The sequence below is a fragment of the Microbacterium sp. sgz311019 genome, assembly GCF_056135325.1.
In genome coordinates this window covers 114,059-170,209 of the sequence record NZ_JBWAXO010000005.1, presented here as the reverse complement: position 1 = coordinate 170,209, position 56,151 = coordinate 114,059, and the positions used below count along the sequence as shown (strand labels likewise).

Here is a 56,151-nt window from a genome sequence, read left to right as displayed (position 1 = left end):
TGCGGGGATGCGAGGCGTACTGGTCGGCGTGCACCTCGAGCGCGAGGGTGACGCCGTAGTGCTCGGCCACCGGCGCGAGGGCCTCCATCGAGTCCGGCTCGATGGAGATCTGCACGCGCGCGATCGGGAAGCCGAGCTTCGCAGCGGCCTCGATCTGGCGGCGCATGTACTCGATCAGCTCGTCCTGGTTCAGGAGGCGATCGCGGTGGATGCCGATGTCGGCGTTGATCGCGAGCGACGTCTGCACGAGACCGGTCTCGGCGATGAGGGCGCGGAACCAGTCCGCGTACGCGTCGTCGATGTGGGGGAAGCCGCGGAAGCTCGAGAAGCCGATGATCTCGAGGCCGGGGCCGAAGCCCTCGGCCGCGGCCTTGCGGATCAGGCCCTCGAGGTCGTACTCGCGGCCGTGGAACGCACGCGTGAAGCTGTACAGCGTCACGCCCTGGATCGGGGTTCCGAGCGTCATGCCGCCACCGCCTTCATCCTCTTGCTGTCGTGCTCCTCGATGTGGAGCACCTCGTTCTCGCCGATGACGATGTAGGGGATGTACAGGGTGAGATCGACGCTCACCTCGTGCTCGGCGCTCGGGTCGACGGGCAGGTCTCCGGAGAGCACGGCGGAGTCCATGGGGAACCACCACTCGTCGACGTCGTCGATCATCTCGGCGAAGGTGCGGGTGCGGCCGTTCATCTCCCAGCGCAGGGAGTCGGCCGGGGCGGCCACGCCGTCGATCGTCAGCCCGGCTCCCGCGATGCAGGATGCCGGAAGTGCCCGATACCAGGGGATGCGCACCTCGACGGCGGCGCGAGACCCATCCGTCCGGAGCGTTCCCTGCTCGATGATGCGATCGGGGATCACAAGTCCTCCTCGACTTAAATCTTGTTTCTGCAGTCTATTGTTGTAAATCGACATAAGCAATATCGCGGGCCGGATGCCGGTCATCGATGCCTCTTATGCGGCGGTGGGAACGCTCGCTCACCGACCGGGTCAGGCGAGCTCGTGCGCGATACGGCGGGCGCCGCGGACCGCGAGCGCGACCGACGTGAGCGTCGGGTTGCAGGCCGTGGCGGTCGGGATGACGCCGTTGCCGGCGACGAACACGCCGGGGGCCGACCACACCTCGCTGTCGGGACCGCACACGCTGGTGCCGTCATCCGTCGACCCCATCCGCACGGTCCCCTGATAGTGCAGCGAGGCACCGAGGGGCATCGTGAACGGGCGCTCGTCGATGGGCTCCCCCACCGCCTTGCCGAGACGCACGATCTCCGCGCGGGCGCGGTCGAGCACCTCCCGGTCGCGCGCGGTCAGCCGGTAATGCAGGCTCATCGCCGGCATGCCGTATGCATCCGTCTCCTCGTCCGAGAACTCGACGCGGTCGTCCCACTGCAGGTCCTTCGCGGTGAACAGGCCGAGGCCCACGATCGACCCCGGAACGGCGGGATCGTCCTCGGCGAGCGGGACGGGCGAGGCATCCAGCTGCATGATCTGGCCGTGCCACGGCTCGGCATCGGTGAACGGCACCCAGCTCACGCCGCTCTGCTCGCTGAGCGCGCCGGCGACGATGTCGTTCTCGTCCGACTGACCAGCAGGAGCGGCGGGAGCGGACCCGCCGGGGGCGGCATCCCGGATCCGCGAGGCGAACACGACCTGCGACTGGTCGTTCAGCATGCGACCGAGTGCCGCGGGGCGGATGACGGAGGCGAAGAGCACCTGCGGCGTGCGCAGCGCGTCGGCGGCGACGACAACGAAGCGGGCTCGCACCTCGTGCACCTCTCCGGTGCGCTGGTCGCGCACCTCGACGCCGGCCGCCCGGCCGCCGTCGAGGAGCACGCGGGTCACGAGCGAGTCGTCGAGCAGGGCGAAGTTCGGGTTCCGGCGGGTGACGTCGCCGAAGACGACGTCCGAGCCGGACCACACAAGACGGCCGTCCTCCCGGCGGTGCACGGCGAGCGGCATGCGCTGGACGCGCCGGTCGGCCGGGCGCCCGGAGTCGACGGCTGCCGCGAGGCGATCGCGCACGAGCTCGGTGAAGGGCGCGCCGTCGAAGGCGTGCGTCGTGACGCCGAGCAGACGGTCGCCCTCGTCCAGCAGCTCGTCCAGGTCGTCCAGGAACGCGATGCGCTCGCTCTCGCCCGGGCGCGGGCACGCGCCCGTCCAGTGCGCGCCCATGCCGCCGACGTTGCTCGAGAATGCGGCGACCGGCAGGCCGTCCTCGCCGGGGAACGCGAAGCCCTCGTCGAGCAGATACGTGCCGGGCCGTGCCATGCGGTCGCCCGACTTCACGGCGCCCGGACCGTTCACGGTCGCGGCCTCCGCACCGGGCCCCTGCGACCGGTGCTGCGCCGCGGCGCGGGTCACGGCATCCTCGATGTTCTTCACGTGCGCACCGGGCGGGTCCGACACCGTCGGGCCCACCTCGAACATGGCGACCATCGCCTCCGGCGCCTGCTCGCTGAGGATGCGGGCATACACGGCGCCCGTCGGACCACTGCCGACGATGGCGACGTCGACGGACTCCGGGTAGCGGCTCACGCGGACACCGCCAGCTCTCGGATCAGGGCGACGGATGCGGCGGACTCCTGGGTCGGGTAGTACTCCAGGCCGATCGGCCCGTCGTAGCCGGAGCCGCGCAGGATGCCGAGGCGCTCCGCCCAGTCGAGACTCCCCGTGCCGGGCTCGCCGCGGCCGGGGGCGTCCGCGAGCTGCACGTAGACGACGAGACCGCCGGCGTTCGCGAGCTCGGCGGCCATATCCTCGCCCTCGACGGCCGAGTGGTAGATGTCGTACAGCACGCCGAAGAAGGGCGAGTCGACACCGCGTGCGACGTATACGGCCTCGGAAGTCCGGTCGAGCAGCGAGCCCGGGTGGTCCACCCGCACGTTGACCGGCTCGAGGGCCAGCGTGATCCCGGATCCGTCGATCTGCGCGATCGCCTTCCGGTAGATCTCGATGAGCTTGTCGAGCTGCACCTGGCGCTTCCAGCCCCCGAAGCCCGTCCCGCTTCCGACGACGATGCGGGGGCAGCCGAGGTCCTGCGCGATCGCGACACCCTCGTCGAGCTTGCGGTAGAACTCCGAGTGGTCCCATGGCGGGATCATGAACTGGGTGCGGGGCTCGGACAGCTGGGCCGTGAGCTTCGTTCCGGTCTCCTCGAGCGCCGCCTTCAGCGCCGGGAGGTCCTTGGGCGTCGCGGGCGCGTCGGCACCCGTCGGCCCCCACATCTCGACGGCGGTGAAGCCCGCGGCGGCCGCCGCGCGCACGCGGTCGTGGTAGTCGCCGGCCTCGGTGAACAGCAGCTCGATGTTGGGTGCGAGCTCGTACATGGGGGTCCTCCTTCAGAACATGGGGTGGTCGTGGGCGGCATGCACGGGAACCTGCTGAAGCACGTCCCAGTGCTCGACGATCCGGCCGTCCTCGAATCGGTAGATGTCCGCGACCGCGGCGTCGGGCGCGCCGGGTCGGGAAGCTCTCACGTGCACCATCGCCAGATCGCCGTCGACGAGGATGCGCTGGATCTCGAACCGCGCATCGGGTGAGCCGTCGAACTTCGGCGTCAGCATCTCGACCGCCGCCGCGGGGCCGTCGGCGATCGTCGGGTTGTGCTGGATGTAGTCGTCCGAGACCAGGAGGGCGAACGCATCCCCCACTCGCTTCTGCGTGTAGAAGAGGTCGCAGAACTGCTCGAACGCGGCGCGACGGTCGGTCATTCGTCGTCCTCTCGGAGCGCGGCGAGGCTGACGGGCCCGAGAAGGCCGGTCGGCTCCTGCTGGGCGAACGCGGAGAAGAAGTCGGGCTCCGCCTTCACGAGGGTGTTGACGACCTCGATCTCGAGGTTGTTGTCGGCTTGCAGAATGCCGGACGGCACGTCGAAGACGTACGGCGGAGCGATGCGCGTGCCGAGGTCGACACCGTTCAGGCGCACGCTGGCCAGCTCGAAGACCGCGCCGAGGTCGAGGCGCGCCGGTCCCCTCGCGTCGGACGCGAAGGATGCGGTGTACCGCAGCGTGCCGCTGAACCGGGGCAGCAGCCCCGGCCGGTCGAGCGGTACGAGCTCGTCGAGGGCGCCCCACGGCGTGAAGTCGGGGTACTCCCTCGCGGTCGCCGTCGACACGCTCCACGAGAGGGCCAGGGGATGCGCCTCGCCCGCTGTGACGGCAGGGGTGACGGGCAGTCCCTCCCAGGCGACCGGGTCGCCCACGAGCAGCACGAGCGCCTCCCCGGGGGCGAGGTCGATCTCCACGGTGTTCTCCGCCGGCCCCGGGGCCTCGAGCACGGCCGCTCCCGCGGTCGTCGGCAATCCGGCGGAATTCGGGCTCTCGGAGCCGAAACGCCCGATTCCGGCCGGATCACCGACGGTCGACGAACCGCGCAGAATCGGCGATCCGGCGGATATCGGGCTTTCCAGGCCCAAACGCCCGATATTCGCCGGATTTCCGGCGCGGAGCGCGGACATCCGGGATGCCACGGCCGAGAGCCGGCCGGAGAACGCATCGAACCGCACCACCTCGCCCGCGCGCGGCACGGTGACGGCTGCCCGCACACGGTCGCGCACCGACTCATTGACGAGCATGACGACGTCGGCGTCGCCGTGGTCGATCCGCAGCACGCGCAGCGCGGGCGCAGCGGGCGAGACGCGCACGGCGCGGTCGGTCATGCCGGACACGGCATCCACCAGCTCCGTGAGCGGAACCGCACGGAACCGCGCCCGCAACGACTCGGCCGTCCCGTCGATGACCTCGGGGACGCTGTCGACGAAGACGACCGGCACTCCGGCATCGTCGAGCCGCAGCAGCTCGTCCGCGAGGTGGGACGGCAGGAACGCCGATCCCGGCACGATGAGCGCGTCGTACTCCTCGGTTCCCGCGACCAGCGCCGCCCCGTCGACGGATGCGGCGGCCAGCGCGTCGCCGGGGAGAACGTCGGCGTCCAGCTGCGCCTCCATCAGCGCCCGCAGTGGACGCTCGAAGGGCTCCGCCTCGCCGAGCCACTCCGCATCCGCGTGGTACAGCACCGCGAACGGCGCGATGTGCGCGCCGCCCTGCAGCAGGTGGCTGAGGCGGTTCGTGTACGCGCTCAGCACGTGCTGGTGGCGGTACTGCGGGTTCTCGCCGCGCGCGTAGAAGTGCGGCGGGCAGTCGAGGTCGGGGAACGGTGCGGGCGAGAAGGCGTGCGGCACGATGTGGGTGACGCCGCGGACCAGCAGGTGGTTCGTGAGCCACGTGAACAGGCGCAGTCCCGCGTACCAGCCGTACGCGCCGATCGTCTCGCACATCGCCCGTCCGCGCTTCCGCGGGTCGAGGTGCGCGGCGGAGGAGGCGAGCTTCGCGAGTCCGAAGTGGAAGAAGTCGCCGTCGGCCGCGCCCGACATGTTGCCGAACGGTCCGCGCGCGAAGCCCGGGACGACCTGTCCTCCGATGATGTCGATGCCGGCCATGTCCTGCCCGGCCATCGCACGGAAGTAGTGCGCGGCGCCGGGGCCGAGGCGCGCATGCGCGCCGTTGTCCTCGATGACGTGCCCGATGTACTCGACGTCGTGCGCGCGGCACCACTCCCCCAGCCGGCAACTGAAGCTGTCGGAGTAGAGCCGGCTGACGGCATCCATGAACGCGTACCGCACCCGGCGCTCCGCGCCACGCCCCGGCGCCCACAGCAGCGGCAGCCTCACCAGCGGGTCGCCGAGCGCGTGGTCCAGAAGCGGAAGGATGCGGTCGTTCCACGGCAGCGGCACGGGCTTGCCGAGCTGCGAGCCGAAGTCGAACGTGTCGGGGTCGTTGTAGAGCCCGGGCTCGTCGCTGAAGAAGCCGGCGATCGTGCGGCCGAACTCGTCGGCGTACCGGCCATGGATGCGCTCGTACACGTTCTCGATCAGCAGCTCGGTGGAGTCGGGGTTGAGGTAGTCGATGTGGTCCGCATGCGGTGCGCTGCCCCCGTCGGCGGTGACGGAGAGGAAGAAGACGCGCCACCAGCCGTCCGGGATGTCCCAGTGGATGACCCCGTCCACGACCCGGTCGGTGAGGTCGATCGGGTCGCCGATGAGCTCGTCCGAGTCCTGGGCGCGCGGGTAGGCGATGACCCGCAGCAGCTCGCCGGGATCGAGGGATGCGGCGGGCCCCCAGAACTGCCTCCGGTCGACGATGAAGGACGCGCCGACGGCGGGCCCGACAGCATCCGTGTGCCGCTCCACGAGGAACCGGCGCCGCAGCTCCGCCGGAGCCGTCGCGACCGTACCTGCGGCGTGCCCGGTGGGGAAGGTGTCGTCGTCGAAGAACCAGACCTTCATGCCGCGCCGGCGCGCGATCTCGAGGACGGCGTCGACATCGCGCCACCAGCCCTCGTCGAGGAATTCGGGATGCGGACGAGCCTCGAGGATGACGGCGCCGATGCCCGCATCCGCGATGCGCTCCATCTCCTCGCGCACCACCTCGACCGGTCCGCCCTTCTGCCAGAACAGCGGCATGATCGCGTTCGGCACGTCTCCGGTGACCGCGTCGCGCAGTCGCTTCAGGGTCATCGCTCGGCACTCCGCTCGCTCAGCGGCCGGTAGCGGAATCGCCGGAACACGACCTCGCCATCGCCCGCGGCGAACAGCGCCGGGCGCAGGCTCTTCAGATCGTTCATGGTCGCGGAGTGCGCCCCCGAGGTGTCGTAGCGGACGCCGTGGCGCTGCCACTCTCCGCCCGGGCGCCGGTGCCAGCCGGTCACGATGTGGTGGTCGTTCTGCAGGCGCAGCTGAATGACGAGACCGGGCTCCACGGGCTCCTGCCAATGCGTCCGCATGCCGCCCGCATAGCTCTGCATGCCCTCGCCATCCCAGCCCATGCCGTAGAAGAGGCGGTCGTTGAAGGAGAGGAGCAGGCCGCCGAGCGCCTCGCCCGAGGTCTCGAGCTCGACCTCCACCTCGTACGCGCGGTCCATCGACCAGGTCGTGAGGGGCGACGAGTCGGCGGGGCCGGTGCCCTTGCCGGCCAGCACGAGTCCGTCAGCGAACACGGCGCGCGACCGCTCGTGCGAACCCGGGTTGTCGAAGACCCAGCGCTCGCCCCACGCGGGGGCGGCGAAGTCGTCAGAGGGCGCGGGCACGGCCGTCGGCTCTGCGCCGGGACACGGGAGCGGCAGCGGTGCGCCGAGATCGCGTGCCGGCGCTACCGGCCAGCCGTCCTCTGTCCACTCGATCGGCTCGAGCAGAGCCTGGCGCCCGAGTGTGCGGTAGCCGTTCTCATAGCCGTGCGAGACCATGAACCATTGATCGTCCGGTCCCTCGAGGATCGTGGCGTGTCCGCGCGACCACCACGCCTCATCGGCGCTCCACGTGCGGGCGACGGGGTTGTGCGGCGAGTTCTCCCATGCGCCGAGCACCGAGCGCGAGCGCGCGACGATCACCATGTGCCCGGTCGCCGGTCCCCCGGTGCCGCCGACGGCGCTGACGAGATAGAACCATTCCCCGCGTCGGAAGAACTTCGGGCCCTCGAGCGCATACGCCTCGGTGACCCACTCGTCCGGGTAGCGCCAGCCGTCATACGCGGCCTCGAGTTCAGTGACGGCCGCCAGGCCGTCGGCCGAGAGCCGGCACCGGCGGATGCCGTTCACGAAGAGGTAGCGCTCGCCGTCCTCACCGACCACGTGGCCGGGGTCGATCGCCCCTGTGATTCCCGTGAAGATGGGCTCGCTCCACGGCCCCTCGGGGCTGTCGGCGTGGATGACCCACACCTGCGCCGAGTCGATGGCGTCCGACCAGGGGCTCGGGATGAACGGGATGTAGATGTAGTACCGGCCGCCATGCTCGACGAGGTCGGGAGCGAAGACCGTGCTCACGGGCTTGTCCAGCGCACTGGTGACGAACGTCCAGTTGACCAGATCCGGCGAGCGCCAGATCATGAGCCCGGGCGAGGCGTCGAAGGACGAGTGCGTCAGGTAGTAGTCGTCGCCGACGCGCAGGACACTCGGATCCGGCCGATCGCCGGGCAGAACGGGGTTGCGGAAGCGTCCGTCCCCGAGGTCGGGGGCGGATCGGGCGGTCTCGATCATCCCGGATCAGCCCTTGAGTCCGCCGGCGTAGCCCTGGATGAACTTCTTCTGCGCGAAGGCGTAGAACGCGAGGATCGGGATCATCGAGACGATGACGATCGCGAAGATCAGGTTCCACTGCGAGACGAGCGAGCCGACGTAGCTGTACATGACGACGGGCAGCGTCTGCCAGGGGGTGCCGTTGAGGAAGATCAGGGAGGTGAAGAAGTCGTTCCACACGATCAGGCCGGCGAGGATCGACACGGTGCCGGTCGCGGGCGACATGAGCGGGAACACGATGCGCCAGAACACCTGGTAGCGGTTGGCGCCGTCGATGACCGCGGCCTCCTCGTACTCGAGGCCGAGGTTGCGGAAGAAGTTCGCGTAGAGGAACACCGACAGGGGAAGCAGCATCCCGGTGTAGATGAGGATCATGCCCCACGGGTTGCCGACGAGTCCCACATTGCGCGCGCCGATGTACAGCGGCAGGGTGCCGAGCTGGGTCGGCAGGATGATCGCGACGAGGAACAGGTAGAACGAGCGGCGCGACCAGCGGCTCGTGGAGCGGGCGATGCCGTAGGCGGCGAGCGAGCCGAGGATCACGAGGAGCAGGATGCTGCCGACCGTGATGATGCCGCTGGATGCCAGGCCCGCCCAGATGTTGCCCGAGGAGCCGGAGGACGGGGAGAGCAGCTGCACGAAGTTGTCGAGCGTGGGCTGCGTGGGCGGGGCGACGGCCGGCGTCTCGAGGATCTGCGGCAGGGTCTTGAACGACCCCATCAGCAGGATCCAGAACGGCAGCAGCAGGACCGCGGTCGCGAGGATCGTGATGACCTCGATGGTCAGGGTCTTCCGGGTGTAGCGGAACACGGGTCACGCCTCCTTCTGCGAGCGGTCGCGCGTCGCGTACTGCTGGCCGATCGAGATGATCAGGATCAGCAGGCTCAGGACGAGGGCCAGAGCGGCGCCGAACCCGAACTGCTGGTAGGTGAACGCCCAGTTGTAGACCTCGAGCGCCAGGGTCTGGGTCGCGCCGGCCGGGCCGCCGTTGGTGAGGGCGACGACCTGGTCGAAGACGCGCAGGCCCTGGATCAGGGTGAGCGTCGTCGCGATCGCGACCGACGGCTGGATCATCGGCAGCACCACGTACCGGAAGCGGCGGAACGCGCCGGCGCCGTCGATGGCGGCGGCCTCCTCCATCTCCATCGGCACGGTCGCAAGCCCCGCGAGGTAGGTGACCATGATGAAGCCGATGTTCTGCCACACCAGGACGACCAGCACGCACCAGATCGCGAGGGTGGGGCTGGCCAGCCAGTTCTGCTTCGGCATCCCCAACGCGGACACGAACTGATTGAGCGGGCCGTTGTAGTCGAAGATGAACTTCCAGATGTACGAGACCGCGATCGGGCTCACGACGACCGGCATGAACACCAGGGTGCGCAGCACGTAGCGGGACTTCAGCCCGCGGTTCAGGGCCAGCGCGAACAGCAGACCGAAGATGTTCGTGAACACCAGGAACCCGAACGCGAGGAACAGCGTGTTCCACAGCGATCCGACCAGCTCCGGGGTCTGGAAGATCTTCACGAAGTTCTTCAGGCCGACGAAGTCCCAATCGCCCACACCCGTCCAGTTCGTGAACGCGTAGAACCCGCCCGCGACCGTCGACGCGTAGATCACGACGACCACCAGCACGAGGGCGGGCAGCGCCCACCACCACGACCCGAGCCGCACGTGATACGACTTCGTCCGCGGACCGCCGGGATGTCCCCGCCCGACCGACCGCGCGGTCGTGATCGCCTCAGTCTCCGTCACCATCTGCGTCACCATCGCGTCACTCCCATCCTCCGTGCCGGCGGCCGGCCATCATGGCCGGCCGCCGGGCGCATCCGGATCAACCCCAGTCGGAATCCATCTGCTTGAGCACCTGGTCCACCGTCATCTGGCCGGTCAGGATGCCCTGCACCCCGCTCCCGAGGTCGGCGTACACTTTCGCGTTCGACCAGCCCGTGGGCGGGTAGCCGCGCACGTCGTCCTGCGTGATCAGCTCCTTGACGGGCTGGTACTGCGGCAGCAGGGTCGTCGAGGCACTCGCACCGATCGGGATGGTGCCGACCAGCGTGGAGTAAGCCTGCTGGCCCTCGCCCGACAGGATGTACTTCAGGAAGTCCGTGGAGAGCTTGGGGCTCTTCGTCTTCGCGCTGGCGGCGACGCTCTGGTCGGCGCTGACCGACAGATAGGTCTTGGTTCCACCAGGTGCGGCGATGGGCTGGATGACGAGCTTCACGTGGCCGCCCGCGGCATCCATGATCTGCTTCGCCGCGCCGCTCGGTGCGAAGAAGCCGAGGATCTTGCCCTGCGACGCGCCGTTGGTGAGGGCGTCGAAGCCGGCGCTCTGCGCACCGTCCTGGAAGCACTTGGCGTCGAACATCGCCTTGATGGACTCCAGGGCGGTGTGCCAGCCCTTGGTGCCTGCGAAGGTCACCTTGCCCTTGGTGCGCTTCTCGTTCCAGTTCTTGTCCGGACCGTACACCGTGGAGGTCGCGATGCCGACGGCGAGGAACGCCGTGTTCGGCGGGGCGGCGCCCGCGAGGCCGTAGATCGACTTGCCCTGAGAGCGCGCGGCACCGCACTGCGCGATGATGTCATCCAGGCTGGTGGATGCGTCGACGTTGACGCCGACCGACTTCGCCAACTCGTCGTTCCAGATGACGCCGTTGGCCTGGGTGCCGAGCGGCACACCATAGGCCTTGCCGTTGTAGACCCAGAGGTCCTTCTGCGAGTCGGGGAGGTTCCGCTCGACGTCGTTGCCGAGGGGAAGCAGCAGGCCCGCCTTCGCCCACGGGATGATCGAGTTGGCCTGGCCGATGCCGCCCTCTGCGTTGAACGTGTCGGGGGCGTTGCCGCCCTGCACGCGCGTGGCGAGGGCGCTGGCGTAGCTTTCCGACGGCAGGTTCACGGTGTTGATCGTGACGCCCTTGTGCGCCTTCTCATAGTTGTTGGCGAGGCTGGTGTAAGCGGCCTTGTCCTGGTCGTTGGTCGCGCCGAAGGCGTAGGAGATGGTCTGCGGTTCGGGTCCGCTGGCCGTGCTGCTGCCGGAACAGCCGGCGAGGATGAGTGCTCCCGCGGCCAGCGGGGCGGCGAGCAGGCCGATCCGCTTCCACGAACGGTGCTGTGTCATGTCCAGCCTTTCTGACTTCGTCGTCGACACTCGTTCGTCCGAGTGTCCGGTGCTGTTTCTCCAGTATCGTCGCGATGCGCCGAAAACACACATAAGTTGTTTGGATATCAGACATAACCCTGCGCGGGAGTCGGTCCCTGAGGATGCGCGGCGTTCCGCGGGCGCGGCGATCCGGGCCGACGATAGGCCCGACATGGCGCATCAGCCCGGCTGATACAGTTGGCTCACCAGCGCCCCACGGTAAGGATCACGCAGAAGTGGCCGATCATCTGCTGCTGTCCCGGCTCGACCTGAACCTGCTCGTCTCGCTCGACGCCCTGCTCACCGAGCGCAGCGTGACGCGCGCCGCCGAGCGGCTGCACCTCAGTCAGCCCGCCCTGAGCGCCTCCCTCGCGCGGTTGCGGACGCATTTCGGCGACCCGATCCTCGCGCGTCGCGGCAACACGTACGAGCTCACTCCTCTCGCCCTGCGGCTCGCCGACCACACGACGACCGCGCTCGAGGCGGCGAGGCGCGTGTTCGAGAGCCAGGCCACGTGGGATCCGGCGGAATCGATCCGCGAGTTCTCGATCTACGGCTCGGATTACGGCTTCACGACCGTGGGCCGAGTCGTCTCCGAACTCGCCGCACAGCGGGCGCCGGGCGTGCACTTCCGGTTCATGCTCCACAATCCGGCGGTGGTCGAGGATGCCGCGAACCGCCTCCGCTCGGTGGACGGCATGGTGATCCCCCACGGCTTCCTCACCGACCTGCCGTATGTCGACGTCTGGCGCGACGAATGGGTCGCCATCGTCGCGCGGTCCAACGACAGCGTCGGCGAGCTGCTCACGCAGGACGACATGCTCCGGCTGCCGTGGGTCATGAACTACCAGAGCCGGTCGGCCTTCACCTCCGCGGAGCGACAGGTGCAGCAGCTGGGCATCGAGCCGAAGGTCGAGGTGGTCGTCGAGAGCTTTCTCGCCATCCCGCACTTCATCGCCGACACGTCGCGGATCGCCATCATCCACTCGGCCCTCGTTCCGCTCGCGCAGCGCGCAGCGAGCGTCCGGGTCGTCGGCCTGCCGTTCGCGCCGACGCCCATCGTGAACGCCCTGTGGTGGCATCCCGTGCACAGCCACGACCCCGAGCACACGTGGATGCGCTCGCTGTTCGAAGAGGCGGGGCGCATCGTCGAGGCCGGCGAGCACGCCTGACACATCGGCGGGGAGCCGGACGCTCTTCGCGTCCGGCTCCCCGATTCACCGATGGATGCGGGTCACCCCCAGTCGGTGTCCATCTGCTGGAGCACCTGCTTGACGGACATCTGACCGGTGAGGATGCCCTGCACGCCGCTGCCGAGGTCGGCGTAGACCTTGGCATTGGTCCAGTCGGTCGAGGGCAGCCCGCGGACCGTGTTCGAGGCGATGAGATCCTTCACCGTGTCGAACTGCGGGAGCAGCGTCGTCGACGAGGTGGCGGAGACCGGGATCGTGCCGACCGCCTTCGAGTACTGCTCTTGACCGGCCGGCGAGACGATGTACTTCAGGAAGTCCGCCGCGAGCTTCGGGCTCTTGGTCTTCGAGCTGGCCGAGACCGACTGGTCTGCGCTGACCGAGAGGTAGGTCTTCGTCCCACTCGGGGCCGCGATCGGCAGGATGACGAGCTTCACGTGGCCGCCCGCGGCATCCATGATCTCCTTCGCCGCGTTGCTGGGCGCGAAGAAGCCGAGGATCTTGCCCTGGGAGGCGCCATTGGTGAGGGCGTCGAAGCCCGCACTGGCCGCACCGTCCTGGAAGCAGCCCGCGTCGTACATCTTCTTCAGGTTCGTCAGCGCCTCGCTCCAGCCCTTCGTGCCCGCGAAGGTCACCTTGCCCGCCGCGCGCTTCTCGTTCCAGTGCTGGTCGGGTCCGTAGACGGTCGAGGTCGCGAGGCCCAGTGCGAGGAACGCGTTGTTCGGGATGGTGGACCCCGCGAGGCCGTAGACCGTCTTGCCCTTCGCGCGGGCGACCGCGCACTGCGCGATGACCTCGTCGAGGCTCGTGGATGCGTCGATGTTCACGCCGATGGACTTCGCCAGCTCGTCGTTGTAGATGACGCCGTTCGCGTTGGAGCCGAGCGGCACGCCATAGGCCTTGCCGTTGTAGGTCCACAGCTCCTTCTGCGACGACGGCAGCGCCGAGGTGATCGCGGAGTCAGTGAGCGGGAGCAGGAGTCCGGCCTTCGCGAACGGGATGATCGAGTACGACTGGCCGGTGCCACCCTCGGACTGGAACGTGTCGGGAGCGTTGCCGCCCTGCACGCGGGTCGCGACCGCGGTCTGATAGCTCTCGGCGGGCAGGTTCTGCGGGGTGATGGTCACGCCCTTGTGCGCCTTCTCGTATGCCTGCGCGAGGCCCGCGTACGCCGCCTTGTCGGCGTCGTTGGTCGCGCCGAACGCGAAGGTGATGCTCTGCGGCTCCTTCGCACTCGCTCCGGCACTGCCGGAGCAGCCCGCGAGCACGAGGGCTCCGACGGCCAGCGGAGCGGCGAGCAGGCCGACCCGCTTCCACGAACGGTGCTGTGTCATGTCCAGCCTTTCTGACGTCTTCGTCGGCACGGTCATTCGGGTCGATCCGTGCATTGGAACAAGAGAAACACAGATCTGTCTGAACCGCACATAAGTCTTCGCGATGCCGACCATCACCGAAGCAAAGGTCGCAGCGCCGAGTGGGCGGTCGACGCAGGGCGGGGATCAGTCCCGCATCAACGGCACCATGGTCAGCTCACGCCCGCATCCAGGCGGCGATCGCCTCGATCGTGGGAAGGGCCGTCGGGTCGGACGGCTCGTTGATGTGCCCGTGGTCGGCGCCCGGCTCGCGGTGGAGCGTGACGTCGACCCAGGCCTCCTCGAGCAGCGCCGCGAAGGCCTCGCCGGACGGACGGAGGCCGTCGTGCTCGCAGACCACCACGATCGTGCGCGGGAAGCCCTCGCCCGACCCGAGGCCGGCGAAGACGTGCGGATCGAGCAGCGCCTCCGGCGAGCCGGCGTAGTTCAGCGACATCTGGGCGTGCGACGCATCCGGATCCGGGATCGACCCGGGGTGCGTGCCGTCCGGGTGCGCCACGGGGTAGACCAGCACGAGCCCGGCCGGCAGCGTGCCGCCCCCGTCGCGCAGGCGCGCGGTGGCACCCGAGGTGAGGGCTCCCCCTGCGCTCGCCCCGCCGAGGTACAGCTGGTCGGGCTCGGCGCCCAGGAGCTCGGCCGAGTGCGCGAGGCCGTACTCCCACGCCGCGATGACGTCGTCCGAGGGCACCGGGTAGTGGACATCACCGAGGCACTTCGAGTAGTCGACGGCGAGCACCGGGATGCCGCGAGCCGCCAGCTCGAGCGCGACCCAATTCGACTCGGGCATGTCGAGGTACCCGCCGATGAACGCTCCCCCGTGCACCCACACGAGCGCCCGACCCGTGGGCGCCGCTGACTCGTCGCGATAGGCGCGTGCGGGCTGAAGGCCGTGCGGAGTCTCGATCGTCAGGTCGTGCGTCTCGACGTTCGCCAGCCGTGGGAAGCGGCGTCGCAGCGACCCGGTGTCGATGTCGGTGCGCGGGTCGGCGGGCTCGCCGTTCTCACGCAGCCATCGCAGGGCGTCGGGCAGGGGCATCGTGCGGAGGTCGACGTCGGTGTCGGTCATGCGGTCCATCTCTCTCTCGTCGTCGGTGATCCGGCGGGAATCGGGCGTCTCGACCGGCATCGCCCGATTTCCGCCGGATCACCGTCAAACCGGAGGATGCCGACATCCCGCGAGCGCGCTGGGGCTCAGGCGGGCTGCAGCGCGTGCATCGAGCGGCGGATGAGGTCGTGCTGCCGACGCACCAGCACGAGCGGGTCGACCTCGCCGAGCTCGGCGAACGCGTGACCCTCCCACTCGCTCGACCAGTAGCCGCGGTAGCCGCCCTCGACGAAGACCTTCACGAGCTCGGGGTAGTCGATCGCCGGCTCCTGGCCGTTCTCGTCGATGTCGTAGAACTTCGCGTGCACGTGCAGGATCTGCGGCATGATGTCCGCCCACTCGTGCGGGTCCACGTGCCCGTGCATGTTGAAGGCCAGGTGTGCGAACGAGCCCAGGCGTCCCGGGTCGACGTCGCGGCTGCGCAGGTACCCGATGAACTCCTCCTGGCGCTCGCGCATCGAGGCGTCGGTCGCCCAGATGTCCTGCAGGCGCTGCACGGCCTCGTCATCCAGGCCGCTGAGGCGGACGGCCCGCAGCAGCGTCGGCGACATCGCGTGCATCGTCGAGGAGAAGTCGGCGACGAAGCCGAGGAGCGGCGAGTCGAGCTCGGCGTAGGTATCGCGCACCTTCAGGATCGGCTCGGAGTTCGGCCCCATCGGGGCGTGGATCTCGTAGGCCAGCTTGAGGTCGAGCTTCTCGGCGATCGGCAGCAGGCGGCGCAGCAGCTCGGGCTTGGCCGACTGGATGCGCACGAGCGGGAACCCGAGCTTCTTCGCGCCCTGGAACATGAGCTCGCTGAACTCGAACTCCTCGTCCCGCGTCATGTCGCGGTCGCGGCGCCTGCCCATGTCGAGGTTGGCTCCGAACGAGCTCTCGTCGAACCCGTGGCGGTCGAATGCCTCGCGCCACGTGCGCACGAAGTCGTCCGAGACGATCGGGTAGGTCGGCACCATCTGGGATGCCACGATCTCGATACCGGGGCCGATGCCGAGCTCCGCGACCCGGTCGAGCAGGCCGTCGAAGTCGAACCAGCCGGCGCGGAACTCCGCCGAGGCGGAGTACAACGTCAGGCCGAGCGTGAAAGGGTCCGCGTCGCTCGCAGGCGGCGGTGCACTGACCGAGGTCTCGAGGACCGGAGGCTCGGCATCCCGATCCGTCGCTGTCAGCGTCATGACCTGGTGCACGACGTTCGGGACGTAGAGGCCCGGGCCGCCGTCCTCGCCCGCGGCGATCTGCATATAGGGCAGGCGCAGCTCGCCGTGCAGCACGATGTCGTGCGTCTCACCGAGCGCGACCGCCGGGTCGCGACGGACGATCAGCAAGGGGTGCGACTGGAGGTACCAGAGCGTGTCGCTCTGCTCGGGCAGATCCGCGATCGCGTAGCGGATGCCGTCGAGTTCGAAGGCGAGGTCCTCCTTCGGTACGTCCACGCCGTCGAACGACAGGTTCAGGGTCGTCACCGACGACAGCCACAGGCTGCGGTACCAGGGGATCGTCAGGGCGAGGGCGAACCCGTCGGGGTGGATGCGCAGGCTCGCGTCGTCGATCAGTCCGTTGGGCATGTCAGTCTCCGTTCTTCCGGTCGGCCGCCAGGGAGCGGATGAGGGCGTGCTGCCGTCGCAGCTGGTCGGATGCGCGGTACGGCACGTGGTGCCCCTCGTACTCGCTCGACAGCCACCCGGTGTAGCCCGAGTCGATGACGACGTCGATGATGTCGCGCCACGGGATGTAGTGGTCGACGAGGTCGTCGTCGACCTCGTAGAACTTCGCCTGGAAGTAGACGGTGTGCTCCATGACGTCGCGCAGGTCGGAGACGGGCACGAACGGCACATCCGGCGGCATCGCTCCCCCGTCGCCCATGCGGAACGACGCACTGCCGCCCCTCGCATGGAAGCGCTGCACGTCGAAGACGCCGGTGTCGATCAGCAGGCCGAACTGCGAGGTGCCGGTGCGCTCCTTGAACTCGAGGTACTCCTCGACGACCGGGGACTTGATGACGGTCGGCCAGTGGATCTCGGGGCAGATGACGATGCCGAGCTCCTCGGCGAGCTCGAGGTTGCGCTCGACGGCCTCCTGCCAGATGGGGTCGACCTGCAGGTCGCCCGAGATCACGCCGATCTTCGGGCGGACGAACGAGAAGCCGAGCCGCCCGGCCAGGCGCAGGTCGAGTGCGAGCTGCGCGGCACCCTCGGCGGCCGTCATGCCCCGACCAGGGAACCGGCGGGTGTCGATCCACGAGCCGTACAGGGTGGGGGTGAGCCCGAGGCGCTCGTTGCGGGCGAACCAGGAGTCGATCCACGCCGTCGATGGGTGCGGGTAGTCGGCGATGTGACCCTCGCCGAGGATCTCGAGGCCCGTGGCTCCCAGGTCGGCGACATCCTCGATGCAGTCCTCCACGGTCATCGTGACGCCGATGTCCTCCGTGTAGCTGTACAGGGAGACGCCGAGGCCGAACGGAAGTGTGCTCATCGGACGATCACCGCCTTTCGGGTCGCGGTCCAGATGGAGGGCTGGAGCTCCTCCGGGATGTACGACATGCGCAGGCGCAGCTCGAGCGTCACCTCGTGGATGCCGCGGGCCAGCCCGCCGGGCTTCGGAACGGTGAGCACCGCCGGCGCGTCCATCGGCCAGCGCGCGTCGGGAGATCTCTGCAGCTCGGCGAAGGTGTACTCGCCGGTCGGCAGCGTCCAGACGATGTCGCCGCCGGCGAACTCCTCGCCATCGACGGTCACGGTCGGCTGCTCGATGAGGTTGCCCCACAGACCTCGGTAGTACGGGCTGCGCACACGCAGCTGAAAGCCCGTGGGGGCGTCATCCGGTCCGACGTTGTGGAACCCGGCGGCCTGGATCAGCTGTTCTTCGAGCATGTCTTCCTCTCTTTCATCCCGCTGCCTCGGCGACCCGGACCGCGCTGAGCTGCTCGGCCGCCTTGCGGGCGCCGCGGACGGCGATGGCCACGCTCATGAGCGTCGGGTTCATGGTGTTCGCGGTCGGGATGAGCGCGTTGCCGCCCACCACGAGGTTCTCGGTGCCCCACACGCGCGAGTACGGGTCGGCGACGGAGGTGCCGTCATCCGTCTCCCCCATGCGCATGGTGCCCATGTAATGAAGGCTCGAGCCGTTCGGCAGCAGGCGCGGCTCTGCGACGAACGTGCCGAGGGCGGCGCCGGCGCGGCGCAGTTGATCGGTCGCGCGGGCGATCTCGTCGTTCTCGACGTCGGTGAGCGCGTACTCGATGGTCATGTTCGGGAACCCGCGGTAGTCGAGTTCGCCCTCGTCGAAGCGCACGCCGTCCTCGGCACGCGGATGCTTCCGCACGCCGTAGCCCATGTTCACGTAGCCCCAGCGGTTCCCGGCGTGCGGATGCGCCGGGTCGAGCGTGAAGGGCGGGTTCTCGGCGTACATCACCTGCAGGGAGAACGGGTGATCGGGCTCGGAGAACGGGATGCGGTTGACCGCCGCAACCGGGTCGGCGGCGTTCTGCGCACGACGGGCGAGCTCGTCGGCGAGCTCCTCGTCGGAGACGAGGGCGCGCATCCGCTCGCCGTCGAGGGCGACGGTGCTGATGACGACGTGGTGCTCGGTGAGGTAGCGGCCGAGGGCGGCGGGACGGATGCCGGACGCCCACAGGAGCTGCGGCGAGCGGAAGGCGTCGGCGGCCACGACCACGAGGTCCGCCGGAACGAAGCGCTGCTCCTTTGTGCGCAGGTCCTCGACCGTGACGCCGGTGACGACGCCGTCCTCATGCTCGATGCGACGGACGAGGGTCAGGTCGCGCAGCTCGAAGCGCTCGGCCTCCGGCGTGCCCGGCTCGATGAGCGGGCCGAGCACGACGTCTGCGCCGGCCCACACCATCGTGCCGTCGGGCTGCGGGTCGCCGGCGACCGGCAGCGTGCCCACGCCGTAGCCCTCCGGCAGCTCGGCGCCGAACTCGCGATCGAGCAGGGTGCGGATGCCGGCACCGATGGCGGAGTCGGCGAAGGCCGCGCTCTGGACGTGCAGCAGCCGCTGCGCCTCGGCGAGCAGGAGGTCCCACTCGTCCGCGGGGATGAACGCCACCTTCTCGCTGAACGCCGGCGCCGGCGTCGCGCAGGTCCAGTGGGCACCCTGGCCGCCGACGTTCGTCGCGGCCGCGACCGCGGGGAAGGTCGGGGCGTGCGCCGACGCCTCGCCGCCGAAGTCGAGCAGATGCGTGCCGCCGCGGGCGGTGAACATTCCCTCGACGACGACGCCGGCGGGGATGCCGAGCGACTCCCGGTAGGCGCCCGCCTGCGGGCCCTGCGACATCTCGCGGGCGCGCTGCTTCTCCGCCGGATCGGCGATGTTGCGCACGCTGGCGCCGGGGCGGTCGGTGAGCTGCGGCCCCGCCTCGAACATGATCACGCGGATGTCGGGCGAGGACTCGAGCAGCACCCGCGCGTAGGCGGAGCCGATCGGGCCGCTGCCGACCACGACGACGGTGGATGGTGTGGACATGAGAGCTCCTTCTCGGGACATCGCGCTCACGCGGCTTCGGGTTCGGGCACGGCGACCTCGGCGGCGCCGCCCATGATCGGGTCGAGGTGGTCGGACAGCCGGCGGTCGGGCAGCAGGGTGGCCGCGACGATCCCGATCGCGTAGGTGACCGCGAGTCCGGCGAAGATCGGCGCGAACACGCCGCGGTAGATCTCGGCGATCGTCGCCTGCAGCTCAGGCGACGCCGCGTGCGCGACCGCCGGCGTGAGGGTCGCGGCATCCACTCCCGCGGGCAGCAGCGCGGCCACGCCGAAGCCGATGAGCGCGCCGATGACCGCGGTGGCGATCGTCGAGCCGACCTGCCGAACGAGGTTGACGGTCGCCGTGATCGTGCCGGTGTCGCGGGCGGGTGCCGCGCTCTGGACGACCGCCACGATGAGGCTCATGAAGGCGCCGGTGCCGAGGCCGACGACGGCCATGACCGACATCGGCACCCACAGCGGCATGCCGCCGGGGAGCAGCGCCATCACGGCGAGCCCTGCCGCGCCGATGGCGGTGCCGGCGATCGTGTACGGGCGGTAGCGACCGGTGCGGCTGGCCAGCCATCCCGTCGCGAGGTTGCTGACGAGCATCCCGAACACGGTCGCGATCGGGACCAGCCCGGAGACGGTCGCGCTCGTGCGGTAGGCCATCTGGACGTAGGTGGGCAGGTAGGCGGTGATCGAGAACAGGCCGACGCCCACGATCGCCGAGACGACCGTTCCGGCCGCGATCGTCCGGTTCGCGAAGAGGCGCAGCGGCACGATCGGCGCCGGTGTGCGCAGCTCGACGATGAGGAAGACGGCGAAGGACAAGATGCCGGCGGTGAGTGCCAGGACGCTGCCCGGGCCGCGGCTCCCCATCCACGTGACCGCGAGCACGAGTGCGACGAGCGCGATCGTGAGGCTGACGGAGCCCGCGATGTCGAAGCGCTCGGCTTCACCCCGCTCGACGTGCGGCACGGCGATGATGGCGAACGCGAGTGCCACGAGGCCGACGGGCACGTTCACCCAGAACACCCACGGCCAGCCCCAGTAGTCGGTGATGAGGCCGCCGAGGACCGGGCCGATGAGGATGGCGACCGGGAATGCGGCGCCGATGATCGCGAGGTACTTGGGGCGCTGGATCGGGGTGGTGGTCTTCGCGATGATCGTCTGCGACATGAGCTGGAGGCCGGCGGAGCTCATGCCCTGCACGACCCGGGCTGCGATGAGCCAGCCGAAGTCGCGTGCGAAGCCGCAGCCGACCGACGCGAGGATGAACACGGCCAGCGACGCGAGGAACACCGCGCGCGGGCCGATCCGGTCGCCGAGTCGCCCGAGGACGGGCAGCAGCACCGTGCTCGCCAGCGTGTAGCCGACGACGATCCAGCCCATCTGCTCGAGTGCTCCGAGCTGGCCGGCGACGGTCGCCAGCGCCGTGGTGACGACGGTGTTGTCGAGCGCTCCGAGGAAGGAGACGGTCAGGAGCGACGCGACGAGGAGACGGAATCTCAGCGGTGAAAGCGGCATGGTGTCGCCCGAACGATCGGGCCCTCGACGTGACCTGCTGTGCCCTTACGCGACCTCGCGCAAGGAACGGGCCGGTGGCCCCAACGTCATGTCGATTCTATGCCTACTTCTGTCATAAATCAACTAAAGGGGGGACGACCAGACCTGTTCGATCGGGATGCGGCGCCCCCGCACGTTCTCCGCAGCCCGGTGGCCCGAGAGCATCGCCGCCGGCACCGTCGCAGGATCGTCTGTCCAGGTGGCCTCGCCCGCGAGGTGCAGCACGCCTCCGACGGGCGTCGCGAGATCGTCGTGGTCGGCGGTCGTCGACCCGACGGTCATGTACGCGTAGGCGCCGCGCGCGAACGGGTCGTCCTGCCATCCCGTGCGGTGGATGCGCGTCGGCTCCGGCACGGCATCCCCGTACAGTCGCCGCAGCTGCGCGAGCACCGATGCCACCACCTGATCCTCGGTCCACGATCGCGTCTCGATCGCGGCGGGACCGGCGGCGAACGTGAGCAGAGTCGGCTCGCCGTGCAGCCCGGTGAGGTCGTACCACGAGTGCCACCAGCGCCCCTCGGGTCCCTGCTGGCGGATCGCGTAGACGTCGTCGTCCCAGAATCTCGCCGGGAACCGCAGGAACACCTTCTCGAAGGCGTTCATCCTCAGCCTGGCGAGCGCACCGGCGACGGGCTCGGGCAGCGGGGGCTCGATCACGACATCGCCCGACTGCAGCACGCCCACGGGCACCGTGACCACCGCCTCGTCGGCCACGAAGGTGCCACGATCGCTCACCACCGTCACCCCGGCGCCCCACTCGACGCGCGACACGACGTGTTCGAGACGGATGTCGAGCCCCTCCGCGAGCGCGGTCGGAAGGGCGTCGTACCCGTCGGGAAAGACCACCTCGTCGCCGTCGATCGTGTCGTCGTCGAGACCGTGGGCCGCGAGATCCTCGATCCACGCGCCGTACTGCTCCTCGGAGCGGTGCTCGAGGTACTCGCGCACGCGCTGCGCTCGCTCGGCGCGCCAGCCGTGACGGGCGATCGCCTGCTCCGTGACATCGCGGTAGGAGGCATCGGGTGCCGACGACGCGATCACCGCGCGGAGCGTCTCGTCGACCGCATGGATGTCGGCCGCGAACGCGGCGGCCTCGGCATCCGTCAGCCGGATGCCGTCGGGACCGTAATAGGCGATGGGCCGACTGTCCGGCTGGTAGCCCCCGACCGTGAACTCGGTCATCCGCATGCCGAAGGCCTCGGCCGCCGCAGCAACGGGGCTGCCTGCGATGCCGTGGATCCAGGAGGCGCCGAGGTCGGTCGCGAGGCCATCGCCACGGTCGGTCCAGACCCGTCCGCCGACGCGGTTGCGCGCCTCGAGCACCACGACCCGCCGCCCGGCCTTCGCGAGCAGCCGGGCGGCCGTGAGGCCGGCGACGCCCGCGCCCACCACGATCGTGTCGACGTGTTCCATACGTCGATCATGCCGCGAGAGGGCGAGGCCCTCGCATCCATCGCGATGCGGGGGCCTCGGGATCACGGCGTCAGGAGACGACGGCGAATCCGCCGGTCCAGGCGATCTGCTCGCGCACGGCGAGCACCATCTGCAGGAAGCCGAAGGCCTCGAGCTCGCGGGCCCGACTGAGGGAGCCGGCATCCGCCACGGTCACCCCGCCTGCCTCGACGAAGCCGCGCACGAGCGCCTTGGCCCCGTCGTCGTCGCCCGCCAGGATGACCCGCGTCTCCGCATCGCCCACGACGCCGCTCGCGAGGGATGCCGCGAAGTTGGTGTTGAACGCCTTCACGACGTGGGCGCCCGGGAGAAGCGTCGCGAGCTCCTGCGCGGCAGAGCCGTCGGCCGGGACGACCAGGCCGTCGAACGTCTCGAAGTCGACGGGGTTCGTGATGTCGACGACGGCCTTGCCGTCGAGCTGCGAGCCGTAGATGCCCGCGAGCTCGGCGAGAGCCGGGTACGGCACGGCGAGGACGACCACATCGCCAGTCAGCGCATCCCCGACCGTCGCGGCCGTGCCGCCCACCTGAGCCGCCAGCTGCGCCGCACGCTCGTCGCGGCCGACGATCTGAACGGCCGCGCCGCCCTTCGCCGCGATGCCCGCGATCGCCGATCCCATGTTCCCCGTTCCGATCACGGTGACTGTGCTCATGTGTCCTCGCTCCTTCGATGTTTGTTGTAGAGGCAACTAATGAGTTCAAGCGAGTTGCCGCGGAAACTATTCCCCACCCCTGCGAGAATGTCGCCATGTCGTTCCAGGTGCCCCGGATGGATGCGCTCGAGTCCCGAGCGTGGCTCGCGATCATCGGCACCGCCGAACTGCTGCCGGCCGCCCTCGACGCCCAGCTGCAGGCCGACGGCGACATGACGCACTTCGAGTTCATGGTGCTGACCGCGCTCCGCCAGTCCGGCCCGATGCGGATGACGCAGCTCGCCGCGGCCTCGAACGCGACGCTCCCCCGCCTGTCGAAGGTCGTCACCCGCCTCGAGGCCCGCGGACTCGTCGAGCGGTCGAGCGGCGAGAGCGACGGACGAGCGGTCTCGGTCGAACTCACCGGCGACGGGCGGCGTGCGCTCGTGCGGGCGACCCCGGGTCACATCGCCCGCGTGCGCGAGCTGGTCATCGACCGGCTCACACCCGCCCAGCTGGACGCCGTCGCATCCGCCCTCGAGCCGGTGGTCGAGGCGCTCGACCCGCACCACCGCTTCGGCCCCTCCTGAGCCGCACCGGACGGCCCCGCGCGTCTGCGCACGGGTCTAACGTGAGACACATGGCCGACGCTCGCTCGCAGCGCCTCGTGCTGCTCATCGCCATCCTCGCGTCATTCGTGGCATTCCTCGACGGCACGGTCGTCAACGTCGCCCTCCCGGCGATGCAGAGGGAGCTCGGCGGCGGCCTCGTCACCCAGCAATGGGTCGTGGACGCCTACTTCATCACGCTCGGCTCGCTGATCCTCGTCGCGGGATCGCTCAGCGACGTCTTCGGGCGTCTCGTCATCATGCGCGTCGGCCTCGTGATCTTCGGCGCCGCATCGGTCGCGATCGCCCTGGCGCCCGACCCGCTGTTCCTCGTGATCTTCCGCGCCGTGCAGGGAGTCGGCGGCGCCTTCCTCGTGCCGAGCTCGCTCGCGCTCATCACGTCGAACTTCCGCGGCCCGGCGCAGGCGCGTGCGATCGGCATCTGGACGGCGGCCACGACTGCCGCGATGCTCGTGGGGCCCGTGATCGGCGGGCTGTTCGTGGACTTCCTCTCGTGGCGGTACGTCTTCCTCATCAACGTGATCCCCATCGCGGTGACGCTGTGGCTCCTCGCGATCCTGCACCAGCGCGATGTCCGCGAGCCGGGCGTCGCCGTCGACTGGGCCGGTGCGGTGCTGTGCACGATCGGTCTCGGGGCGACGGTGTACGCGCTCATCGAGCAGGGCAACCTCGGATGGAGCAACCCGGCGATCTGGGGCTCGCTGGTGGTCGGCATCCTGTGTCTCATCGGCTTCGTCGTGCGCCAGGCGACGGCCCGCCAGCCGATGATGCCGCTGCAGCTCTTCTCTGTGCGCAACTTCTCGGCGGGCAACATCGCAACCCTCTTCATCTACGGCGCGCTGGCTCTGAACGGTCTCGTCCTCACGGTCTACCTTCAGCAGAGCGCGGGACTCTCGGCGACGATGGCAGGCCTCGCGACCCTGCCGGCGACCCTCATCATGATGGCGCTGAGCCCGCGCGTCGGAACGCTCAGCGGGCGGTGGGGACCGCGCATGTTCATGACCGTCGGACCCGCGCTGATGGGTGTCGGCATCCTGCTCCTGCTCACCGTCTCGCACGATTTCAACTACTGGACACAGGTCCTGCCGAGCGCGATCCTGACAGGGCTCGGCCTCGTCATCACGGTGGCGCCGCTGACCTCGGCGATCCTCGGGTCGATCGATCCCCAGCGGGCGGGCATCGCGTCGGCGGTCAACAACGCGGTCGCCCGGATCGCCGCGCTCATCGGCGTCGCCCTGCTCGGCCTGATCGCAGGTGGCGTGCTCGACCTCGCGGGGTTCCAGAGGATCGCAGTGTTCACCGCTGTCCTGATGGTCGCCGGTGCGGTGACATCGTTCATCGGCATCCGCAACCCCGCGCACACGCCCGCCGATGCGTCGGAGCCGGATGCGACAGGTGCCGGCCTCGCGATGGATGCCGGGGTCGGCGAGGCGTCGCCCGCCGCCGAGGGCCCCGTGGCCGGCGGGGCCGCGGCCGAGGGCACCTAGGCTGAGGCCATGAGCGGCGACGGCACCGAAGCAGGATGGTTGAAGAGGTTCTTCAGCGACCCGATGGCGGATGCGGTCAAGGGCACCGCGAAGATCCTGTCGGTCTCCGATCCCGTCGGTCGCGCCCCCTACTCGAAGTGCGTGCTCGAGGTTCTCGCCGAGGCACCGGGAATCGAACCGCGGACGGTGACCTTCGAGGCCGTGCTGCGGATCAAGCACTGGCCGCGGGTCGGAATGGTGGTGCCCGCGCGCATTCCGCCCGGCCGCCCCGACCTGGTGTCACTCAACCTCGAAGCCTTCACCCGCTGATCGCTGCTGTGGGGCGCAGCGCTGAGGACTCGTGCCTGCACCCGACGTGAATGAAGACGTCCGCGTCGTTCTAGCTCAGTGCGAAGCGAACGACATCGACCCGCGCATCGTCGGGCATGCTCGGGTAGTGCTGGCGGAGACCGTGAACGTATGCCTCGACTGTGTCGTCGTCGTTCAGGTGCAGCCTCTCAGGAGTCAGCTCGTCGATGCGGCAGTTGTCGACCGCCGTGACGTGGCCACGGAGAGAGGGGCGATCATCATCCTCGAAGTAGAAGATCACTGGCCCGATGGGTACGCGCTCGTCCCAGCGCACCGATGAGGTCTTGGTGCCGTCCGCAACGGTCTCGTAGTACCGCTTGTTGAACCGTAGAACTCGCTCGGCAGCCGAGTCGGCGAAGAAGTAAGCGTCCGGCAGAAGCTTGGCGATCGGCCGCATCTGCGGGCCCGCATCCGAAGGAACCGCGACTAGGACATCTGGATGAAGATCGAGCATCACCTGACGGCACCGGCCGCACGGCGGGATCAAGCCGCGGGAGCGATCGCCTGCGGCAGCCATTGCGACAAGTGGGCCGGCGTTGGCCGCGGCGGCAGCGCCGAGGGCAACGATTTCCGCACACGGCCCCCCCGTGAAGTGGTGCACGTTCACAGCGGTGTGGATGCGCCCTTCGGTGTCCAATGCAGCTGCCGCCACTGTGTGGTTGGGATCGTCTCCAAGAGTTCGTGCGAGCGCTTCCGCGGCCTCGATAACGCGAAGCTCGGTTTGAAGGGGTTGCACGACTCAATCCTGGCAGGCACACGGAATCGCCGCCCAATGATCGATCGCGCGCGTTCAGTCTGATCACACCGCTCCGCGGAGCGTCGGCCTGTCGAGAGCGTCGTCGATACCGTCTTGTTATCGTACTTCTGTTCGAATTCTATCGCACGGTGGTACAGTTGAGTATGCAATTCTTCTCCGAGCTTGAGCGGCAGGTCGACGTCCTGCGCGCGGCCCTCGGGGAAGAAGTGGATGCCGCGGCGTGCCCTACGAGGATTCTCGCGCTGGGGGACGACACCATCATCCGGGTCCTGGAAGCCGCCTCCGCCCTCGTGAGGGCCGGGGAGGCCGTGCGGATCGCGGCTGCGGGAGTCGCCGCCAGCCGTTCCTCTCGCGATGCGGGGCACGTTGGTCTCGCTCAGGTGCGCGGCCATCGCTCCCCCGTCTCGCTCGTGCAGGAGATCACCGGTTCCACCCGCGCCGACGCCGCCAAGCAGGTGCGCCTCGGACAGGCATTGTTGGACGGCGGCGATTCGACCGACGCCGGCCGGCCTTCGAATGCGAGCCGATCGACGGATCTGGACGAGACGGTGGATGCCGAACGCTCTGGCGATCCGGTTGCCGGGGAACGGCCCTGGCACGCCGTACTGGGAGATGCACTCATGCATGGGGCGATCACGTCAGCACAACACGACGCGATCTTCCGAGGGCTGGGGCGCCCGCCCGCGTATGAAGATTCCGCCACGTGCTCCCACGACGACGGCTGCGGCGAACGGCGCATCGACGGCCCGCGGTGCATCGACGGCGATTGTGCGTGCATCCAGCAGCGGAATGCCGCCACCGGGCACGCGTGGGGCGCCGCCGCGGAGCAGCTCATCGGCGACGCCTCGACGCGCACCGTCGAGGAGCTCGGCAAAGCCGCCCGCACCCTTCGCGACATGCTCGATCCCGAGGGCGCCCAGCGCCGGTTCGACGAGCGGTTCGAGGGGCGCGCGTTCCGCACCTGGACGGATGCCGACGGCATCCATCACGGGTCCATCCGCTTCGACGACCTCGGCTTCGCATGGATTCGATCCGTCCAGGACACCGCGCTGCGACCGCGACGAGGCGGACCGCGTTTCGTCGACCCCGATGAGAAGGCGAAAGCAGACGAGCTCGCCACTGATCCCCGGACGAACGACCAGCTCGCCTACGACTTGCTGCTGGACGTGCTCCGCACGGGCTCCCTCGCCGACCCAGCCACGGTCTTCGGCACCCGCCAGGCGGGCGTCCGCGTCATCGTCACCGACGATGCCCTCACCGGTGCCGCGCGGAGGAGCGGTGACCCCTTGTCCTCCTCCGGAGACCTCGTCGCCGACGCCGGGATCGCCTTGCTCGAAGAGGGCGAGGCCCTTCCCGCGTGGCTCGCGGCACAGCACGCGTGCAGTACCGGGACCGTCGAGTGCACGCTGGATCGGGACGGCAATCCGCTCTACCTCGGCAGGGAAGCTCGCACGTTCTCACCGAAGCAGAACATCGCGCTCGCGATTCGGGACGGTGGATGCCGGTGGCCCGGCTGCGATCGGCCACCCTCGTATAGCGAGGCGCATCACATCGACAGATGGGCCGACGGCGGCTGTACGGACATCGATCGCGGCATCCTGCTCTGCAGATTCCACCACATGAACCTGCACCACGGCGGCTGGCGGATCACGCGCGAAGGATCAGGGCCATTCCTCCTGCATCCACCCGGCCGAGCTGACGCGATCGTGCTGGCGCCACCGATCGAGCGACGATATCTGTACGGCGACCTCCAACCACCCCCGACCCGATTCCGGCCGGCCGCGTGACAGGCGGGCTGGGGCAACTCGGGGACCGTCCGCCCAGACGACGTCTCGAGCGCCGGCGAGCGGCAACGCCACCTCAGGCGAGCTTCTCGCGCGCCTCCGCCTGGCGCCGCAGCTCCGCACGGGCGAGCGAGTCCTTGTGCACCTCGTCGGGGCCGTCGGCCAGCCGCAGCGTCCGGACCGCGGCGTACATCTCGGCCAGCGGGAAGTCCTGCGACACCCCGCCCGCCCCGAACAGCTGGATCGCGTCATCCAGAATGCCCTGCACAACCCTCGGGGTTGCGATCTTGATCGCCTGGATCTCGGTGTGCGCGCCGCGATTGCCGACGGTGTCCATGAGCCACGCGGTCTTCAGGACGAGCAGTCGCAGCTGCTCGACCTGCACCCGGGCCTCGGCGATCCAGTCGCGGACCACCCCCTGCTCCGACAGCGCCCGACCGAACGCGACACGGCCATCCGCCCGTGCACACATCAGCTCGATCACCCGCTCCGCCATCCCGATCGCGCGCATGCAGTGGTGGATCCGCCCCGGCCCGAGCCGCGCCTGTGCGATCGCGAACCCCATCCCCTCCCCCGCGATCAGATTCGACGCGGGCACGCGCACATCCTCGAAGAGCACTTCGGCATGCCCGCCGTGCTCATGATCGTCGTATCCGAAGACCTGCATGCCGCGGACGACCGTCAGCCCGGGCGCATCCCGCGGCACGAGCACCTGCGACTGCTGGCGGTGACGGTCGGCCGCCGCATCCGTCTTCCCCATCACGATGAAGATCGCCGCGTTCGGATTCATGGCCCCGGTGATGTACCACTTGCGGCCATTGATCACGTAGTCGCCGCCGTCGCGGACGATCGAGGTCTCGATGTTCGTCGCATCCGACGACGCGACATCCGGCTCGGTCATCGCGAAGGCCGAGCGGATCTCCCCCGACAGCAGCGGCTCGAGCCACCGCCGCTTCTGCTCGTCCGTCCCGAACTCGTTGAGCACCTCCATGTTGCCGGTGTCCGGCGCCGCACAGTTCACGACTGCGGGGGCCAGTGCCGGAAGCCTGCCGGTCAGCTCGGCGACCGGCGCGTACTGCAGGGTGGTGAGCCCGGCGCCGCGCTCGCCCGGCAGGAAGAGGTTCCACAGCCCCCGCGCCTTCGCCTCGGCTCGCAGCTCGTGCAGCACAGGCACCGCATCCCACGCCCACCGGTTCCCCGACTCCCCGAGCTGACGGTGGAACGTCTCCTCGGCGGGCTCCACGCGATCGCGCATGAAGTCGCGCAGCGCCTCCCGCACCTCGAGGGTGCGGTCGTCGAACTGGAAATCCATGGATCCTCCGAACGGGTCAGTCGAGGGCGTCGAGCCCCGAGCGCAGCAGCGGCTCCACCAGCTCGCCGATGCGATCGAATCCGGGGCCGACCGTCTGGCCGTGCCGGTACCGGTAGTGGATCCCCTCCAGGATCCCCGCCGCCTTGTACGACGCGAGCCCGAGATAGAAGCCGAACCGCGACAGATCGCGGTCGCTGCGGGATGCGTACCGCTCGACCACCTCCGCCTCGGTGAGGAAGCCCGGCGCGAGGTTCGCGTCCGCGACGACGGGGCCCGCCGCCGCGGCGATGCGCCCGTAGACGATCATGAGCGCGAGATCGGTGAGCGGGTCGCCGAGCGTCGCCATCTCCCAGTCGATCACCGCGGCCGGCCGGTCGTCGGCGCCGATCAGCACGTTGTCGAGCCGGTAGTCGCCGTGCACGATGCCGGCGGCGCCCTCGGGCGGCACGTCGGCGGCGAGCCGCCGCTGCAGCTCGTCGGCGTCCGGCAGATCGCGGCTGCGGGATGCGTCGAGCTGCTTCTTCCACCGCGCCACCTGACGAGAGAGGAAACCCTCCGGCCGGCCGAAGTCGCCGAGGCCCACCGCATCCGGAACGATCGCGTGCAGGTCGGCGAGCGTGTCGACCACCCGCGTCGAGATCGCCCGCGTGCGCTCGGGCCCGAGCGCCTCGAGCTGCAAAGCCGCGGTGTAGACCACGCCCTCGACCCGCTCCATCACGTAGAACGGGGCGCCGATCACACCGTCGTCGTCGCAGAACGCCAGCATGCGCGGAACCGGGACCGCACTGCCCTGGAGGGCGGACATGACCCGATACTCGCGACCCATGTCGTGCGCGGTCGCGAGGACGTGCCCGAGCGGCGGTCGCCGAACGATCCACCGGCCGGCGCCGTCCGTCACGTCATACGTGAGGTTCGACTTGCCGCCGGCGATCAGAGTCGCGGTGAGCCCGCTCCCCTCGCGGAACGACCCGCCGGGCGCCCCGCCGGCAACCCCGCCGGCAGACCCGCCGTCAGACCCGCCGGGAACCCCACCGAGCGCCCCGCCGGAACCCGCGCCGGGAACCGCACCCGCGAGCCAGCGCTCGAGCCGGGCGAGGTCGAGACCGGGAGGGGAATCACCCACGGGTCGTCCCGAGCGTCTCGCCCGTGCCGAGAGTCGCACCGCCGTCGATGACGAGGGTCTGACCCGTCATCCATCCCGCGTCGTCCGAGAGCAGGAACGCGACGACGCTCCCCACATCGTCCGGGACCCCGAGCCGCCGCAGCGGATACGCCTTCGACACCTCGGCCTCCCGACCCTCGTACAGCGCACGCGCGAAGTTCGTCTTCACGACCGCGGGCGCCACGGCGTTCACGCGGATCGCGGGCGCGAGCTCGAACGCGAGCTCCTCGGTCAGGTGCTTCAGTGCGGCCTTGCTGACGCCGTACATCGCGATCATCGGGGCGGGCTGGATGGCGGCGACCGACGCGACGTTCACGATCGCGCCCCCGTGCGCGCCCATCCATGCCGCGTGCACCTTCTGCACCCACGCGAGCGCGGCGATGACATTGACCTCGAGGATCTTGCGCGCCGTGCCGAGATCGACGTCGAGCAGCGGCCCGTACGCCGGATTGATGCCGGTGTTGTTGACGAGCATGTCGATGCTGCTGAACGCGTCGAGGGTCGTCGCGATCACCTCGTCCTGGTGCGCAGGATCATCCGCCTTGCCCGCGACGAACCGCGCGCTCGCGCCCAGGGACGTCGCCGCCTCGCGCAGGTCATCCCCTCCGCGGGCCGTGATGACCACGTTGGCACCCTCGTCGACGAGCCGGCGGGCGATGGCGAAGCCGATCCCTCTGCTCGCGCCCGTGACGATCGCGGTCCTGCCGGTGAAGCGTGAACTCATGGTTCGAGGATGCCGGTACACCGCCTCGCCGTCTACGTGTCGTGCGGGACGGTCGCGGCGGAGTCTGGACGGGCGCACCGCTGGGCGGGATGCTGGGACCATGAGCGCATTCCAGACAGCCGGCGTGTTCAGCGGCTTCAGCGTCGACGACATCGACGCCGCCCGTCACTTCTACCGCGAGACCCTCGGCCTCGATGTGCGGGACAACCCGATGGGCTTCCTCGACATCCATCTGCCCCGCGGAGGCATGATCCTCGTCTACCCGAAGCCCGACCATACCCCGGCGAGCTTCACGATCCTGAACTTCCCCGTCCCGGACGTCGAGGCGGCTGTCGACGATCTCAACGCGCGCGGCGTCGTCACGAAGATCTACACCGACCCGGACTACGGCACCGACGCCAAGGGCATCGTGCACGGCGAACCGGGTCGCGGGCCCGACATCGCGTGGTTCACCGACCCGGCCGGCAATGTGCTGTCGGTGCTCGCCGAAGGCTGAACGAGGAGGCGGGGATGTCTGCAACCGACGGTCTGATCGACCCGGCGGGGAACGGTGTCGAGGAGCTCGACGCCGATGAGTGCTGGCGTCTGCTGACGCTCGGCAAGATCGGCCGCCTCGCCGTCCTCGGCCACGACGGCCACCCCGACCTGATGCCGCTCAACTACCTCGCCCACGACGGCGTCCTGTACTTCCGCTCCGCGCCCGGGGGCAAGCTCGAGAGCATCGCTGCCCACCCCGAGGTGGCCTTCGAGATCGACGGGCAGGATGCGCGGCGCCGCTGGAGCGTCGTCATCCGCGGCTCGGCGCGCCGGCTGACCGACCCGGCGGAGATCGAAGCATCCGGAGTGGCCCGGCTCATGTCGTGGAGCCCCACGAAGAAGGGGGAGTTCGTGCGAGTCGACCCGTCGACCGTCTCCGGCCGCCGCTTCACCAAGCGGTTCGAGACGACGACGAGCTCCGGCGGTGACACCGCGTCGGAGGTGCAGGAGTTCACCGACCACGACGGCGTGCAGCCGAAGCCGTGGCCGATCCCGCACCACCCGCCGGCCGGGAAGGGCGTGTGAGCATCGAGGCCGGAGACGCGCATCCGGTTCCTGTGCGCTCCCTGAGAGGGCGCGTGATCGCATGAACCGGGGAGGTGCGATGGGCGAGCCGCTGCCGGCGCTGCTGTACGTCGAGGACGACCCGGACATCGCGGAGATGACGGTCGAGGTGCTCTCCGACGCGTACCGCGTCGACCACGTCATCGACGGGGAGGAGGCGCTCCAGCTCGCCCTGCGCAACCGCTACGACGTCATGGTCGTCGACCGGCGCCTGCCGGGGCGCGACGGCGCGAGCCTCGTTCAGGCCATCCGCACGGCGCGCATCACGACGCCCATCCTGATGCTCACCGCCCTCGGGACGGTCCCCGACCGCGTGGAGGGACTGGATGCCGGCGCCAACGACTACCTCACCAAGCCGTTCGACTACGACGAGCTGCTGGCCCGCCTGCGGGCGCTGCGGCGCGGGTTCCAGGCCGAGGGCCGGCGGCGCGAGATCGGCGACTGGATCTACGTTCCCGACTCGTCGTCGGTCCACTCCCCATCCGGACTGCGGATGTCTCTGACGGCGACCGAGAACGCGCTCCTCGAACTGCTGTCCGCCAGCCCCGAGCGCGTCTTCAGCCGCGACGAGATCATGCGCGCGGTCTTCTCGACGGCGGATGCCGAGGGCGCCGTCGACACCTATGTCCACTACATCCGGCGCAAGACGACGCCCGAGATGATCGAGACCGTCCGCGGCCGCGGCTATCGGCTGGGGATGCCGACGTGACTGACTCGCCCGATCAGCGACGCGTGCGCCGCTCGGCGCGGCAGATCGCCCTGTGGACGGGCATCGCATCCGCCGTCGTCCTCGCCGGTGGTGTCGCCATCCTGATCGCAGTGATCCTGCTGACCGCGCGGCCCGAAGCAGGCCCCCCGGCACCCGACGGCGACGACCGGCGCGGGTCGCCCTTCGACCACATCGTCGTCGACGTCGACCGCGTGCTTCCGTGGGTCGTCGTGCTCGGGATCATCGGCGTGCTGCTGCTCGGGCTCGTCGCCTGGTTCGCGGCGCGTCAGGCGGTCGCACCGCTCGGCGAGGCGCTGCGCGTGCAGCGGAACTTCCTCGCCGACGCGAGCCACGAGCTGCGCACACCGCTCACCGCGCTGACCAGCCGCGTGCAGATCCTGCAGCGCCGCAACGCCCGCGGCGAGCCGATCGACGACACGCTCGACAAGCTGCGGCGGGATGCGTCGACCATGGACGACATCCTCACCGAGCTGCTGCTGGCCGCCCAGGCCGACAGCGCTCCTGTTCCCGACGAGCCGGCCGACGTGGGACCGGCTCTGGCTGCGGCCGTCGACATCGTGCGGCCGATCGCCGAGGAGGCGGGCGTCGCGATCGACTCCTCCGTGGCAGGGCGGATGGATGCGGTCGTGCCCGCGGTGACCCTCACCCGGTTGTGCGTCGCGCTGCTCGACAACGCGGTGCAGCACTCGCCGCGCGGCGCGGCCGTGGTCGTCACGGCCGACCGTGAGCGGCGGCAGGTGGAGCTCCGCGTCGCCGACAGCGGCTCGGGGATCGCGCCCGGCGACCGCGAGCGGGTGTTCGAGCGCTTCGCGCGGGGAGCCGACACGGGTCGCCGTCGCGGCTTCGGGCTGGGCCTCGCCCTCGTGCAGGACGTGGCGAACCGCTACGGCGGGTCGGTCGAGATCGAGTCGACGTCGCCGGCAGGCTCGACGTTCCTGCTCACCCTTCCGCTCGCCCGCTGAACCAGGTCAGGCGCGCGCCTTGTCGATCGCGCTCTGCAGCGACTCGAGGTACCCCTGGCTCGTGTACGTCGCGCCGGAGACCATGTCGATCTGCGCGCTCTGCGCCGTCACCGTCTCATCGACGAGCTGCGGCAGTGCGTAGGAGTTGATCTGCTGGTCCTGGCCGCTGGAGTTCGGGTACCGCGGCACAGCCACCTGGCTGATCACGCCGTTCGACACGAGGATCTTCACCTGCACCGCGCCGAAGCGCGTGTTGGCCGAGGCGCCCGTGTACGTGCCGTCCTTGAGTCCGCTCGAGGACTGGCTCGACGAGCCCGACGACCCGCTCGACGAGCCCGACGATGTGCCGGCGGATGCCGACGGCGTCGGCGCCGCCGCCGCCGCGGAGGGGGTCGCGGAGGGGGTCGCCGAGGGGCTCGCGCCGCCCGTCGTGGTGGTCTTCGTGCCCGTGACGACGGGGGATGCGGTGGGCTGGTCGAGCGACGTGCGGTAGCTGAACAGCAGCACCAGCCCCGCGACGGTGGCGAGGATGCTGTAGACGATCTTCTTCATGACGGCTCCTCAAGTCTCAGACGGCGAAGGCTTCGCTGTGGATGCGGTCGGCCCGCACCCCCGCGGCGCGGAGGTCGTGCTCGAGGCTCTTCATCCACGGGATAGGCCCGCAGATGTACACGTCGTACGCCTCGATGTCGGGGGCGATGTGGCGGAGCAGGTCCGCCCCGCCCCACGCGCGGTGCGACGCCGGCAGCCAGGAGGATCCCTGCGTGGCACGCTTGCCGGGCAGCGAGTAGTGCAGCAGCCCGCGGCGCGACACGAGCCCGGTGATCTCGCGGCTGCGGATGGTGTGAGCCTCGGTGTGGTCGCGGGTGACGAGGATCGCCTCGCCCGGCGCGTAGTCCTCGGCTTCCAGCAGGGCCACGAGCGGGGCGACGCCCGCCCCGGCGCCGAGCATCAGCAGCTTCGTGCCCTGACGCCGCTCGCCGGTCATCCCGCCGTAGGGGCCCTCGATCATCACGCGGGTGCCGGGCCGCAGCCGCATCAGCCGGTGGGTGCCGTCGCCCACGCGGCGGGCCGAGATGACGAGCTCCTCGCCCGTGGGCGCGGCGGAGAGTGAGAAGGGGTGACCGCGCGACCATCCCGGGCCGTCGAGGAAGCGCCAGATGAAGAACTGTCCGGGCCGCGCGCGAAGCCCGCGGATGGCGCGTCCCCGCATCCGCACGGCCACGCCGTCGCGCCCGTCGCGCTCCACCTTCACGACCCGCAGCTGGTGGCGTGCACTGCGCAGCAGCGGCACGGCGACGCGGTACCACAGCACGCACGCGGCGGTCACGGCCCAGAGCGTCCACCAGTAGATCGTCGACGTCGGCGACGAGATGAAGTCGGCTCCGGTCCAGAGCATGTGCGGGATGGCGAGTCCGACGCCCAGGTATCCGTAGAGGTGCAGCAGGTGCCACGACTCGTAGCGCAGCTTGCGCCGAGCCCGACGGATCGAGGTCGCCACGACGAGGATGAGGAAGCCGGTGCCCGCGGTCGCGAGCAGCATCCCCGGATAGTCCCACACGAACTGCCACGCCTGCACGAACACGTTGATGTTCGCGGTGATCGAGTACCCGATCGTGGTCAGGATGATGTGCGCGACCAGCAGCCAGAACGACCAGAAGCCGACGAGGCGATGCATCCGCGTCATCTCGTCGCGCCCGAAGCCTCTCTCGAACAGCGGCACCCGCGCCATGAGCAGCACCTGGTACAGCAGCAGGTTCGCCGAGACGAGACCCGTCAGGCGTCCGAGCGTCGTCCACGTCCCGCCATCCATCGCCAGGAGCGACTGGATGCCGGCGCCACCGACCCACATGGCCAGGACGATCAGGCTCGTGCCCCAGATGACGACGATCGCGGCGAGGTTCCAGACGCGACGCGCGCGGCCGGCGCGCCGTCGCTCCGGCAGGAGCGGGGGCAGCTCGGACGTCGCAGAGGAGGAGACGAGAGAAGCCATGCCTGAATGCTCGGGTGCACGGTGACAGAAACCACCAAGAATCCGCTCACACGGGCCATCTCACGGAAAGCTCATAGCCGACCCATGAACTGCGCCCACAGCAAGGCGCGGAGCCGCTGCACGAGTACGACCGCCGATGAAGCACGACCGCCGATAAGGTGGGCTTGCAGGGCTCGCACGCCCGTCGGGGAGGGTCATGACCGCCGAACCGCAGCATTCGCCGCATCCGCGTGACCGCACGGAATCACCTCTGGTGCGGGTCTGGCACAGCAGCGGAGCCCGACTCGAATCGCTCTCCACGCGATGGGCGATCGGGGCATTCGTCGTGGCCGGCCTCATCACGGTCGTCGTCATGTTCGGCTCGCGGTGGCCGCTCGCCGGCAACAACCGATCGGTCGGCAACATCGCCGCGTGGGTCACCTCGGCGCTCGCGGGGCTGTCGTTCGCGACCGCGTACGTCGTGGAGGCGCGCCGCGGCTACGACTCCTGGCGGCGGAAGCTGCCGATGGCCAAGCGCGTGCTCGACGTGGTCGCCACATCGGTGGCGATGGGGATGCTGTCCTACCTCGGCGTGCTCGCCGTCGCGAGCCTCTTCCAGCTCGGGTTCCACGGACTGACGATCGATCCGCTGGGCGGCGGCGCACTCGCCGGCGCCGCGGCGGCCACCTTCACCTACGTCGCCGTGCTCGCCGGCTCGCGGGTGACCGGCGAGGGCCTCTCGATCCTCGCCACGCTCGTGCTGTTCATCGGCACCATCAGCAGCATGCTCAGCACCCCGGACCAGTCCTGGTGGCAGTGGCACTTCTCCGAGCTCGGCAACAACCACGCGGCATCCGCCTACCGCTTCAACCTGGCCCTCATCCTCACCGGCCTCGTCATCATGGTGCTCGCGAACTACGTGGGCCACGACATCGAACTGGGCCTGCGCGCCCGCAAGGTGGACAAGAGGAGGCGGGTGCGCCTCGTGCGTCTGTTCTCCTGGCTCTACGCCGGGATCGGCATCTTCATGTCGATCGCCGGGGTCGTCACCGACGGCATGAGCTTCCCCTTCCACGTGGCCGCGGCCACGAGCATGACGGTGACGGTCGGCGTCATCGTCTTCTTCGCACTGCGGTACCTTCCCGAGCTGCCCCGCGACATCACCGTGTTCTCGCTGCTCATGCTCGCCGGCACCGCCGTCGCGGTGCTGCTCTGGGTGCCGCTCCACTACTACAACCTCACCGGCATGGAGTTCATCGCCGCGGGTCTCCTGTTCGCCTGGCTCACCGTCTTCGTGCGGGCGATCGCGGCGTACGCCCGGCCGTCGGCGCCTTCGGCGCCTGAGCGGGCGATGGACGACCTCGCCTGAGCAGACGCATTCGAGCAGGGCAGCGGCCCAGACTCAGTCGAGCAGGGCCGCGGCCAGCGCGTCCTCGACCGCCGCGCGCGTCACCCCCGGCGCCTCCACCTGCATCGTGCCGAACGTCGCGGTATCCCAGGCGAGGTCGAGGGCCGCGTTCGCCTCGAGCAGCACGGCGATGAACCGGGCGACGGACCCGAACGCGAGCATGCCGCTCAGCAGCCGGGCGCCGCGGATCGCCCGCTGGGACGTGCCCACGAGCTTCACGGCCCCGCGCGCGTTGATGCTGTACTCGCCCGGGCAGTACTCCCCCGCCACCTCGCCGAGCCGGGCGTCCACGCCGAGGGCGCCCAGGGCATCGGCGATGCTGTTGCCCGCACGCGCGAAGTAGTCCGAGGGGTCGAGGGTCGCGTCATCCCGGCTGATCAGATCGACGACGAGACACGACTCGTCGTACGCCACGGCCCTGCCGCCGGTCGGCCGGATCCGCGGATCGAACCCCAGACGAACCGCGGCCGCCGAGGCTGCCGCAAATCCCGGCATCCTGCTCTCCCGCCGCGTCATGGCGAGCGTGGCGGCCGGGGTGTACAGCCGGAGCACGCGCTCCTCGGCGATCTCGCCGGACGCCACGCCCCGCAGCAGCTCGACCGACCGCTCGAGGTCGTCGCCGCCCGGCTCGGGCTGGCGGATGAGCAGGCCGGGCACGCGCGTGAGTCTGCCCTCGCTCGTCCCCACCGGTCGCCCTCCTCGCACTTCAGGCCATCCTGCTGGCAAACGCGGCCGCCCGCCACCGGAGTCACCGTGCCGCAGCGCGCTCAGGGTGCAGCGGAGAAGGCGGAGAAGAACCGGTCGCGGAAGGCATCCATCCTCCACGCCGGAGCGGCGGCGCCGGGCCGCAGCCCGTCCTGCCAGCGCCAGCCGTCGATTGACCGCAGCACGGCAGGATCGCGCGCGATGATGCTGACGGGCACGTCGTGCGACGCGTTCTCACCGCTGACGATGGTGGATGCCTGGTGGTCGCCGAGCGCGATGACCACGAGGTTCGGGTCGTCCACGTTCTGCAGGAACGAGAAGAGGGAGCCGAGCGAGTACTGGATCGACCGGCCGTACGCGTCGCGGATCGTCTCGGTGTGCTCCCACACCGCCTGCGGCGTCCCGCCCTGCTGCGGCTGCCCCGCGAACACCGATCCGTCGCCGAGCTTCGACCACGGCACGAGCTGCGGCAGCGGAGCCCACGGCGTGTGCGACGAGATCAGGTCGAGGTCGGCGAACACCGGCCGGTGGCCCGGCGCCAGCATGCGATCGGCGAAGGCCTTGAACGTGTACTGATCGGGGATGCGGGCGTACCCGAAGATCGGCCCCTGGTAGCCCACGTTGCGGAAATCCAGCAGGGTCTCGTAGTGGTAGAACGAGACGCCGACATCCCAGCGCTTCGTGTCGCGGGGCACGTCGCTCACCGTCTTCCAGCCCGCCTGGCGGAAGGCGCCCGCGAGCGTCAGTCGCTGCGTGGCGGTGACCTTGTCGTATTCCGCCTGGCTGGTGATCCAGAGCCCGCTGTGCAGGGTCGAATGCGCGAGCCAGCTGATGCCGCCGAAGGTCGGCGAGGTGAGCCAGGCGCTGCGCATCCCGTAGCCGTCCGTCGCCAGCGCGTCCGTTCCCTGCTGGAGCACGGCGTCCACGCCCGGCGAGAAGGTGCTGCCCTCGACCGCGGCACGACCGTAGCTCTCGATGAAGACGACGACGACGTCCTTGCCGCGCAGTCCGCCGAGCAGGTCGGACGGCCGCGCGCGGGCATACGAGTCCACCGCGACCGCGCGATCGAGGGCGGACTGGGCGCGGATGCTCGTCGCGGCCCGCGAGACGGCTGCCCCGATCGCGTCGGCGGATGCGGCGGCCGCCGCGGGTTGGAATGCCGAGGACGGCACAGCCGACGACGGGACGGCCGATGCCGAGACCGCCGACGACGGGGAGCCGACGAGGGCGAAGGCGATCCACGCCGCGGTCACCCCGGCGAGGGCGGCGCTCCCGGTGCGCCGGTGCCGGCGGATCTCGGCATCCGCCCGCAGCGCGGCCCAGGCGAGCGCGACCGCCAGACCGACGCCGACGCCGACCACGAGCACGAGTGCGGCGATCGCCGCAGCCCGTCCGATCGCCTCGGCGACGACGCTGAACCCGTCGCCGAGCGACTGCGGATCGGCGGGGTCGAAGCTCGTGGAGAGCGTCGTCCGGTAGACGCGGTCGATGGCCGCGAGCGCGACGGCGACCACGACGAGTGCCCCGAAGACCCCGGCCAGGGTGATCCGCACCCACCGCAGCGGGATCAGCGAGAGCACGAGCACGACGACGAGAGACTCCGCGGGCAGGCGAACGAGGGCCAGCGCGGAGCCCACCTCGATCGCGCCGGGCACGAGGGGCAGGGCGATGAGCAGCACCACCGCGACGATCAGCGCAGTGCGCTCCCGGGCCGTCATCCGTCGCCCCTACCCGCAGAACCGCTCGGAGAGCGCGTAGCGCAGGAGCACGACATCTCCGATCTGCACCGACGCGGCCAGCCGCGCGCGCCGCGGCGCCATCCACGGGAACTGCGCCGGACGCACGACGCGCGGAGCACCGGCGTCGCCCACGAAGACCGGCGCGATGACGAGCTGGAGCTCGTCGACGAGGTCGGCGGAGAGGAACTGCGTCAGCACCGATCCGCCGCCCTCGACCAGGAGGCGTCGGATGCCGCGCGCGCCGAGGTCGTCCAGCAGCCGGGCCATCGTCACGGTTTCGCCGATCCCGACCACGGTCGCGCGCTCGCCGAGGAGCAGCCGCAGGATGGGGGCCCGCTCCTCGGGGCAGTAGACGAGCCGGGAGCAGGAGCCCGTGGTGAAGAAGGCGGCCTCCGGCGAGATGTCGCCCGTCGAGGTGACGGTGACCTTGGTCGGCGACTCGGGGAGCCCGGCCGCGACCCGGCGCTCGCGGCGCCCCGCATCCCGCACCAGCAGCAGGGGATTATCGCGCCGCAGCGTCGTGGCGCCGACGAGGATCGCGTCGCTGCGCGACCGGAGGTCGTCGATGCGGTCCAGGTCCGCCGCGTTCGAGAGCGTCAGCCGCCGCGCATCGGTGTCGTCGAGGTAGCCGTCGATCGACATCGCACAGCTGAGGGTCACGTAGGGGCGGGCGCCGTTCATGCGGAGCTCCTCTCGCGTCGTGCTCGGATGCGATCGGCAAGCAGCACCAGGCCGCCCGGCGCAACGGCGATCAACGCCAGCACGCCGTAGGCGGTCGAGACCTCGACGCCCGCTGCTCCCCCGATGCCTGCGAGCGCGAAGACGGCGCCGCTCGCGGCCTCGCGCGGTCCCCATCCGCCGACGTTCACGGGGATCGCCGAGGCCGTCAAGACGACGAGCGCGATCGGGACGAGCTCGCCGGCAGTGGCCGGGATGCCGACCGCCGCCCCGGCGACGAGGAACGTCGACACGTGCGCCGCGAGCGCGATCAGCGATGACAGGATGACGGCGACAAGCGTCGAGGGGCGGGCGAAGACCGGGCGCAGCAGCGCGAGCTCGCGCAGCATCCACCGACGTGCGACCGGGATCACGGCGACGACGAGGATGCCGGCGGCCACGGCCGCAGCGATCGCCGCGGCGCTCCACTCGAGCGGGGCGAGGGCCGATGCGAAGCCGAGGGGCAGCAGGATCGCGAGGGTCGCCGCGAGCTGGACGACCTGCCCGGCGATCCGCTCGGCCGCCACCGCGCGCGCCGCGACGCCTACGCGGTCGTGCTCGCGTCCGTGCGCGTACGCCCGGTGCACGTCGCCGAGCACCCCGCCCGGCAGCACGGCATTGAGGAACTGCGACCGGTAGTAGGCGGCTATGGCGGAGCGCATCGGCATCGGGAGCCCCAGCCCGTCGGCGACCGCGCGCCAGCGCCACGCGCACGCCGCCGTGCCGCAGGCGACGAGGACGACGGCGAGGGCGATCGATCCGAGCGAGACGGATGCGACGCCCCGCAGGAACGGTCCCGCACCGACGACGGCGACGGTCGCGACCACCACGGCGACGGCCGCGGCCGTGCGCGTGACCGCGCGGGCGCGGCTCGGGCCCGGCGCGCGGACGTCGGGGACGGCGGGGGATGCGATCAGCTCGGCCATGCGAGCAGGTCCTCGTGAGAGACGGTGACGGAGAGCGACTCGCAGGCGAGGCGTCGCTCGACGTACTCGGCGGCGGCGGATGCGAGCTCGGGACGCTGCTCGACGGCGGCGCCGGCCCATCCCGCCAGCCACTCCGCGATGAGTGGGGAGGCTGCCGCATCGAGACGCCACGGCGTCGGCGTTGTGCGGACCGTCCATCCCGCCGCGGCGAACAGACCGGCGACGACCGGCACCGCGTCGGGACCGAGGAGCCGCCGCCCGTGGGCCTCCCGGCGCTGGTGGTCGTCGAACGCCGCGCCGAGCGCGGCGTCGAGCGGGTCCGCAGGCTCGAGCACCACGTTCCCGGTCACCGTCAGGCTGAAGAGCGCGGGCGCCCCCGCGGCGACGCAGGCGGCGACGATGCCCTCCGCCTCGGAGAGCGTGATGACGTCGAGAAGGGCGGAGGCGACCACCGCCGATGCCCCCGCGAAGGCGTCCGGCGGGAGGTCGGCGAGCGGCGCGACCCTGGTCGTCGCCGCCGGCGGAGTCCCGGCGAGGTCGACGACGTCGTCGAGGTCGACGTGCGCCAGGATCTCGGCATCCGCATCGTGCAGCACCCAGGTCTGCGGCCCGGGCAGCCGCGGCGCCAGCCAGCGCACCATCGCGCCGGACCCTGCGCCCAGATCGTGGATGACGATGCCGCCCGCCCGGATCGACCCCCGCAGCTCGGCCGTGAGCTGCTCCGAGCGGGCGGCGGCGTCTGCGGCGGCCCGCAGCTCGAGCCAGTCAGCGGTCACGGTGTTGATCAACAGCGTGGCGATCATGACCGCACCAGTGCCCACTCGATCGCCGTGACGGTGTCCTCCCACCGCGGCGTCGCACGCCGCGCGAGCGCGGCCTCGCGCCGCAGTCGGTCGCGGAGCGCGGGGGACGTCATCCACGCGCCGAGCTGGCGCGCGAGGGCGACGGGGTCGTCCGGGCTCACGAGGATCGCGCCGCCGCCGGCCACGGTGTCCGGGATGCCGCCCACCGCCGCGGCCAGGACGGGGATGCCGCGAGCCCGCGCGTCCGTGATCGCCATCCCGGCGCTCTCGACCCGCGACGGAGCGACGAGCAGCGAGCTGCGGTGATACTCCTCGGCGAGAGTGTCGGGGCCGAGCACGCCGATCAACCGGACGCGACCGTCGAACCGCGCGGCCTTCCGTGCGATGGTGCGCGCATAGTGCGGGAACCGATCGACGGATCCGACGATCGAGCAGCCCCAGTCGCTGCTCGGCAGCTGTGCGAGGGCGTCGAGCAGGATGTCCTGCCCCTTGTGCGGGGCGATCACCCCGACGCACAGGAGGTTGCGCCCCTGACCGGCGCCGAGGGTCGCCTCATGCGCTCCGGGGATGGCCACCGTGGTGTGCTCCGGGTCGGCGAGGCCCCGCGCGGCGAGCTCGTCCGCGGTCCACCGGCTGGTCGTGACGACGGCGTGCGCCGCGCGCAGGCTGCGCCGCTCCGCGTCGACGAGATCCGCGGGGGCGTCGGGGAACGCGGCGGCGAGCATGTGGGCGAGGACGACGATCCGGATGCGGTGCCCCTCCGCTTCGAGCGCCTCCGGCGCCCAGTCGGCCACGAGCCCGTCGACGAGCGCGACCGAGCCGTCCGGCGCCGAGGACAGCGCTGTCCCGGCCTCCGCGCCGTCGGCCGTCTCGACGAGGTCCACCGCCCACCCGCGGCGCCCGAGTCCGTCGCGGACCTCGCGGTCGTAGACGTTGCCGCCGCTGACCTGGTCCGGATCGTCGATGCCGGCCGGCACGATGAAGCGCACGTCGCAGCTCATATCTCCACCTCGTACGACGCCCACGCGACATGGGACTCATGCAGTGTCACGCCGATCCCCGTGAGCGGCGCACTCCCGAGCGAGCCGGCGCGGAACGCGTCCACCAGACGATCGCCGATGATCTGGCAGAGCCGCTCGGTGGTCGTGTTCACGCCCTCCAGGGCGGGCTCGTCGTCCAGGTTGCGATAGGACAGGGATGCGACGACGCGTCCGAGCTCCTCACCCGCCCGGCCGATGTCCACGACCAGTCCGTCGCCGTCGAGCTTCGCGCTGCGGAAGGTCGCGTCCACGACGAAGGTCGCGCCGTGCAGGCGCTGGGCCGGGCCGAAGACCTCGCCGCGGAGGCTGTGCGCGACCATCATGTGGTCGCGCACCGTCAGGCTGAACGTCACGAACCGCTCCGATCACTCACGGTCGACTCACTCGTGGAGCCGGTCCGTTGCGGCTCGCTCCAATCGATCGTGTGGCACAGCGGGTCGGCGGTCCCGTCGGCGAGCTGCGCGACGACCTCGGGCAGCCGCATCCACGAGCTCGTCCCGCCCAGCAGCACATCGAACGCGGGGTCCTCCAGCAGTCGCAGGGCGAGGCCGAGACGGTCCGCCGTCGTCCGACGCCCCCGCCGGGCGGTCGCGACGGCGCCCACCTGGCTCGCGCGCAGCGTGAGGCGCCGCGAGTGGAAGTCGGCGCCGAGCTGCAGCGGCACGGCCGTCGTGCCGTACCAGCTGGCGACGACGACCACGCCGTCGGTGGGCGCGATGCGGAGCGCGAGCTGCAGTCCCTCGCCGCGGCCGCTCGCCTCGATCACGATGTCGGGGTCCTCCGGCGGGGTGGATGCCGGTGCGAAGCCCACTCCGAGAGCGACCGCCGGCTCGCGCTTGCCCTCGTCGACGTCGACGAGCACGACCTCCACGCCGGGGATGCGGCGCGCCACCGCGGCGACGGCGCATCCGATCATCCCCGCGCCGACGATTGCGATCCGATCGCCGAGCTGCGGACGCGCGTCCCACAGCACGTTGACCGCGGTCTCGACGGCGCCGGCGAGCACCGCGCGGCGGGCGGGCACGGCATCCGGAACCGCCGTGAGCGCACCTGCCGGGACGACGAAGCGCGACTGATGTGGATGCAGCGCGAACACCGTGCGCCCGGCCGAGGGTCCCTCCTCGACGACGCCGACGCTCAGATAGCCGTACTTCACCGGGAACGGGAAGTCCCCCGCCTGGAACGGCGCGCGCATTCGGCCGTACTCCGCCGCGGGCACCTCCCCCCGCGCGACCAGCGTCTCGGTGCCGTGGCTGATCCCGGTCCACAGGGTGCGCACGACGGCATCGCCGCCGCCTCTGGACGGCAGGTGCTCGGTCCGCAGCTCCCCCGAGCCGGGACCGATCGTCCAGAGGGCGACGGCGACGTCGTGAACCGCGGACGCCCCTCTTGTCGTGTTCACGTCGACGGCCATGAGGGGAACACGGAGTTCGTATGTCGAAGGTTCAGTGGGTGCCATGGGGGTGGGCCGCCGCCGGCGCTGCGGTCATGTACGCCGTGGACGGCGCCGCTCCGCTGGGGGCGGCGGGATGGGCGGCGGGGCTGGCATATCTGATCGTTTCCACGGTGCTCCTCTCGCGAGGGCTCGGCCGCAGCCGAGCCCAGCGCTTCGGGCCCGCGAATGCGGTGACCGCGATGCGCTCGGCGCTCGTCGGCGTCGTGACAGCGCTGGTCGTGGCATCCGTCGGGGGCTCGGCATCCACTCTGCTCCTCGTCACGCTCACGAGCATCGCCCTTGCGCTCGACGCTCTCGACGGCTACGTGGCCCGCCGTTCTGCGACGGTCAGCGCCCTGGGCGGCCGGTTCGACATGGAGGTGGATGCGTTCCTCCTGCTCGTGCTGAGCGTCTACGCCGGCCCGATCGTCGGCTGGTGGGTGCTCGCGATCGGGCTCATGCGATACGTCTTCGTCGTCGCCGGATGGATGATCCCGTGGATGCGGGCCACCCTCCCGCCGCGGTACTGGCGCAAGGTCGTGACGGCCGCGTGCGGCATCGCCCTGACGGCCGTCGCGGCCGGCATCCTGCCCGGCGCGCTCGAGGTCGTCATCGCCCTCGGCGCCCTCGCGCTGCTGGTCGAGTCGTTCGGCCGTGATGTGATCTGGCTCGTCCGGACCCGGACTCCCGTCGCCGTCGCGGCGGACTCCCCCGCGACCTCGTCATAGTCCGCTCCCGACGTATCGCGGACCCTCCCCGGCCCCTCCTCACAGGGGGGAGTCCACACATCGGGAGGTACACAAATGTCGGATCAGACCACGGGTCAGCCGCCATCGTCATCGGTGAGACTGATCTTCGAATACCACGGCGATGACGTCCGGCTGGTCAGCCAGCAGCCGGTGGACATGGCCATCACGGGCTACGACCTGCCCCAGGAGATGATGCCCGGCTACCACGTCGAGGTGCAGGATGCCGACGGCGCGGTGCTCAGCCGCGTGCCGGTGCGGGCGGATCTCACCGCCACGCGCGAGGTGTTCCCGGAGCAGCCCGGTGAGCCGATCACGCGGGTCGCGGTGCCCGAGCCGAGCGGCGCGTTCACCGTCGTCGTGCCGGCTCCCGCGCACGCCGACCATCTCACGCTGGTGAACATCACGCCGGCCGAGGAGACGGGCGACCGTGCGACGGCCGCACCGTTCGCGCGAGAGCGGATGCAGGTGACCGAGCTCGGTCGCTTCCCCTTGGAAGGGGGCTCGCGATGACCACCGCAGACGGCACCGTCCTCGGAACGACCCAGATCTCCGGGTCGGCTCCGCGCAACCGGGCCTTCAACATCGTGCTCCTCGCCGAGGGTTTCCGCTCGACGGAGCAGGCGGCGTTCAACAGCGCGGCCGACGCGTTCGTGACGGCGCTGTTCGCCACACCGCCCTACGACCACCTGCGGGCGGCGATCAACGTGTTCCGGGTGAACGTCGCGTCGACCGACTCGGGCGCCGACGACCCGACGGCGACCGGCGGCACCGGCGCGGTGGTCCGCACCTACTTCGACGCCACCTTCGGGGCGAACGGCATCCGCCGCCTGCTCGTCTGCAACGACACCACCGCCCTGACCGTGGCCGGCGCGCAGGTGCCCGAGCACAGCCTCGTGCTCATCGTCGTGAACTCGACGGTGTACGGCGGCAGCGGCGGGTCGGTGGGCACGTACTCGCTCGCCGGCGGCGCCACGGAGATCGCGATCCACGAGGCCGGCCACACGGCCTACGGCCTCGCAGACGAGTACCCGTACTATGCGGGCGGCGCGGAGACCGGCCACGACCATTACTCCGGCGGTGAGCCGGCGCAGCCGAACGTGACCGCGAACAGCAATCGGTCGACGCTGAAGTGGCGATGGGCGGTCGCCTCGAGCACCGCCGTCCCGACGATGTCGAACCCGGACTGCTCGACGGTGGACTCGCGGCCGAGTCCGGTGCCGACCGGCACGGTGGGCCTGTTCGAGGGCGCGTTCTACTTCCACTGCGGCGCGTTCCGCCCCGAGTACGACTGCAAGATGCGCGCGCTCGGCGTGCCGTTCTGCGCCGTGTGCCGTCAGGCGATCTGGAACCGCATCGGACCGCTCGCCGACCTGCCCGCCCGTGCCGCGACGCCGATCAGCGTCGTGGCGCGCTACCCCGAGCACCTCGACGTGTTCGCGGTCGCCGCCGACGGGCGCACGATGAGCAACTGGTGGGATGCCTCGAGCAGCTGGGCCGGCTGGTTCCAGCTCTCCGGCGGCGTGGCGTCGAGCGGCGGCACCGGCTCGCCCGTGACGTCCATCTCGCGCTACAGCGGCCATCTCGACATCTTCACGATCGGCACCGACAACCGTGTGTACAGCGCGTGGTGGGATGTGTCGGCGGGATGGTCGGGCTGGTTCCGGCTCGGCAGCCTCGTGGCGCGGCCGGGTTCGACCGTGAACGTGGTCGCACGATACGACGATCACCTCGACCTGTTCACGACCGCGGCGAACGGCGCGACGATGTCCATCTGGTGGGATGCGCGGGGCGGCTGGGCCGCCGACTGGTTCCAGGTCTCGGGCGGGGTCGCCGCGAACGGCGCACCGGTGACGGCGCTGGCTCGCTACCGCAATCACCTCGACCTGTTCACGATCGGCACCGACAACCGCGTGTACAGCACGTGGTGGGACGACCGCTCGGGGTGGGCCGGCTGGTTCCCGTTGGGCAGCCTCGTCTGCCGGCCGAACTCGACCGTGACCGCGGTCTCGCGCAACCCCGACCACATCGACCTCTTCACGACGGCGTCGAACGGCGCCATCATGTCGACGTGGTGGGATGCGCGCGGCGGCTGGGCGAACTGGTTCCAGGTGTCCGGAGGAGTCGCGTCCCCCGGCTCGCCGGTGACCGCGCTCGCGCGGTTCTCCAACCACCTCGACCTGTTCACGATCGGCACCGACAACCGCATCTACAGCACGTGGTGGGACTCCAGCTCCGGCTGGGCCGGCTGGTTCAACGTGTCGGGCGGCGTCGGCGAGCCCGGAGGGCAGGTGGCCGCCATCCAGCGCATCACCGACCACATCGACCTCTTCGTCGTGGGTTCCGACAGCCTCGTGTACAGCACGTGGTGGGACTCGAACGGCGGCTGGGCGAACTGGTTCCCGCTCGGCGTCAGCTGAGCGCGGCTGAGCTGCGCAGCGGGGCCCGGGCCGATCGGTCCGGGCCCCGCTCGCACGCCGGGTGAACCGCACGACGCCGAGGCTCGTGTACTCGGCGGGGATTCTTCGACAGAAAGCGGTGGTGACATGAACGAGAGCACCGGACTGCAGTGGACGATGCGCATCCTGAGCGCCCTCGTGCTGCTGGTCGTGGGCGGCATCCATCTCTTCCTCGTCTTCGACGGCGTGGGCGGGCTGCTCGGCGTGATGTTCGTCGTGAACGCGATCGCCGCGCTCGTGCTGGCGATCGGGATGCTGGCGCTGCGCGGCAGGCTCCTGCAGCTCTGCGTCGTGCTGAGCCTGCTCTTCGTGATCGCGACGCTTGCGGCCCTGCTGCTCGCGCTCACGGTCGGGCTGCCCTTCAACATCCACGAGACCTGGACCTTCACGCTCGTGCCGCAGACGGTGGTCATCGAGTCGATCGGCATCGTGATCCTCGGGATCGCCACGGCCGTGCTGGCCCGCACCCCCAAGCGTGTCGCCGTGGCGTGAGTATCACCCGTGTCCGGCGCTCCTCCTTCCCTGTAGGTCCAGGCACGAAGGAGAGCCGATCATGGTCGAGAAGTCGCCGCGACGCGCCGTGAAGGCGGTCGTCCCCGAGTCGCTCACGAGCAAGGGGTTCCGCATCCGCGGATATGGAGCGCTGCCGGACGGGTTCGACCCGCAGACGGCCACGGATCGCCAGCTCGCCGCTGCCCGGCTGCCGCGGCGTCCCGATGCCGAGCAGGAGCCCGAGCTGCGCGCACTGTGGGACCGTGCCATGGCGCGGACGCAGGTGTGGATCGAGCCCGAGTTCGTGCACCACGAGAACATCTCGCACGGGCCGGCGCAGCCGTCGTCCCGGCGCAAGGCGCTCTCGGCACCCGCCCCGGGGCAGACGGTCAGCAACGCCACGTCGAACAACTGGTCGGGCGCCGCCGTCTTCCCGCCGCAGGGCAAGCCCTACCGGTTCGTCGGCGGCCAGTGGACCGTTCCGAGCCCGAACACCGCGACCGACGGCGCGTACTACGCCTCCGAGTGGGTGGGCATCGACGGATGGGGATCCCCCGACGTCATGCAGGCAGGCACCGAGACCCACGTCACGAAGATCCTCTTCATCACGAGCCGGCAGGTCTACGCGTGGTGGGAGTGGTTCCCCGCGGGCGAGGTCGCCATCGGCAACCTTCCCGTGGAGGCGGGCGACGTCATGTACTGCCTCATCTGCGCCGACACGACCTCGCACGCGACGGTCACCTTCAGCAACCAGTCGCAGGGCGTGGGCACGCGCTTCGACATCACTCCCCCCAAGGGCTCGAGCCTGAGCGGCAACGTCGCGGAGTGGATTGTGGAGCGGCCGGGCATCAACGGCGGCACGGCAAGCCTCACCGACTACGCCGCCTGCTACTTCGACGAGTGCATCGCCGGTGGCAGCGGGAGCATCGACAACATCGGCGGCGCGACCCTCATCACGATGACGGGCGGCGGCGGTGCCACGCTGTCGGAGCCGGTCAAGGAGAACTCGAGCGTCCTGAAGGTCAACTGGCGCAAGTCCAGCTGAGACGAGTCGCCGTCAGCCGCCGAGGCCGTCGACGAACTGCACGGATGCGTCCGAGATCTGCGTGCGCGCGTCCTCGGCGCTGATGGTGGGAGTGTTGTCGCCCGCCTGCGGCCCGTAGGAGCCGAACTGCGCGTGCGACCCGCCCTGGATCTGCACGAACTGCGCGTCGGACGGCAGGTCGTGACGGGATGCCGCGATCTTGTCGGGCGTCGCCAGGCCGTCGCGCGAGCCCGAGATCGACAGCACCGGGATGCGGAGCGAGCCGCTGATGTCGTTCGCCGGATACGACGCGTAGAACATGAGGCCGACCGCGGGGCCGTTCGCGTCGGAGTCCGCGGCATCCGCCTCCATCGCGGCCACGGTGCCGCCCAGCGAATGCCCGCCGAGCACCCAGCCGTCGATCTCCGGGAACTGGGCGCGGGCGTCGTCGAACGCGTTCACCGCGAGGAACGCGATGCCGAGCGGCTGCTTGGGGATGACCACGGTGTGGCCGGCCTCGGCGAGCGGGCGCAGGTGCGCCGCATATGCGCGCGGATCGACGAGCGCCCCGGGCTGGAAGAAGACGCCGGTTCCCGTGCCGCCGCTCGTCGGCGCCAGGACGATCTGCGTGGGCGTCTCGGTCACGGTGACGTGCTCGCCGGAGACCATCGCCGCCAGAGCGGGTTCGACGGCCGTGTAGGGGCGCAGCCATCCCATGAGCCCGAGCCACCCGATGCCGAGCACCAGCACGACGATGACACCGGCGGTGCGCCACCGTCCCCTGTGGGTCCGCCGGCCGCGCAGTCCGAGGATCGCCGTGAGGATCGACGCGACGACCGTCACCCCGAGCAGCACGGCGTACGCCGGGTGGCCGTGGACGACGCCGCCCCACTCCGTCAGGCACACCCAGGCCACAACGACGAGGCCCGCGATCCCGAGCGCGAACGTCGTCCAGCTCAGCCAGTCACGGTGTCGGGCGGGGCGGGATGCGTCGGTCATGACTCGTCTTTCGCATGAGGTCGCCCGGCGTGGACGTCGTCGGGCGGTCGGGATTGTTCGCTTATCGAGAAGGTAACCAGACTAGCGATCATGTGGCCGACAGCACGAAGCCGGGCCCGCGATGTGCGGACCCGGCTCCGTTCAGGGAGTGCGGGGATCAGGGCACGAAGGAGCTGATCCGCGTTCCCCAGTTGCCGAGCGCCGTGCGGGCTCCCGGCCCGTGGGAGGCTCCCGCGCAGGTGCCGAGGAGGTTGTCCCCGCTGCCGCCGGCGAAGAACGGTCCGCCCCACGCCGTGTAGTCGCACGCGTTCGGGATGTACTCGCTCGAGAGCCAGACGGTGTTGCCGTCCACGGCTGCGGCGCCGTAGTCGCCCCAGCGGGTCCGGATCGGACTGCCGACCTGCGACTTGTAGCTCGTGAAGCCGTCGGCCACCGCCTGTCCCTCACCGCCCGGCGCCACGTTCCACGCGCCGACGCCGCTCAGCGCGTCGATCGACGCGTAGCCCGCGCTCGGGTTGGTGCCGTCGCCCGTCGCCGTGAACGCCATCACGCCACGACCGCTCGGCGTGACGCCGATCGCCGGGTAGGTGAAGTCCATCCCGGAGGCTGCGAGATAGCCCGACATCGCGACCTTGGGCGAGAAGGTCGTCGAGCCCGGCTTCACGATGTACCAGGCGATGCCTGCGCGGTTGCCGGCGCCGACCGTGACCGCCGTGTCGAGCCCGGCCCACAGCTTGCCGTTCGCGTACGTCACCTGCTGCATGCGGGTGTCGTTCGAGTCGGGCGTGGAGACCACCTCGTCGTGCGCGGGCTGACCGCCGAACAGAAGCCGCCAGCATCCGACACCGACGATCGTCGAGGTGGTCGTGTCGTTGATGCAGTGGCCCTGCGGCGCATCCGCACCGGGAGCCTGTCCGGAGCCCGGCTGATGCTGCTTCGGCGGCAACGCGTAGTCTCCGACCGAGACGAGCTGGTTGGTGAGCTGCAGCGCCGGAGTCGCGGTGTTGAGCGATGCCGTGTTGGTCATCGACCACACGACGATCTGCGACGACAGGTAGCCGCCGCCCGTTCCCGCGACCGGGTGCGTGGCCTCGTCCGCCGCGTTCGAGCTCATGAAGTACTCGGTGCCGTTGCCGTTCAGGTTGAACGACGAGGTGCCCGGGGACTGCGCCGGCCAGACCGTGAAGCCCGGCTGCGTGGCTCCCGCATCGCTGGGAGCTGCGACCATGCCCGACGTGTCGATGTGCTGCATAGAGACGGATGCGGCGCCCGCCGCGAGCTGCGCCTTCGAGAGCGCGTAGATCTGCGCCCCGGCGAAGCCGTTCGCGTTCCACGGATAGGCGTTCGTCGTGAGGTACACCCCGTTGGCGTCCGCGCCGATGTGCGGGTAGTCGCCCAGGTACGGACCGGGGTTGACACCGCCCGTGTTGGTTCCGTCGTTGGTCACGTCGATCTTGTAGATGTTCCACGCGCCCGTCGGGTCACCGGTCTTGCTCACGGCGAGATCGAGGTGGTTGACCTGGTTCAGCGCCCCGTTGGGAGCCCGGTCGAGCGTCAGGACGACGAGGAAGAACCGCTGCGTGGCCGCGTCGTAGATGCAAGTCGGGTCCGTGATCTCGGGCCCGAGTGCGCCCGTGGACCGGTTGACCGCCGGCGGGTAGCCGTAGAACGAGTTCAGGTCGACCGCATGGTTCACGTTCCGCGGGAAGCCGGCGACGATGTTGGTCGCGGTGTTGTCCGGCAGCTCCGATGCCCCGGTCTTCGCGCTGTACACGTTGAAGACGTCGTTGACCGCCTCGACCACGTGCCCGCCGCCGACGCAGAGTGCCTGGTCGGGCGGCTCGATCGTGAACTGGTTGCCGCCTCGCGCGTACCGCTGCTGATAGATGTTCAGCCCCGCGAAGCCGGTGACGAACGCCGGATTCGACTTCGCCTTCTTGGCACTCGACACGTTCGCCCCGTGCCCGGCCGCGTGGCCCTGCGACATCGTCCTGTTGACGATCGATCCGGAGTAGGCGTCGGGGGTCGACTCGTCCTCCTGCGCGGGGAATTCCGGCCCTTGGCCGCCGTCGGCGGTGAACGCACCGGTGACCGGGGCTGCCGTGCCGCCGAGCGATACCGACTGGGAGTCCGCCGTCGCCGGCGCGGACAGTGACAGCGTCAGCGCTGTCACGAGGAGGGCGGGTGCCGCGATCGCGGCGATGCGCACATTTCGGGCGCGGTTCAATGGCATGGAAAACATCCCTTCGTACATCCGATGGTGTGGAGGTCGAGGGGTCGGGGTTCGGGGTTGGCCCTGTTCCCGGCCTTGCCTGCATCCGGAACTATGGCACTGTGCGGAGTCCGCGACAAGAGACCACCGCGCGACGGGATGCTGAGCGGCGTCGCGGCGGCGGCTGTCAGCGCTCGATGAGCTTCTGCAGCAGTTCCAATCCGCCGGCGATGTCGACGCTCTCATCGAGCAGCCATTGGATCTGCAGTCCGTCCGACGCCCCCACGATGAGCGCGGCGAGCGTCATGTGCTCGGCGCCGACGGACTCGCCGGCATCCTCCGCCAGCGACGCCGCGATCTTCGCGCGCAGCTGTGCGAAGCGCTCGGTGAAATAGGTGCGCGCCTGGTCGTTGCCCGCATCCGCCGACGTGCCCGCCATCGACGTGTAGAGGGCGATGAGGCCGGGCACCGTGGCGTTGTACTGGGCGCCGTGCGTGAGGGCGGGGAACGGCATGTGCTCCTCGAACCCGGTGCCCCGGTTGTCGCGCTCCCGCAGCACCTCGACGAGGAGCGCCTCCTTCGAGGGGAAGTAGTGGAGCAGCGCGGCGTGGGTCACCCCGATCGCCTCGCCGATCGAGCGCAGGGATGTGCCGTCGTAGCCGCGCTCGGAGAAGATCTCGAGCGCACGGTCGAGGATCTCCTGCCGCCGCCGGATGCCCTTCGCATACGAGCCGCGCTTGCGCGGCTCGGGCTGCGCGTCGGCGGTCTCGTCGTCCATGGACCGAGGCTACTCCGGCCGCGCGCAGAACCTTCCATCCGGAGGTTTCCCCTGCTATGCTCGACCAAAACCTCAAAGCGGAGGTTTTCTTGAGAGGAGACACACATGTCGTCGCCACGGATCGCCCCTCTGATCTCCGTGCAGCTCTACTCCGTCCACCCGGCGCTGGCCGCCGATCTCGACGGGACTCTCGCGAAGCTCGCGGCCATCGGGCTCGAGCGCGTGGAGGCGTTCAACTTCACGGGTGAACCTGCGCGGCTGAAGGCGGCACTCGACGCGAACGGCCTCGCATCCCCCACCGGCCATGCGATCCTGATCGCCGAGGACGTCCAGACGCCCGACGGCGTGCTCGCGGTCCCCACTCCCGAGGTCACCTTCGACGCGGCCGCGACCCTCGGGCTCGACTACGTGATCGACCCGTTCCTGCCCGCGCAGCACTGGCAGCACCGCGACGACGTGCTCCGCTCCGCTGAGACGCTCAACCGCCGCGCCGAGCAGGCGAAGGCATACGGCCTCAAGGTCGGCTACCACAACCACGACCACGAGCTGCGCTCGATCATCGACGGCCGGACGGCGCTCGAGCTGTTCGCCGCGAACCTCGACCCCGAGGTCGCCCTCGAGGTCGACGTCTACTGGGCGACCGCGAGCGGTCAGGATGCGCCGGCCCTCCTGCGTCGCCTCGGCGATCGCGTGAAGGCGCTGCACCTCAAGGACGGCCCGATGCGCGAGGGCATCTCCACCGCGGAGCTGCCGAAAGACCAGACCCCGGCCGGCCAGGGCGACGTGCCGCTCGCCGCCGCCATCGAGGCCGCACCGAGCGCCGAGTACGGCGTCATCGAGTTCGACCACTTCGCGGGCGACATCTTCGACGGCATCGCGCAGAGCTTCGCGGCCCTTCAGGAGCTGGAGGTCGTGCGATGACCCGCACCGGACGCGTCGGCGTCGGGCTCATCGGCGCCGGCATGATCAGCAATCAGTACCTGACGAACCTCACGCAGTACCCCGACGTCGAGGTCGTCGCCGTCGGCGACATGAACACCGAGCGTGCGGCCGCGCAGGCCGCGGCGTTCGGCGTGGCGAAGTCGGGGGACGCGGCATCCATCCTCGCCGACGACGATGTCGAGATCGTGATCAACCTCACGATCCCCGCCGCGCATGTCGAGGTCTCGACCGCAGCCCTCGAGGCCGGCAAGCACGTCTGGAGCGAGAAGCCGATCGGCATCGACCGCGCCGCCGCGAAGGGCCTCGTCGAGCTCGCGAACGAGCGCGGGCTGCTCCTCGGCGTCGCGCCCGACACCGTGCTCGGCCCGCGCTGGCAGACGGCCAAGAGGGCGATCCAGGCCGGCGTCATCGGCACTCCGCTCACCGCCACCACGGCGTTCCAGTCGCAGGGGCCGGACTGGTTCCACCCGGACCCCGAGTTCCTCTTCGCCCAGGGCGCCGGCCCGCTGTTCGACATGGGCCCCTACTACCTGTCCGCGCTCGTGCATCTGCTCGGCCCGCTGACGCAGGTGGTCGCCGTGGGCACGAAGGCGTACGAGACGCGCACCATTCGCACGGGTCCCCGCGCCGGCACGACCTTCCCGGTCGAAGTGCCCACGCACCTCACGGTGGTCAGCCGCCTGGCGAACGGTGAGGCGGCCTCGTCGCTCATGAGCACGGACACCGCGCTGTTCCGCCACGGGGTGTTCGAGATCAACGGCACCGAGGGCACGCTCGTGCTCGGCGACCCGAACTACTTCGGCGGCGGCGACCTCAAGCTCTACCGCCCGATCACCGAGTTCCGCGACGGCCGGATGGTCCAGGAGCCGGAGATCATCGCCGAGGAGGGACCGCTCTCCGGCCGCGGGGTCGGCGCGCTCACGATGGCGCGCACCATCCGCTCGGGCGGCGACCTGCACATCGCCACCGGCGAGGTCGGCTACCACGTGCTGGACGCGATGACGAGCATCGAGGAGTCGGTCGAGCGTCAGGCGTTCGTCGACATCCGGAGCACGGTGGCGCCGATCGCGGCGCTGCCGGCCGACTTCGACCCGTTCGCCTCCACGTTCGCGACGTCGCCCACGTCCGTCTGACGCCTTTCGCGGCCCCCTGTCCTGGTGCTCAGGGGGTCGCGGACGGGCTCGGAGCCGGCGTCGCGGTGAGGTCGGCGATCGCCTTCTCGAAAGCGGCGATGGTCGCCGCATCCACCGCCCCGGTCGGCTCCACGCCGAGCGCGACCTGGAACTTCTTCACGGCATCGGTGAGCTCGGGCGTCCACACGCCGTCGACCGGACCGTCCCAGTAGCCGAGCAGCTTCAAGGTCTGCTGCACGGCGGCCGTCGAGGCCACGGACTGCTGGGCGGATGCTCCGCTCTTGGCGGCGAGGGTCGCCTGCAGCGCATCCGCCGTCGCCTTGTCGACCGTGCCCGTGACGGGAAGACCCGCGGCCTTCTGCAGGTCCTGCACGGCCTGCACCGTCATCGGCCCGTAGATGCCGTCGACGGGCCCCGGGTAGTAGCCGGCGGTCGCGAGCTCCTGCTGCAAGGCCGTCGTGTACGCGCTCACCGCCGCGGCGGCCTTCTGCTGGTTGGCATCGGAGATGCAGCCGGCATCGGCGTAGAGCTTGAGCCAGGCCATCTCGAGCGCCACGACCGCGCTGTTGAACTGAACTGACGCCTGCTTCAGCGGAGTGTCGTCGGTCACCGCGGACTGGGCGGCGG

54 protein-coding genes (2 of these 54 only partly in view) are annotated in these 56,151 nt (G+C 70.3%); 17 read left to right on the top strand and 37 right to left on the bottom strand.

All coding sequences use genetic code 11. From position 1 onward, the window contains the following. The 10 genes from AC0NZN_RS09750 to AC0NZN_RS09705 all read right to left on the bottom strand — a co-directional run. A protein-coding gene (locus AC0NZN_RS09750) for a sugar phosphate isomerase/epimerase family protein (protein ID WP_474592101.1) crosses the window boundary here: on the bottom strand, positions 1–466 show its start. It extends 638 nt beyond the left edge of the window; only the first 466 of its 1,104 coding nucleotides appear in the window; the start codon lies at positions 464–466; its stop codon lies beyond the left edge, outside the window. Further along, positions 463–858 (bottom strand): C-glycoside deglycosidase beta subunit domain-containing protein, encoded by a 396-nt coding sequence (locus tag AC0NZN_RS09745; protein ID WP_474592100.1) that lies wholly within the window; start codon positions 856–858, stop codon positions 463–465. The genes AC0NZN_RS09750 and AC0NZN_RS09745 overlap by 4 nt, the downstream gene beginning before the upstream one ends. 129 nt (positions 859–987) lie before the next feature. Beyond that, positions 988–2,532 carry a GMC oxidoreductase gene (locus AC0NZN_RS09740; RefSeq protein ID WP_474592099.1) on the bottom strand — a complete coding sequence of 515 codons (1,545 nt, stop codon included), beginning with the start codon at positions 2,530–2,532 and terminating at the stop codon, positions 988–990. After that, complete coding sequence (locus AC0NZN_RS09735) at positions 2,529–3,323, bottom strand: TIM barrel protein (protein WP_474592098.1); 795 nt, start codon at positions 3,321–3,323, stop codon at positions 2,529–2,531. The genes AC0NZN_RS09740 and AC0NZN_RS09735 overlap by 4 nt, the downstream gene beginning before the upstream one ends. A 12-nt stretch (positions 3,324–3,335) precedes the next feature. Continuing rightward, a complete protein-coding gene (locus tag AC0NZN_RS09730; RefSeq protein ID WP_474592097.1) occupies positions 3,336–3,707 on the bottom strand; it encodes a nuclear transport factor 2 family protein in 372 nt (123 codons plus the stop codon). Beyond that, the gene (locus tag AC0NZN_RS09725; RefSeq protein ID WP_474592096.1) at positions 3,704–6,511 is read right to left on the bottom strand and encodes a hypothetical protein; all 2,808 of its coding nucleotides are present in this window, start codon (positions 6,509–6,511) and stop codon (positions 3,704–3,706) included. Before AC0NZN_RS09725 ends, AC0NZN_RS09730 begins: the two co-directional genes overlap by 4 nt. After that, the gene (locus tag AC0NZN_RS09720; RefSeq protein ID WP_474592095.1) at positions 6,508–8,025 is read right to left on the bottom strand and encodes a family 43 glycosylhydrolase; all 1,518 of its coding nucleotides are present in this window, start codon (positions 8,023–8,025) and stop codon (positions 6,508–6,510) included. Before AC0NZN_RS09720 ends, AC0NZN_RS09725 begins: the two co-directional genes overlap by 4 nt. Before the next feature lie 6 nt (positions 8,026–8,031). After that, on the bottom strand, positions 8,032–8,874 hold the full coding sequence (locus AC0NZN_RS09715) for a carbohydrate ABC transporter permease (RefSeq protein WP_474592094.1): 843 nt from the start codon (positions 8,872–8,874) through the stop codon (positions 8,032–8,034). A gap of 3 nt (positions 8,875–8,877) precedes the next feature. Beyond that, a complete protein-coding gene (locus AC0NZN_RS09710) occupies positions 8,878–9,831 on the bottom strand; it encodes a carbohydrate ABC transporter permease (protein WP_474592093.1) in 954 nt (317 codons plus the stop codon). A gap of 64 nt (positions 9,832–9,895) precedes the next feature. Beyond that, positions 9,896–11,182 carry an ABC transporter substrate-binding protein gene (locus tag AC0NZN_RS09705; RefSeq protein WP_474592092.1) on the bottom strand — a complete coding sequence of 429 codons (1,287 nt, stop codon included), beginning with the start codon at positions 11,180–11,182 and terminating at the stop codon, positions 9,896–9,898. Between the two features lie 257 nt (positions 11,183–11,439). On the opposite strand from AC0NZN_RS09705, the gene AC0NZN_RS09700 reads away from it, so the two are divergent. Continuing rightward, a complete protein-coding gene (locus tag AC0NZN_RS09700) occupies positions 11,440–12,375 on the top strand; it encodes a LysR family transcriptional regulator (RefSeq protein WP_474592091.1) in 936 nt (311 codons plus the stop codon). A gap of 62 nt (positions 12,376–12,437) precedes the next feature. Here the strand turns inward: AC0NZN_RS09700 and AC0NZN_RS09695 are convergent, their stop codons facing one another. From AC0NZN_RS09695 to AC0NZN_RS09655, 9 genes are all read right to left on the bottom strand, one after another. Then, on the bottom strand, positions 12,438–13,727 hold the full coding sequence (locus tag AC0NZN_RS09695) for an ABC transporter substrate-binding protein (protein ID WP_474592090.1): 1,290 nt from the start codon (positions 13,725–13,727) through the stop codon (positions 12,438–12,440). Between the two features lie 196 nt (positions 13,728–13,923). Beyond that, positions 13,924–14,832: an alpha/beta hydrolase gene (locus AC0NZN_RS09690; protein WP_474592089.1), complete on the bottom strand. Its 909-nt coding sequence runs from the start codon at positions 14,830–14,832 to the stop codon at positions 13,924–13,926. Between the two features lie 125 nt (positions 14,833–14,957). Next, complete coding sequence (locus AC0NZN_RS09685; RefSeq protein ID WP_474592088.1) at positions 14,958–16,433, bottom strand: C-glycoside deglycosidase beta subunit domain-containing protein; 1,476 nt, start codon at positions 16,431–16,433, stop codon at positions 14,958–14,960. A gap of 1 nt (position 16,434) precedes the next feature. Continuing rightward, entirely contained in the window at positions 16,435–17,340 is a 906-nt protein-coding gene (locus AC0NZN_RS09680) for a sugar phosphate isomerase/epimerase family protein (RefSeq protein WP_474592087.1), read from the bottom strand. Further along, positions 17,337–17,738, bottom strand: coding sequence for a C-glycoside deglycosidase beta subunit domain-containing protein (locus AC0NZN_RS09675; protein ID WP_474592086.1), 402 nt, complete (start codon positions 17,736–17,738; stop codon positions 17,337–17,339). The genes AC0NZN_RS09680 and AC0NZN_RS09675 overlap by 4 nt, the downstream gene beginning before the upstream one ends. Positions 17,739–17,751: 13 nt before the next feature. Next, positions 17,752–19,347: a GMC oxidoreductase gene (locus AC0NZN_RS09670; RefSeq protein WP_474592085.1), complete on the bottom strand. Its 1,596-nt coding sequence runs from the start codon at positions 19,345–19,347 to the stop codon at positions 17,752–17,754. Between the two features lie 26 nt (positions 19,348–19,373). Beyond that, on the bottom strand, positions 19,374–20,876 hold the full coding sequence (locus AC0NZN_RS09665; RefSeq protein ID WP_474592084.1) for an MFS transporter: 1,503 nt from the start codon (positions 20,874–20,876) through the stop codon (positions 19,374–19,376). A gap of 123 nt (positions 20,877–20,999) precedes the next feature. Further along, a complete protein-coding gene (locus AC0NZN_RS09660; protein ID WP_474592083.1) occupies positions 21,000–22,328 on the bottom strand; it encodes a flavin monoamine oxidase family protein in 1,329 nt (442 codons plus the stop codon). A gap of 70 nt (positions 22,329–22,398) precedes the next feature. After that, positions 22,399–23,019, bottom strand: coding sequence for an NADPH-dependent F420 reductase (locus AC0NZN_RS09655; RefSeq protein ID WP_474592082.1), 621 nt, complete (start codon positions 23,017–23,019; stop codon positions 22,399–22,401). Between the two features lie 95 nt (positions 23,020–23,114). Here AC0NZN_RS09655 and AC0NZN_RS09650 point away from each other — a divergent pair, with 95 nt between their 5' ends. The 3 genes from AC0NZN_RS09650 to AC0NZN_RS09640 are packed head-to-tail and all read left to right on the top strand — an operon-like array spanning position 23,115 to position 25,423. Beyond that, positions 23,115–23,588, top strand: a complete 474-nt coding sequence (locus tag AC0NZN_RS09650; protein WP_474592081.1) for a MarR family winged helix-turn-helix transcriptional regulator — start codon at positions 23,115–23,117, stop codon at positions 23,586–23,588. Positions 23,589–23,638: 50 nt separating this feature from the next. Next, on the top strand, positions 23,639–25,114 hold the full coding sequence (locus AC0NZN_RS09645; RefSeq protein WP_474592080.1) for an MFS transporter: 1,476 nt from the start codon (positions 23,639–23,641) through the stop codon (positions 25,112–25,114). A gap of 9 nt (positions 25,115–25,123) precedes the next feature. Beyond that, positions 25,124–25,423 carry a hypothetical protein gene (locus tag AC0NZN_RS09640; RefSeq protein ID WP_474592079.1) on the top strand — a complete coding sequence of 100 codons (300 nt, stop codon included), beginning with the start codon at positions 25,124–25,126 and terminating at the stop codon, positions 25,421–25,423. 70 nt (positions 25,424–25,493) lie between these two features. On the opposite strand, the gene AC0NZN_RS09635 is transcribed toward AC0NZN_RS09640, so the two are convergent. Then, positions 25,494–26,198, bottom strand: a complete 705-nt coding sequence (locus AC0NZN_RS09635; RefSeq protein WP_474592078.1) for an ASCH domain-containing protein — start codon at positions 26,196–26,198, stop codon at positions 25,494–25,496. A 164-nt stretch (positions 26,199–26,362) separates the two neighbouring features. Between AC0NZN_RS09635 and AC0NZN_RS09630 the strand changes: the two genes are divergently transcribed. Beyond that, entirely contained in the window at positions 26,363–28,006 is a 1,644-nt protein-coding gene (locus tag AC0NZN_RS09630; protein ID WP_474592077.1) for an HNH endonuclease signature motif containing protein, read from the top strand. A 73-nt stretch (positions 28,007–28,079) separates the two neighbouring features. On the opposite strand, the gene AC0NZN_RS09625 is transcribed toward AC0NZN_RS09630, so the two are convergent. The 3 genes from AC0NZN_RS09625 to AC0NZN_RS09615 are packed head-to-tail and all read right to left on the bottom strand — an operon-like array spanning position 28,080 to position 31,201. Beyond that, positions 28,080–29,315 carry an acyl-CoA dehydrogenase family protein gene (locus tag AC0NZN_RS09625; RefSeq protein ID WP_474592076.1) on the bottom strand — a complete coding sequence of 412 codons (1,236 nt, stop codon included), beginning with the start codon at positions 29,313–29,315 and terminating at the stop codon, positions 28,080–28,082. A gap of 16 nt (positions 29,316–29,331) precedes the next feature. Then, positions 29,332–30,438, bottom strand: coding sequence for a phosphotransferase family protein (locus AC0NZN_RS09620; protein WP_474592075.1), 1,107 nt, complete (start codon positions 30,436–30,438; stop codon positions 29,332–29,334). After that, entirely contained in the window at positions 30,431–31,201 is a 771-nt protein-coding gene (locus tag AC0NZN_RS09615) for an SDR family oxidoreductase (RefSeq protein ID WP_474592074.1), read from the bottom strand. The genes AC0NZN_RS09620 and AC0NZN_RS09615 overlap by 8 nt, the downstream gene beginning before the upstream one ends. A gap of 100 nt (positions 31,202–31,301) precedes the next feature. Between AC0NZN_RS09615 and AC0NZN_RS09610 the strand changes: the two genes are divergently transcribed. The 4 genes from AC0NZN_RS09610 (at position 31,302) to AC0NZN_RS09595 (ending at position 33,994) form a co-directional block, all read left to right on the top strand. Further along, the gene (locus AC0NZN_RS09610) at positions 31,302–31,697 is read left to right on the top strand and encodes a VOC family protein (RefSeq protein WP_474592073.1); all 396 of its coding nucleotides are present in this window, start codon (positions 31,302–31,304) and stop codon (positions 31,695–31,697) included. A 14-nt stretch (positions 31,698–31,711) separates the two neighbouring features. Next, positions 31,712–32,263 (top strand): pyridoxamine 5'-phosphate oxidase family protein, encoded by a 552-nt coding sequence (locus AC0NZN_RS09605; protein ID WP_474592072.1) that lies wholly within the window; start codon positions 31,712–31,714, stop codon positions 32,261–32,263. Between the two features lie 61 nt (positions 32,264–32,324). Further along, a complete protein-coding gene (locus tag AC0NZN_RS09600; RefSeq protein ID WP_474592071.1) occupies positions 32,325–33,011 on the top strand; it encodes a response regulator transcription factor in 687 nt (228 codons plus the stop codon). Further along, positions 33,008–33,994, top strand: a complete 987-nt coding sequence (locus AC0NZN_RS09595) for a sensor histidine kinase (protein WP_474592070.1) — start codon at positions 33,008–33,010, stop codon at positions 33,992–33,994. The genes AC0NZN_RS09600 and AC0NZN_RS09595 overlap by 4 nt, the downstream gene beginning before the upstream one ends. A 6-nt stretch (positions 33,995–34,000) precedes the next feature. Here AC0NZN_RS09595 and AC0NZN_RS09590 read toward each other — a convergent pair whose 3' ends face one another. Further along, positions 34,001–34,546 (bottom strand): FMN-binding protein, encoded by a 546-nt coding sequence (locus AC0NZN_RS09590; protein ID WP_474592069.1) that lies wholly within the window; start codon positions 34,544–34,546, stop codon positions 34,001–34,003. A gap of 16 nt (positions 34,547–34,562) precedes the next feature. Beyond that, the gene (locus AC0NZN_RS09585; protein ID WP_474592068.1) at positions 34,563–35,987 is read right to left on the bottom strand and encodes a ferredoxin reductase family protein; all 1,425 of its coding nucleotides are present in this window, start codon (positions 35,985–35,987) and stop codon (positions 34,563–34,565) included. A 196-nt stretch (positions 35,988–36,183) separates the two neighbouring features. Here AC0NZN_RS09585 and AC0NZN_RS09580 point away from each other — a divergent pair, with 196 nt between their 5' ends. Further along, entirely contained in the window at positions 36,184–37,335 is a 1,152-nt protein-coding gene (locus AC0NZN_RS09580) for a DUF998 domain-containing protein (protein WP_474592067.1), read from the top strand. Between the two features lie 33 nt (positions 37,336–37,368). Here the strand turns inward: AC0NZN_RS09580 and AC0NZN_RS09575 are convergent, their stop codons facing one another. From AC0NZN_RS09575 to AC0NZN_RS09540, 8 genes are all read right to left on the bottom strand, one after another. Next, on the bottom strand, positions 37,369–38,061 hold the full coding sequence (locus tag AC0NZN_RS09575) for a lipoyl protein ligase domain-containing protein (RefSeq protein WP_474592066.1): 693 nt from the start codon (positions 38,059–38,061) through the stop codon (positions 37,369–37,371). 80 nt (positions 38,062–38,141) lie between these two features. Beyond that, positions 38,142–39,797 carry an alkaline phosphatase family protein gene (locus AC0NZN_RS09570; RefSeq protein WP_474592065.1) on the bottom strand — a complete coding sequence of 552 codons (1,656 nt, stop codon included), beginning with the start codon at positions 39,795–39,797 and terminating at the stop codon, positions 38,142–38,144. Between the two features lie 9 nt (positions 39,798–39,806). Beyond that, on the bottom strand, positions 39,807–40,499 hold the full coding sequence (locus AC0NZN_RS09565; protein ID WP_474592064.1) for a RibD family protein: 693 nt from the start codon (positions 40,497–40,499) through the stop codon (positions 39,807–39,809). Then, positions 40,496–41,461, bottom strand: a complete 966-nt coding sequence (locus tag AC0NZN_RS09560; protein WP_474592063.1) for a lysylphosphatidylglycerol synthase transmembrane domain-containing protein — start codon at positions 41,459–41,461, stop codon at positions 40,496–40,498. Before AC0NZN_RS09560 ends, AC0NZN_RS09565 begins: the two co-directional genes overlap by 4 nt. Continuing rightward, positions 41,449–42,264, bottom strand: a complete 816-nt coding sequence (locus AC0NZN_RS09555; RefSeq protein ID WP_474592062.1) for an SAM-dependent methyltransferase — start codon at positions 42,262–42,264, stop codon at positions 41,449–41,451. Before AC0NZN_RS09555 ends, AC0NZN_RS09560 begins: the two co-directional genes overlap by 13 nt. Beyond that, entirely contained in the window at positions 42,261–43,253 is a 993-nt protein-coding gene (locus AC0NZN_RS09550; protein WP_474592061.1) for a glycosyltransferase family 4 protein, read from the bottom strand. Before AC0NZN_RS09550 ends, AC0NZN_RS09555 begins: the two co-directional genes overlap by 4 nt. A gap of 8 nt (positions 43,254–43,261) precedes the next feature. Further along, on the bottom strand, positions 43,262–43,657 hold the full coding sequence (locus AC0NZN_RS09545; RefSeq protein WP_474592060.1) for a 6-pyruvoyl trahydropterin synthase family protein: 396 nt from the start codon (positions 43,655–43,657) through the stop codon (positions 43,262–43,264). Further along, positions 43,654–44,706 (bottom strand): zinc-dependent alcohol dehydrogenase, encoded by a 1,053-nt coding sequence (locus AC0NZN_RS09540; RefSeq protein WP_474592059.1) that lies wholly within the window; start codon positions 44,704–44,706, stop codon positions 43,654–43,656. Before AC0NZN_RS09540 ends, AC0NZN_RS09545 begins: the two co-directional genes overlap by 4 nt. Before the next feature lie 32 nt (positions 44,707–44,738). On the opposite strand from AC0NZN_RS09540, the gene AC0NZN_RS09535 reads away from it, so the two are divergent. The 5 genes from AC0NZN_RS09535 (at position 44,739) to AC0NZN_RS09515 (ending at position 49,481) form a co-directional block, all read left to right on the top strand. After that, complete coding sequence (locus AC0NZN_RS09535; protein WP_474592058.1) at positions 44,739–45,467, top strand: CDP-alcohol phosphatidyltransferase family protein; 729 nt, start codon at positions 44,739–44,741, stop codon at positions 45,465–45,467. A 75-nt stretch (positions 45,468–45,542) separates the two neighbouring features. After that, on the top strand, positions 45,543–45,998 hold the full coding sequence (locus tag AC0NZN_RS09530) for a hypothetical protein (RefSeq protein ID WP_474592057.1): 456 nt from the start codon (positions 45,543–45,545) through the stop codon (positions 45,996–45,998). Further along, on the top strand, positions 45,995–47,905 hold the full coding sequence (locus AC0NZN_RS09525) for a M64 family metallopeptidase (protein WP_474592056.1): 1,911 nt from the start codon (positions 45,995–45,997) through the stop codon (positions 47,903–47,905). The genes AC0NZN_RS09530 and AC0NZN_RS09525 overlap by 4 nt, the downstream gene beginning before the upstream one ends. A gap of 126 nt (positions 47,906–48,031) precedes the next feature. Continuing rightward, positions 48,032–48,436 carry a hypothetical protein gene (locus tag AC0NZN_RS09520; protein ID WP_474592055.1) on the top strand — a complete coding sequence of 135 codons (405 nt, stop codon included), beginning with the start codon at positions 48,032–48,034 and terminating at the stop codon, positions 48,434–48,436. Between the two features lie 61 nt (positions 48,437–48,497). Next, positions 48,498–49,481: a G1 family glutamic endopeptidase gene (locus AC0NZN_RS09515; protein ID WP_474592054.1), complete on the top strand. Its 984-nt coding sequence runs from the start codon at positions 48,498–48,500 to the stop codon at positions 49,479–49,481. A 12-nt stretch (positions 49,482–49,493) separates the two neighbouring features. Here the strand turns inward: AC0NZN_RS09515 and AC0NZN_RS09510 are convergent, their stop codons facing one another. From AC0NZN_RS09510 to AC0NZN_RS09500, 3 genes are all read right to left on the bottom strand, one after another. Next, entirely contained in the window at positions 49,494–50,459 is a 966-nt protein-coding gene (locus AC0NZN_RS09510) for an alpha/beta hydrolase (RefSeq protein WP_474592053.1), read from the bottom strand. A gap of 157 nt (positions 50,460–50,616) precedes the next feature. Continuing rightward, positions 50,617–52,692: a hypothetical protein gene (locus AC0NZN_RS09505; protein WP_474592052.1), complete on the bottom strand. Its 2,076-nt coding sequence runs from the start codon at positions 52,690–52,692 to the stop codon at positions 50,617–50,619. A 166-nt stretch (positions 52,693–52,858) separates the two neighbouring features. Next, positions 52,859–53,449 carry a TetR/AcrR family transcriptional regulator gene (locus tag AC0NZN_RS09500; protein WP_474592051.1) on the bottom strand — a complete coding sequence of 197 codons (591 nt, stop codon included), beginning with the start codon at positions 53,447–53,449 and terminating at the stop codon, positions 52,859–52,861. 105 nt (positions 53,450–53,554) lie between these two features. Here AC0NZN_RS09500 and AC0NZN_RS09495 point away from each other — a divergent pair, with 105 nt between their 5' ends. Beyond that, positions 53,555–54,370 carry a sugar phosphate isomerase/epimerase family protein gene (locus AC0NZN_RS09495; protein WP_474592050.1) on the top strand — a complete coding sequence of 272 codons (816 nt, stop codon included), beginning with the start codon at positions 53,555–53,557 and terminating at the stop codon, positions 54,368–54,370. After that, positions 54,367–55,524 (top strand): Gfo/Idh/MocA family protein, encoded by a 1,158-nt coding sequence (locus AC0NZN_RS09490; RefSeq protein WP_474592049.1) that lies wholly within the window; start codon positions 54,367–54,369, stop codon positions 55,522–55,524. Before AC0NZN_RS09495 ends, AC0NZN_RS09490 begins: the two co-directional genes overlap by 4 nt. Positions 55,525–55,552: 28 nt before the next feature. Here AC0NZN_RS09490 and AC0NZN_RS09485 read toward each other — a convergent pair whose 3' ends face one another. Continuing rightward, positions 55,553–56,151: the 3' portion of a peptidoglycan-binding domain-containing protein gene (locus tag AC0NZN_RS09485; protein ID WP_474592048.1), read on the bottom strand. It continues 511 nt past the right edge of the window; the window shows 599 of its 1,110 coding nt (coding positions 512–1,110); its start codon lies beyond the right edge, outside the window — the gene reads right to left on this strand; the stop codon is at positions 55,553–55,555.

Coding starts and splice junctions, on each gene's coding strand:
- AC0NZN_RS09530 (WP_474592057.1), top strand. CDS start 45,543: ATGTCGGATCAGACCACGGGTCAGCCGCCATCGTCATCGGTGAGACTG.
- AC0NZN_RS09535 (WP_474592058.1), top strand. CDS start 44,739: ATGTCGAAGGTTCAGTGGGTGCCATGGGGGTGGGCCGCCGCCGGCGCT.
- AC0NZN_RS09605 (WP_474592072.1), top strand. CDS start 31,712: ATGTCTGCAACCGACGGTCTGATCGACCCGGCGGGGAACGGTGTCGAG.
- AC0NZN_RS09690 (WP_474592089.1), bottom strand. CDS start 14,832: ATGACCGACACCGACGTCGACCTCCGCACGATGCCCCTGCCCGACGCC.
- AC0NZN_RS09710 (WP_474592093.1), bottom strand. CDS start 9,831: ATGGTGACGCAGATGGTGACGGAGACTGAGGCGATCACGACCGCGCGG.
- AC0NZN_RS09655 (WP_474592082.1), bottom strand. CDS start 23,019: ATGAGCACAGTCACCGTGATCGGAACGGGGAACATGGGATCGGCGATC.
- AC0NZN_RS09720 (WP_474592095.1), bottom strand. CDS start 8,025: ATGATCGAGACCGCCCGATCCGCCCCCGACCTCGGGGACGGACGCTTC.
- AC0NZN_RS09600 (WP_474592071.1), top strand. CDS start 32,325: ATGAACCGGGGAGGTGCGATGGGCGAGCCGCTGCCGGCGCTGCTGTAC.
- AC0NZN_RS09675 (WP_474592086.1), bottom strand. CDS start 17,738: ATGCTCGAAGAACAGCTGATCCAGGCCGCCGGGTTCCACAACGTCGGA.
- AC0NZN_RS09705 (WP_474592092.1), bottom strand. CDS start 11,182: ATGACACAGCACCGTTCGTGGAAGCGGATCGGCCTGCTCGCCGCCCCG.
- AC0NZN_RS09650 (WP_474592081.1), top strand. CDS start 23,115: ATGTCGTTCCAGGTGCCCCGGATGGATGCGCTCGAGTCCCGAGCGTGG.
- AC0NZN_RS09585 (WP_474592068.1), bottom strand. CDS start 35,987: ATGGCTTCTCTCGTCTCCTCCTCTGCGACGTCCGAGCTGCCCCCGCTC.
- AC0NZN_RS09505 (WP_474592052.1), bottom strand. CDS start 52,692: ATGCCATTGAACCGCGCCCGAAATGTGCGCATCGCCGCGATCGCGGCA.
- AC0NZN_RS09555 (WP_474592062.1), bottom strand. CDS start 42,264: ATGATCGCCACGCTGTTGATCAACACCGTGACCGCTGACTGGCTCGAG.
- AC0NZN_RS09695 (WP_474592090.1), bottom strand. CDS start 13,727: ATGACACAGCACCGTTCGTGGAAGCGGGTCGGCCTGCTCGCCGCTCCG.
- AC0NZN_RS09580 (WP_474592067.1), top strand. CDS start 36,184: ATGACCGCCGAACCGCAGCATTCGCCGCATCCGCGTGACCGCACGGAA.
- AC0NZN_RS09500 (WP_474592051.1), bottom strand. CDS start 53,449: ATGGACGACGAGACCGCCGACGCGCAGCCCGAGCCGCGCAAGCGCGGC.
- AC0NZN_RS09660 (WP_474592083.1), bottom strand. CDS start 22,328: ATGGAACACGTCGACACGATCGTGGTGGGCGCGGGCGTCGCCGGCCTC.
- AC0NZN_RS09510 (WP_474592053.1), bottom strand. CDS start 50,459: ATGACCGACGCATCCCGCCCCGCCCGACACCGTGACTGGCTGAGCTGG.
- AC0NZN_RS09730 (WP_474592097.1), bottom strand. CDS start 3,707: ATGACCGACCGTCGCGCCGCGTTCGAGCAGTTCTGCGACCTCTTCTAC.
- AC0NZN_RS09630 (WP_474592077.1), top strand. CDS start 26,363: ATGCAATTCTTCTCCGAGCTTGAGCGGCAGGTCGACGTCCTGCGCGCG.
- AC0NZN_RS09680 (WP_474592087.1), bottom strand. CDS start 17,340: ATGAGCACACTTCCGTTCGGCCTCGGCGTCTCCCTGTACAGCTACACG.
- AC0NZN_RS09565 (WP_474592064.1), bottom strand. CDS start 40,499: ATGAACGGCGCCCGCCCCTACGTGACCCTCAGCTGTGCGATGTCGATC.
- AC0NZN_RS09725 (WP_474592096.1), bottom strand. CDS start 6,511: ATGACCCTGAAGCGACTGCGCGACGCGGTCACCGGAGACGTGCCGAAC.
- AC0NZN_RS09495 (WP_474592050.1), top strand. CDS start 53,555: ATGTCGTCGCCACGGATCGCCCCTCTGATCTCCGTGCAGCTCTACTCC.
- AC0NZN_RS09645 (WP_474592080.1), top strand. CDS start 23,639: ATGGCCGACGCTCGCTCGCAGCGCCTCGTGCTGCTCATCGCCATCCTC.
- AC0NZN_RS09490 (WP_474592049.1), top strand. CDS start 54,367: ATGACCCGCACCGGACGCGTCGGCGTCGGGCTCATCGGCGCCGGCATG.
- AC0NZN_RS09625 (WP_474592076.1), bottom strand. CDS start 29,315: ATGGATTTCCAGTTCGACGACCGCACCCTCGAGGTGCGGGAGGCGCTG.
- AC0NZN_RS09515 (WP_474592054.1), top strand. CDS start 48,498: ATGGTCGAGAAGTCGCCGCGACGCGCCGTGAAGGCGGTCGTCCCCGAG.
- AC0NZN_RS09640 (WP_474592079.1), top strand. CDS start 25,124: ATGAGCGGCGACGGCACCGAAGCAGGATGGTTGAAGAGGTTCTTCAGC.
- AC0NZN_RS09665 (WP_474592084.1), bottom strand. CDS start 20,876: ATGCCGCTTTCACCGCTGAGATTCCGTCTCCTCGTCGCGTCGCTCCTG.
- AC0NZN_RS09590 (WP_474592069.1), bottom strand. CDS start 34,546: ATGAAGAAGATCGTCTACAGCATCCTCGCCACCGTCGCGGGGCTGGTG.
- AC0NZN_RS09520 (WP_474592055.1), top strand. CDS start 48,032: ATGAACGAGAGCACCGGACTGCAGTGGACGATGCGCATCCTGAGCGCC.
- AC0NZN_RS09570 (WP_474592065.1), bottom strand. CDS start 39,797: ATGACGGCCCGGGAGCGCACTGCGCTGATCGTCGCGGTGGTGCTGCTC.
- AC0NZN_RS09615 (WP_474592074.1), bottom strand. CDS start 31,201: ATGAGTTCACGCTTCACCGGCAGGACCGCGATCGTCACGGGCGCGAGC.
- AC0NZN_RS09610 (WP_474592073.1), top strand. CDS start 31,302: ATGAGCGCATTCCAGACAGCCGGCGTGTTCAGCGGCTTCAGCGTCGAC.
- AC0NZN_RS09525 (WP_474592056.1), top strand. CDS start 45,995: ATGACCACCGCAGACGGCACCGTCCTCGGAACGACCCAGATCTCCGGG.
- AC0NZN_RS09670 (WP_474592085.1), bottom strand. CDS start 19,347: ATGTCCACACCATCCACCGTCGTCGTGGTCGGCAGCGGCCCGATCGGC.
- AC0NZN_RS09685 (WP_474592088.1), bottom strand. CDS start 16,433: ATGCCCAACGGACTGATCGACGACGCGAGCCTGCGCATCCACCCCGAC.
- AC0NZN_RS09560 (WP_474592063.1), bottom strand. CDS start 41,461: ATGGCCGAGCTGATCGCATCCCCCGCCGTCCCCGACGTCCGCGCGCCG.
- AC0NZN_RS09735 (WP_474592098.1), bottom strand. CDS start 3,323: ATGTACGAGCTCGCACCCAACATCGAGCTGCTGTTCACCGAGGCCGGC.